The sequence below is a fragment of the Colwellia sp. BRX8-4 genome (genome assembly GCF_014077345.1).
GTDB lineage: Bacteria > Pseudomonadota > Gammaproteobacteria > Enterobacterales > Alteromonadaceae > Colwellia_A.
The window spans coordinates 1-57,671 of the sequence record NZ_JACGVS010000019.1 but is presented as its reverse complement, the minus strand read 5'-3'; the positions used below and the strand labels follow the sequence as shown (position 1 = coordinate 57,671).

General features: G+C 36.4%; 53 protein-coding genes and 1 pseudogene (1 of these 54 running past the window's edge). 13 read left to right on the top strand and 41 right to left on the bottom strand.

Annotation, left to right across the window (positions count from 1 at the left end; all coding sequences use genetic code 11):
- The 5 genes from H4J56_RS15255 to H4J56_RS15235 all read right to left on the bottom strand — a co-directional run.
- Positions 1-34, bottom strand: the 5' end (the start) of a protein-coding gene (locus H4J56_RS15255; RefSeq protein WP_182217283.1) for a DUF523 and DUF1722 domain-containing protein. 926 nt of this gene lie to the left of the window's left edge; 34 of the gene's 960 nt are visible here — the first part of the coding sequence; it begins with the start codon at positions 32-34; the stop codon falls past the left edge of the window.
- Between the two features lie 34 nt (positions 35-68).
- Positions 69-755 carry a ChrR family anti-sigma-E factor gene (locus H4J56_RS15250; RefSeq protein ID WP_182217285.1) on the bottom strand — a complete coding sequence of 229 codons (687 nt, stop codon included), beginning with the start codon at positions 753-755 and terminating at the stop codon, positions 69-71.
- Positions 748-1,317 carry a sigma-70 family RNA polymerase sigma factor gene (locus H4J56_RS15245; protein WP_404842644.1) on the bottom strand — a complete coding sequence of 190 codons (570 nt, stop codon included), beginning with the start codon at positions 1,315-1,317 and terminating at the stop codon, positions 748-750. Before H4J56_RS15245 ends, H4J56_RS15250 begins: the two co-directional genes overlap by 8 nt.
- Before the next feature lie 130 nt (positions 1,318-1,447).
- A complete protein-coding gene (locus H4J56_RS15240) occupies positions 1,448-2,017 on the bottom strand; it encodes an LON peptidase substrate-binding domain-containing protein (RefSeq protein WP_182217286.1) in 570 nt (189 codons plus the stop codon).
- 855 nt (positions 2,018-2,872) lie between these two features.
- Positions 2,873-3,103: a hypothetical protein gene (locus H4J56_RS15235; protein ID WP_182230992.1), complete on the bottom strand. Its 231-nt coding sequence runs from the start codon at positions 3,101-3,103 to the stop codon at positions 2,873-2,875.
- A 160-nt stretch (positions 3,104-3,263) separates the two neighbouring features.
- Here H4J56_RS15235 and H4J56_RS15230 point away from each other — a divergent pair, with 160 nt between their 5' ends.
- A complete protein-coding gene (locus H4J56_RS15230; RefSeq protein WP_182230993.1) occupies positions 3,264-4,160 on the top strand; it encodes a TIGR01777 family oxidoreductase in 897 nt (298 codons plus the stop codon).
- Position 4,161: 1 nt separating this feature from the next.
- On the opposite strand, the gene H4J56_RS15225 is transcribed toward H4J56_RS15230, so the two are convergent.
- The 19 genes and pseudogenes from H4J56_RS15225 to H4J56_RS15140 all read right to left on the bottom strand — a co-directional run bounded on the left by H4J56_RS15225 (position 4,162) and on the right by H4J56_RS15140 (position 24,418).
- Complete coding sequence (locus tag H4J56_RS15225) at positions 4,162-4,719, bottom strand: DUF3833 domain-containing protein (RefSeq protein ID WP_182217290.1); 558 nt, start codon at positions 4,717-4,719, stop codon at positions 4,162-4,164.
- Positions 4,712-5,272 (bottom strand): chalcone isomerase family protein, encoded by a 561-nt coding sequence (locus tag H4J56_RS15220; RefSeq protein WP_182217291.1) that lies wholly within the window; start codon positions 5,270-5,272, stop codon positions 4,712-4,714. The genes H4J56_RS15225 and H4J56_RS15220 overlap by 8 nt, the downstream gene beginning before the upstream one ends.
- On the bottom strand, positions 5,265-5,759 hold the full coding sequence (locus H4J56_RS15215) for a DUF2878 domain-containing protein (RefSeq protein WP_182230994.1): 495 nt from the start codon (positions 5,757-5,759) through the stop codon (positions 5,265-5,267). Before H4J56_RS15215 ends, H4J56_RS15220 begins: the two co-directional genes overlap by 8 nt.
- 322 nt (positions 5,760-6,081) lie before the next feature.
- The gene (locus H4J56_RS15210) at positions 6,082-6,447 is read right to left on the bottom strand and encodes a cupin domain-containing protein (protein WP_182222661.1); all 366 of its coding nucleotides are present in this window, start codon (positions 6,445-6,447) and stop codon (positions 6,082-6,084) included.
- A gap of 455 nt (positions 6,448-6,902) precedes the next feature.
- Positions 6,903-7,019 (bottom strand): annotated as a pseudogene (locus H4J56_RS20025) (phenazine biosynthesis protein PhzF); the annotation flags it as partial.
- A gap of 70 nt (positions 7,020-7,089) precedes the next feature.
- A complete protein-coding gene (locus H4J56_RS15205; RefSeq protein WP_182230995.1) occupies positions 7,090-7,887 on the bottom strand; it encodes a PhzF family phenazine biosynthesis protein in 798 nt (265 codons plus the stop codon).
- A gap of 183 nt (positions 7,888-8,070) precedes the next feature.
- A complete protein-coding gene (locus tag H4J56_RS15200) occupies positions 8,071-9,447 on the bottom strand; it encodes a pitrilysin family protein (RefSeq protein WP_182230996.1) in 1,377 nt (458 codons plus the stop codon).
- Positions 9,448-10,782 (bottom strand): pitrilysin family protein, encoded by a 1,335-nt coding sequence (locus H4J56_RS15195; RefSeq protein ID WP_182217298.1) that lies wholly within the window; start codon positions 10,780-10,782, stop codon positions 9,448-9,450. It lies immediately after the preceding gene.
- A 289-nt stretch (positions 10,783-11,071) separates the two neighbouring features.
- Positions 11,072-12,031 carry a DUF1186 domain-containing protein gene (locus tag H4J56_RS15190; protein WP_182217300.1) on the bottom strand — a complete coding sequence of 320 codons (960 nt, stop codon included), beginning with the start codon at positions 12,029-12,031 and terminating at the stop codon, positions 11,072-11,074.
- 151 nt (positions 12,032-12,182) lie between these two features.
- Positions 12,183-16,235: a hypothetical protein gene (locus H4J56_RS15185; RefSeq protein ID WP_310733549.1), complete on the bottom strand. Its 4,053-nt coding sequence runs from the start codon at positions 16,233-16,235 to the stop codon at positions 12,183-12,185.
- 202 nt (positions 16,236-16,437) lie between these two features.
- Positions 16,438-16,908: a hypothetical protein gene (locus H4J56_RS15180; protein ID WP_182217302.1), complete on the bottom strand. Its 471-nt coding sequence runs from the start codon at positions 16,906-16,908 to the stop codon at positions 16,438-16,440.
- Positions 16,909-17,043: 135 nt separating this feature from the next.
- Positions 17,044-18,771 (bottom strand): diguanylate cyclase, encoded by a 1,728-nt coding sequence (locus tag H4J56_RS15175; protein WP_182230997.1) that lies wholly within the window; start codon positions 18,769-18,771, stop codon positions 17,044-17,046.
- 223 nt (positions 18,772-18,994) lie between these two features.
- A complete protein-coding gene (locus H4J56_RS15170; protein WP_182217305.1) occupies positions 18,995-19,960 on the bottom strand; it encodes an acyl-CoA desaturase in 966 nt (321 codons plus the stop codon).
- Between the two features lie 106 nt (positions 19,961-20,066).
- On the bottom strand, positions 20,067-20,930 hold the full coding sequence (locus H4J56_RS15165; protein ID WP_182217307.1) for an alpha/beta hydrolase: 864 nt from the start codon (positions 20,928-20,930) through the stop codon (positions 20,067-20,069).
- A gap of 274 nt (positions 20,931-21,204) precedes the next feature.
- Positions 21,205-22,029: an NERD domain-containing protein gene (locus H4J56_RS15160; RefSeq protein ID WP_182217308.1), complete on the bottom strand. Its 825-nt coding sequence runs from the start codon at positions 22,027-22,029 to the stop codon at positions 21,205-21,207.
- A 129-nt stretch (positions 22,030-22,158) separates the two neighbouring features.
- A complete protein-coding gene (locus H4J56_RS15155) occupies positions 22,159-22,503 on the bottom strand; it encodes a low molecular weight protein tyrosine phosphatase family protein (protein ID WP_182217774.1) in 345 nt (114 codons plus the stop codon).
- Positions 22,500-23,189 (bottom strand): penicillin-insensitive murein endopeptidase, encoded by a 690-nt coding sequence (locus H4J56_RS15150; RefSeq protein WP_182217772.1) that lies wholly within the window; start codon positions 23,187-23,189, stop codon positions 22,500-22,502. The genes H4J56_RS15155 and H4J56_RS15150 overlap by 4 nt, the downstream gene beginning before the upstream one ends.
- Before the next feature lie 6 nt (positions 23,190-23,195).
- Complete coding sequence (locus tag H4J56_RS15145; protein ID WP_182217770.1) at positions 23,196-23,714, bottom strand: metal-dependent hydrolase; 519 nt, start codon at positions 23,712-23,714, stop codon at positions 23,196-23,198.
- Entirely contained in the window at positions 23,714-24,418 is a 705-nt protein-coding gene (locus tag H4J56_RS15140; RefSeq protein ID WP_182217768.1) for a hypothetical protein, read from the bottom strand. Before H4J56_RS15140 ends, H4J56_RS15145 begins: the two co-directional genes overlap by 1 nt.
- Before the next feature lie 838 nt (positions 24,419-25,256).
- On the opposite strand from H4J56_RS15140, the gene H4J56_RS15135 reads away from it, so the two are divergent.
- Both H4J56_RS15135 and H4J56_RS15130 read left to right on the top strand, forming a co-directional pair.
- Complete coding sequence (locus tag H4J56_RS15135) at positions 25,257-25,664, top strand: hypothetical protein (RefSeq protein WP_182217767.1); 408 nt, start codon at positions 25,257-25,259, stop codon at positions 25,662-25,664.
- 397 nt (positions 25,665-26,061) lie between these two features.
- Entirely contained in the window at positions 26,062-26,580 is a 519-nt protein-coding gene (locus tag H4J56_RS15130) for a DUF2141 domain-containing protein (RefSeq protein WP_259364975.1), read from the top strand.
- Positions 26,581-26,865: 285 nt separating this feature from the next.
- Here H4J56_RS15130 and H4J56_RS15125 read toward each other — a convergent pair whose 3' ends face one another.
- From H4J56_RS15125 to H4J56_RS15100, 6 genes are all read right to left on the bottom strand, one after another.
- Complete coding sequence (locus H4J56_RS15125; protein WP_182217763.1) at positions 26,866-27,075, bottom strand: hypothetical protein; 210 nt, start codon at positions 27,073-27,075, stop codon at positions 26,866-26,868.
- A 445-nt stretch (positions 27,076-27,520) separates the two neighbouring features.
- Entirely contained in the window at positions 27,521-28,258 is a 738-nt protein-coding gene (locus tag H4J56_RS15120; protein ID WP_182217761.1) for an SDR family oxidoreductase, read from the bottom strand.
- 74 nt (positions 28,259-28,332) lie between these two features.
- A complete protein-coding gene (locus tag H4J56_RS15115) occupies positions 28,333-28,935 on the bottom strand; it encodes an SDR family oxidoreductase (RefSeq protein WP_220465958.1) in 603 nt (200 codons plus the stop codon).
- Positions 28,936-29,028: 93 nt separating this feature from the next.
- Positions 29,029-29,196 carry a hypothetical protein gene (locus H4J56_RS15110; protein ID WP_182217760.1) on the bottom strand — a complete coding sequence of 56 codons (168 nt, stop codon included), beginning with the start codon at positions 29,194-29,196 and terminating at the stop codon, positions 29,029-29,031.
- Positions 29,197-29,918: 722 nt separating this feature from the next.
- Positions 29,919-30,869 (bottom strand): mechanosensitive ion channel family protein, encoded by a 951-nt coding sequence (locus H4J56_RS15105; protein WP_182217758.1) that lies wholly within the window; start codon positions 30,867-30,869, stop codon positions 29,919-29,921.
- A 410-nt stretch (positions 30,870-31,279) separates the two neighbouring features.
- Positions 31,280-32,065 carry a PRC-barrel domain-containing protein gene (locus H4J56_RS15100; protein WP_182217757.1) on the bottom strand — a complete coding sequence of 262 codons (786 nt, stop codon included), beginning with the start codon at positions 32,063-32,065 and terminating at the stop codon, positions 31,280-31,282.
- A 223-nt stretch (positions 32,066-32,288) separates the two neighbouring features.
- On the opposite strand from H4J56_RS15100, the gene H4J56_RS15095 reads away from it, so the two are divergent.
- The 4 genes from H4J56_RS15095 to H4J56_RS15080 all read left to right on the top strand — a co-directional run bounded on the left by H4J56_RS15095 (position 32,289) and on the right by H4J56_RS15080 (position 38,729).
- Entirely contained in the window at positions 32,289-34,229 is a 1,941-nt protein-coding gene (locus H4J56_RS15095) for a copper resistance system multicopper oxidase (RefSeq protein ID WP_182217755.1), read from the top strand.
- Positions 34,230-34,257: 28 nt separating this feature from the next.
- The gene (locus tag H4J56_RS15090; protein WP_182259557.1) at positions 34,258-34,965 is read left to right on the top strand and encodes a copper resistance protein B; all 708 of its coding nucleotides are present in this window, start codon (positions 34,258-34,260) and stop codon (positions 34,963-34,965) included.
- 306 nt (positions 34,966-35,271) lie between these two features.
- Complete coding sequence (prpD, locus tag H4J56_RS15085) at positions 35,272-36,765, top strand: 2-methylcitrate dehydratase (protein WP_182259556.1); 1,494 nt, start codon at positions 35,272-35,274, stop codon at positions 36,763-36,765.
- An 833-nt stretch (positions 36,766-37,598) separates the two neighbouring features.
- The gene (locus H4J56_RS15080) at positions 37,599-38,729 is read left to right on the top strand and encodes a catalase family protein (protein ID WP_182217750.1); all 1,131 of its coding nucleotides are present in this window, start codon (positions 37,599-37,601) and stop codon (positions 38,727-38,729) included.
- A 473-nt stretch (positions 38,730-39,202) separates the two neighbouring features.
- Here H4J56_RS15080 and H4J56_RS15075 read toward each other — a convergent pair whose 3' ends face one another.
- On the bottom strand, positions 39,203-39,571 hold the full coding sequence (locus tag H4J56_RS15075) for a rhodanese-like domain-containing protein (protein ID WP_259367772.1): 369 nt from the start codon (positions 39,569-39,571) through the stop codon (positions 39,203-39,205).
- A gap of 50 nt (positions 39,572-39,621) precedes the next feature.
- Entirely contained in the window at positions 39,622-40,323 is a 702-nt protein-coding gene (locus tag H4J56_RS15070; protein WP_182251988.1) for an MBL fold metallo-hydrolase, read from the bottom strand.
- Positions 40,324-40,723: 400 nt separating this feature from the next.
- On the opposite strand from H4J56_RS15070, the gene H4J56_RS15065 reads away from it, so the two are divergent.
- Together H4J56_RS15065 and H4J56_RS15060 are read left to right on the top strand one after the other, a co-directional pair.
- Positions 40,724-40,972 carry a hypothetical protein gene (locus H4J56_RS15065; RefSeq protein WP_259367771.1) on the top strand — a complete coding sequence of 83 codons (249 nt, stop codon included), beginning with the start codon at positions 40,724-40,726 and terminating at the stop codon, positions 40,970-40,972.
- A 1,069-nt stretch (positions 40,973-42,041) separates the two neighbouring features.
- Positions 42,042-42,353, top strand: coding sequence for a hypothetical protein (locus tag H4J56_RS15060; protein ID WP_182259555.1), 312 nt, complete (start codon positions 42,042-42,044; stop codon positions 42,351-42,353).
- A gap of 8 nt (positions 42,354-42,361) precedes the next feature.
- Here H4J56_RS15060 and H4J56_RS15055 read toward each other — a convergent pair whose 3' ends face one another.
- Positions 42,362-42,661, bottom strand: coding sequence for a hypothetical protein (locus H4J56_RS15055; RefSeq protein ID WP_182259554.1), 300 nt, complete (start codon positions 42,659-42,661; stop codon positions 42,362-42,364).
- Positions 42,662-42,978: 317 nt separating this feature from the next.
- The gene (locus H4J56_RS15050; protein ID WP_182259553.1) at positions 42,979-44,088 is read right to left on the bottom strand and encodes a hypothetical protein; all 1,110 of its coding nucleotides are present in this window, start codon (positions 44,086-44,088) and stop codon (positions 42,979-42,981) included.
- A gap of 275 nt (positions 44,089-44,363) precedes the next feature.
- Here H4J56_RS15050 and H4J56_RS15045 point away from each other — a divergent pair, with 275 nt between their 5' ends.
- Positions 44,364-45,716 carry a lipopolysaccharide assembly protein LapB gene (locus H4J56_RS15045; protein ID WP_182259552.1) on the top strand — a complete coding sequence of 451 codons (1,353 nt, stop codon included), beginning with the start codon at positions 44,364-44,366 and terminating at the stop codon, positions 45,714-45,716.
- Positions 45,717-45,829: 113 nt separating this feature from the next.
- Here the strand turns inward: H4J56_RS15045 and H4J56_RS15040 are convergent, their stop codons facing one another.
- From H4J56_RS15040 to H4J56_RS15010, 7 genes are all read right to left on the bottom strand, one after another.
- Entirely contained in the window at positions 45,830-47,155 is a 1,326-nt protein-coding gene (locus H4J56_RS15040) for an RES domain-containing protein (RefSeq protein WP_182259551.1), read from the bottom strand.
- A 253-nt stretch (positions 47,156-47,408) separates the two neighbouring features.
- Entirely contained in the window at positions 47,409-47,669 is a 261-nt protein-coding gene (locus tag H4J56_RS15035; RefSeq protein WP_182259550.1) for a hypothetical protein, read from the bottom strand.
- A gap of 58 nt (positions 47,670-47,727) precedes the next feature.
- On the bottom strand, positions 47,728-49,464 hold the full coding sequence (locus H4J56_RS15030) for a hypothetical protein (RefSeq protein WP_182259549.1): 1,737 nt from the start codon (positions 49,462-49,464) through the stop codon (positions 47,728-47,730).
- Positions 49,465-51,525, bottom strand: a complete 2,061-nt coding sequence (locus H4J56_RS15025; RefSeq protein WP_182259548.1) for a hypothetical protein — start codon at positions 51,523-51,525, stop codon at positions 49,465-49,467.
- On the bottom strand, positions 51,515-51,955 hold the full coding sequence (locus tag H4J56_RS15020; protein WP_182259547.1) for a hypothetical protein: 441 nt from the start codon (positions 51,953-51,955) through the stop codon (positions 51,515-51,517). Before H4J56_RS15020 ends, H4J56_RS15025 begins: the two co-directional genes overlap by 11 nt.
- Positions 51,956-51,958: 3 nt before the next feature.
- A complete protein-coding gene (locus H4J56_RS15015; RefSeq protein ID WP_182259546.1) occupies positions 51,959-53,071 on the bottom strand; it encodes a hypothetical protein in 1,113 nt (370 codons plus the stop codon).
- A complete protein-coding gene (locus tag H4J56_RS15010) occupies positions 53,068-54,072 on the bottom strand; it encodes a ComEC/Rec2 family competence protein (protein WP_182259545.1) in 1,005 nt (334 codons plus the stop codon). The genes H4J56_RS15015 and H4J56_RS15010 overlap by 4 nt, the downstream gene beginning before the upstream one ends.
- Before the next feature lie 653 nt (positions 54,073-54,725).
- Here H4J56_RS15010 and H4J56_RS15005 point away from each other — a divergent pair.
- From H4J56_RS15005 to H4J56_RS14995, 3 genes are read left to right on the top strand one after another with little or no spacing between them, the layout of a single operon-like run.
- Positions 54,726-54,953: a hypothetical protein gene (locus H4J56_RS15005; protein ID WP_182259544.1), complete on the top strand. Its 228-nt coding sequence runs from the start codon at positions 54,726-54,728 to the stop codon at positions 54,951-54,953.
- On the top strand, positions 54,931-55,821 hold the full coding sequence (locus tag H4J56_RS15000; RefSeq protein WP_182259543.1) for a recombinase family protein: 891 nt from the start codon (positions 54,931-54,933) through the stop codon (positions 55,819-55,821). The genes H4J56_RS15005 and H4J56_RS15000 overlap by 23 nt, the downstream gene beginning before the upstream one ends.
- Entirely contained in the window at positions 55,811-57,454 is a 1,644-nt protein-coding gene (locus H4J56_RS14995; RefSeq protein ID WP_182259542.1) for a recombinase family protein, read from the top strand. Before H4J56_RS15000 ends, H4J56_RS14995 begins: the two co-directional genes overlap by 11 nt.
- Positions 57,455-57,671: the final 217 nt, after the last annotated feature.

The window sequence follows — 57,671 nt, the reverse complement described above, 5'->3', positions numbered from 1 at the left end:
TAAGTAAATCTTCTTTGTCGACTGAGTGAATCATATTTTTCCCTAAAAATGTTAGAACATCTGCTTACCTAATAGATAAAGGAACCTATTGGATTCAGCAATTTATTAATGCCCTGTGTAAAATGCATTGCGTCATTAGCTACAGTATAACAAAGGCAGCCACTGCTTGAAATTGGATTATGAAGATGTTCACCATCAAGCATAATAAAATCACCCTTTACATATTCACCCTTTTCATCATGAAAAGAACCTTCTAATAATAACGTTAACTCAAAACCTTTGTGGGTATGTTGTGGAACAGAGCCGCTTGGCTCCATGTGCAACAAATTAGTATGAATTTCATTTTCATCAAGCTGTACACGTTTTCTTGCTAATTTACCTATATGTGCTGTTTTTCCCAACATCATATTATTCAATACGCTAGGTAATTGATAAGACTTATCTTTAAAACTGATAATTTTATTTTCAACCGGTTGCATAACATCAATCGCATCAGAATCTGTGATGCTATTAATCATGTCATCAAAATTTATCGCTAGAATACCTTCAGCAACTAAATCGCCACCACTGTGAGTGATATTTGTAGCTGACTCATCAAAATTCAATTCTGCTACTTGGTCAGTCAACAGTGATATTTTCTGTTGGCAAGTTGGACACATACTAGCGTGAATGGAAATACCTGCAGACAAAGAAGCGGGTAAATCACCATTAACAAACGACTGTATTAACTCAAATTTCGGGTGATGTTTAATCATGATTTTTTCCTAACTGCACTTTGAGTTTCGCTAAAGCTAAACGCAAACGAGATTTTATAGTACCTAGAGGTAGATTTAGATGGTTCGCTAGTTGTTCTTGAGACATTTCCATAAAATAGAAACCTTTAACAACTTGCTGTTGTGCTTCTGGTAATTTTTCAATTACTGATAAAAGCTCTTTATTTTCAAGATGATCATCAAATGATTCTTCTTCACTCACTTGGCTTTCTGCTAATGGCCAAATGTCATCACTGAGGTTGTCTTCTTTGTTGCCCTTAATCTTACGTAACATGTCAAAAGTGACATTTCGCATGACTGTATAAACCCAAGTCGTAGCAGCTCCTTTGTCTTTATCAAATAAATGGGCTTTGCGCCAAACATTACTCATGGTCTCTTGAACCACTTCGCTAGCTTGAGCTTCATTAGGGAATTTACCCCGGGCAATTCGTTGAATTTTAGGTGCAAAAAATTGAAACAAATCGGTGAATGCTTTTTTATCTCTTGTGCATGCTACGTCGTTAAGCCACTGACAAAGCTGAGGATGATTAATTTTTTCTGTCATGTTACTAGATTTAACACTTGTCACTGTGCTTAGCAAGTTAGTTTGCATCACTTCTATCACCGCTTTTCGCTTTTATTATATTTAGATGCTTATACGGATACAAATGAATAAAGATCACTAATTAATATATTTATTTATCTATAACAGATTGAACCAATTCTTTTGCGGCTTGAAAATCATGATCAATAACAAATGTAGCTTTTATGTCTAAATCTATTGGTAGCAACTCTAGCCATCTTGCAATAACCCAGCTTGGACGAGTGATTTCTTTTTGCTGATATAAATCATCTAAGTCCGGATTGTTCGTGAATACGTTTGCTAAAGACTCTGACAACTCAGAGAGTGAAGTATCGACTGAAGATTGTGACCAATGTTGAATTTGCTTTACATCACCAAAATACAATTTATCGCTATCCAAGGTTAACGTATTAATTTCTACTAATGATTTACATTTAACATCAATTTCTAATATTCCGTCATCTCCTTGATCAAAATTAATAATTTCGACCCAGCTTCCCCACAATGAATTTGAAATATCATTGTTGCTATTCTTCGACCATATAATGAAGCCACCATTTTTAGAAGCAATACCCACCATTTTTAAATAGCGCGGTTCAAATATTCTTAATTTGGTAACTCCCTCAGGCAGAAGGAATATAGGCAAAGGAAAAACAGGTAGATTGATTGTAGTTATTTTCATATATTTATTACTTCTATTATCTTATTAATATATACGTGCATGGACAAAAAATGATCACAATTATATAAAAATTCATCTAAGCCGCTGCTAAAACATCTATATAAGTAACCTATGAATCAAAGGTAAACTACATTTAGTCAGGCCACTATGCTTGAATCAAAGCCGATAGATATTAATTGTTCATTACTATCGTTATTGTTTGTTATACGTTAAAAAACAAGCAATCGATCACATAAAGATAAGTAACAGGCAAAAAAAAGCCCCATAGGCTGGGGCGTAAAAATATGCATATAAATAGGTTATGCATTAAAGGGTTAAACTATGTCTTAGTCAGAGTTACTATGTCATGTCGATAAAGATTAACTGTTATCGTCATGTTTGGTTATACGTTAATGGCCAGATAATCGATCACTTAAAAGTAAATAATAAGCAAAAAAAAGCCCCATAGGCTGGGGCATAAAAATATGCATATAAATAGGTTATGCATTAAAGGGTAAAACTATGTCTTAGTCAGAGTCACTATGTCGTGTCGATAAAGATTCACTGTTATCGTCATGTTTAGTTATACGTTAATGGCCAGCACATAGCCGATCACTTAAAAGTAAATAATAAGCAAAAAAAAGCCCCATAGGCTGGGGCGTAAAAATATGCATATAAATAGGTTATGCATTAAAAGGTAAAACTATGTCTTAGTCAGAGTTACTGTGTCCTGTCGATAAATATTAACTGTTATCGTCATGTTTAGTTATACGTTATTAGCCATATAATCGATCACTTAAAAGTAAATAATAAGCAAAAAAAAGCCCCATAGGCAGGGGCATAATATCAACTAATTAGAAAATGTAATACGAGCTATTAATCAAGAATTACGGTATCGATACCAACAGATATTTTGGTGTTAGATAATATTGCATCTATTCCTGTAGCCTGAAGTCCTGCGACTAATGTACTAAAACTGCCATTACTAATAGCAGCATCAACAATGGTTATTTTTTCTTTTTCTGGCTCTGTTGCTTTATCATCATTACAAGCTTGTAGAAAAAACATACTTATAATGGTTACTGTTAATACTTTAAAATATTTCACTTGGCTTCCCTTATACGTTTATTAAGTTAATTTCATTTCAAATTACGCATAAAAAAGACAAAGTTCACAATATTTTGATAAAATATTAAAACAATTTTGAATGATCTTATAAGATTAATACTACGTATTAATTTAGTTATTCTAATCATTGGATGTACCTATGAATTATCTTATTACCGGTGGAACTGGCCTCATTGGCCAAGCATTGATTAAATCTATAAATACGGACAAAAACACGATTACGGTGTTAACTCGAAATATTAAATCTGCGAGTTCAGTCATAAACAAAAAAGTCCGGTTTATTGATAAACTCTTACTTACCAACATAGAAAGCACTGATATTGTTATTAATTTAGCCGGCGAGCCTATTGCTGATAAGCGTTGGTCACAAGAGCAAAAAAATAGAATTTGTCAAAGCAGATGGGATATTACTGAAGAAATAGCACAGTTAATTTCTATCGCAGAAAAACCACCAAGTTTGCTTATTTCTGGCAGTGCAATTGGTATATATGGTCGACAAAACAGTCAAGCCATTGATGAAACCTTTAAAGATTTTCATCAAGAATTTACTCATGAAGTCTGTGCAAAGTGGGAAGAAAAAGCGTTACTTGCTTGTTCAGTAAATACTAGGGTTGCTCTATTACGTACCGGGATAGTATTAGATAAGAGTTCTGGTGCCTTAGCTAAAATGTTATTACCGTTCAAATTAGGTGTTGGCGGGAAGATCAGTAAGGGCGATCAAGTTATGTCTTGGGTGCACATTGACGATATGGTCTCTGCAATATTACATATAATTGATAATGACAACTTGTCAGGACCAGTAAACATGACATCTCCTAATGCGGTAACCAATGAAGTATTTTCAAAAGCTTTATCAAAATCACTTCATCGTCCTAGCCTTTTCACTACGCCAGCCCCACTACTTAAACTTATCTTTGGTGAAATGGCAGAGTTGTTGCTGTATGGACAAAATGTGGTACCACAAAAACTATTAAATAGCGGTTTCGTTTTTAAACATAATAAAATTGAAGCCGCTTTAACTGACCTACTACAATAACTTAATTAGACTGACAGCTTTGGTTTGTTGTTTCCTTATCAAAAAACAATGTTATTTCAGCAACCTGAACACCAAATTTAGACATAGCAGTTTTGTTAAAGACCTTATTTTCATCTAACTGATACATCCAATCATCCATAGCAACTTCCATTATGTCACCATCAAGGTTTAACGATAATGTATATTGAAACTGAAAAGCAAAACCTTGATGCTTGCCAATAGCCTCACCGACAACATCTTCTGCACCGCCGACATAACTTCCATCAGATAGTTTAGTCAATTGCCAATTACGGTAGCTTATTTCACCGTCATCAAAGTAAAACTTTTCTGCAAGTACACCCTGATCTTCTTGCCAACTTCCTTCAATTTCGACACAAAAACGTCTTTTAACTTCATTGGTATAATCTTGAACTATTCCCCAAGCAATAACCTTACCATCAAAGTAAGATTTTATATCAAATGGCTTAGCTACTGGTTTGTATTCCTCTAACTCTACCGAACAGCTAGAAATAAATAAGCTTGTGGTAATAAAAGCTAGAGTTCTTATATATTTATTCATCTTTGTTAATTCCTAATAATTCAAGCCTAAGCTTAGGTTCACTGGTATTTTTTGATAACCATATATCGAGAAAAAGTTGACTAAATTCTTGCTGTTCAATTTCACCAATAAGATCGTTATTAAAATAAAAAGTACTCTTATTATTACTGACATATAAAGACAAGCTATCGCCCTCTTTAATATCAGGCCATATTTTTTCAAGCATAGGTACATAGCTTTCAAAGTTTTCTCTTGGTACACCTAAATGCTGCCATTGCTCGACTGTACGTTCAATTAAGTCTTTACTTGAAATGTCAGTCAAATAGTTAATCTGGTATAACAATTTTTCATCCGTTAACTCAATAGGATATTTTCCAGAAGTTGTCAGTAATTTACTTTTGTACAGGTCCCAAAAAAGCACAGAAAAAGTTGTTTGACCAACAGGTATATAAACCTGCTCTGTAAGAATATTATTTAATGTGTCTGGCTTGATATCATCAGTTGCTAACACTTGAACGGTAATAAATTGTTGTAACATGGTGATAACGATCAATCGAGCATAAAATTTAAGCATTATTTACCTCTTGGGTAATAATTTTTGATTTCAAATAAAAAAACAAAATAAACAATGTCCCCCATACCAACGCTAAAAGGGTATAAGTTGTAAGCATAGAATAACCAAAATCAACCGCTGATAATTTATAACCAGCAATATAACTTAATGGTGATATTAATCCTCCTATCACTAATTGAAGGACCTTAGAAGAAGCTAAAAATTGTAAGCTATGACAAATGGTGGCGGCAAAACTAGCCCACAACATCATCAGCCAAAAAGGAATATGAGCTTTTTCAATAAAAATGAAAATATTGAGTTGCTGTAATAATGAATCAACACCAATACCAATGACGCTGACCAACAAGATTAACAACAATTCTTTATAATTCTTAGATTGAAAAAACAAGTGGGCAAGTAGAAGCATAAAGGCGAATGGAATAAAATTATTACCCCAATAAACCAAGCCAAACCATGAAACATTAAAACCAATTAAATTAATCAACATATATTTATCAAATCAACCTTTTTTTCTATATACGTATCAATAAGAGAATAAGATCTATCCACTTAGGTTTAGCACAACTTATATGGAATATTTGTTCTTGTATAAGCTAGCGGTACTAACATTGCTAAAATTAAACGGAAATACATTTTTGCTTTGATAGTATAAGTTTTATATCGCATAAGTAACATTGTAAAACCTATGATGATTACACTAGAGGTTATTAGCGTTGCAATGTTCTGTGCTAACAGTTTAGAGAGCGGCACCTACAAAAGCCAATAGGGTAAAAATGCCCGTTAGCAAAGTAAAAGTATCGCTATATACTTTATACCCAAAGATCATTCTGAGCGGTAAGCTCTCCTGGTGAATCTCCGGTATTAACGACACCACAAGGTTCTATAAGCATTATTTTACATTCATCTTTTGCATGAGGTTTATGTTCAACGCCTTTTGGCACAACATACATTTCACCCGCAAGAAGGTCCACTTTGCCATCCCTAAACTCAATACTCATAGCACCTTCTATAACAAGAAAAACTTCGTCGGTGTCTGGATGCGAGTGCCAAGTAAATTCATTTTGAATTTTAGCCAATTTAAATTGATAGTCATTCATTTGGGCAACCACTCTTGGTGACCATTGATCAGAAAAACGAGTGAACTTATTCAATAAATTTATCGGTGTTTTTAACATGAGATTCCTTAAAGGGAGAGTGATTTTTAATGTCCACTGAGCGATAGCGTAAAGCGCCCTTAATTGTCTAAAACGCTACACTGTAACTGTACCCGTTAAGTACTGCACCGCTTTACCTGAGATATAAACTTTATCTCCTTCTATGCGGCACATCAGTTTTCCTCCTCGCTTAGAAGCTTGGCAAGCGATGAGGTCGATTTTGTTTAACTTTTTAGACCCTGATATGGGAGTGTTAGTCTAAGTTTAGGTTTTCAACTTAACAATAACGCTACACTGTAATTGTACCCGTTAAGTATTGCACCGCTTTACCTGAAATATAAACTTTATCTCCTTCTATGCGGCACATCAGTTTTCCTCCTCGCTTAGAAGCTTGGTAAGCGATGAGGTCGGGGTTGTTTAACTTTTTAGACCCTGATATGGGAGTGTTAATCTAAGTTTTCCACTGAACAATAACACTACACTGTAATTGTACCCGTTAAGTACTGCACCGCTTTACCTGAGATATAAACTTTATCTCCTTCTATGCGGCACATCAGTTTTCCTCCTCGCTTAGAGGCTTGGTAAGCGATAAGGTCGGGTTTGTTTAACTTTTTAGACCCTGATATGGGAGTGTTAATCTAAGTTTTCCACTGAACAATAACGCTACACTGTAATTGTACCCGTTAAGTATTGCACCGCTTTACCTGAGATATAAACTTTATCTCCTTCTATGCGGCACATCAGTTTTCCTCCTCGCTTAGAGGCTTGGTAAGCGATAAGGTCGGTTTTGTTTAACTTTTTAGACCAATAAGGCATTAATCCAGTATGAATAGAACCCGTTACTGGGTCTTCATCACCACCATTTGCAGGCCAAAAGTAACGAGAGACAAAATCAAACTCTGTTGATGTCGATGTCGATGTCACAACTACATCATAAGGAGCAAGCTGCTTTAATTCGTCACTATTGGCTATAACAGCGAGCACATCACTTTCATTTTTGTAAATAACAAAATACGCTTGGTCATTTAATAAAACGTCGATGGGATTAATCGACAAACCATTTAATAGCGCCTCAGGAATATCATTTACGACAGCGGGCTCTTTATTAGGAAAACACATCTGTATAAGGCCATCGGGGGTTTTTGTAACTGACAGATCGCCCACGGCCTTTGCGAAAAAGTTAATTTCTTTAATTGTGTTATCTTTAGCAAAAATAACGAATGAAGCAGCTAGCGTGGCATGCCCACAGAAATCAATTTCGGTTATCGGTGAAAACCACCGTATTTCATACGTTTGATTATTAATTTGTTTAACAAAGGCAGTTTCTGAAAGGTTATTTTCGATAGCAATAGACTGCATAAGCTCTGTAGTCAGCCAGTCTGAGGTTATAATGACAGCCGCGGGGTTGCCTTTAAACGTCTCATCAGTGAATGCATCTATAACATTTATCTGTAGTTCCATTAAAAATAATACTCCAGTGTGATCAATTTTTCAGTGTTTTTTTATCAATAATTGAGGCTTATTGAATAAAGCGATGGTTGCTGTTCTCGTTGGGTTCTCTCTGTTCACAACGTGCGCAGTATAGTACTGCGCACTTAATTTTATATGCTAAAAATTTTAGCGTTATGCGTTTTTATTACACATCTAAAAACTAACCGTATTGATATCAACTTCTTTTACCTTACCGTATTTTTTTGCTTTTTCAACAATGATGTCAGCCTTACCTATAATGACTAGCTGTAAGTTTTCTCTTGGAAAAACAGTTTTAACAATCTCATTTGCTTTGATGACATTTAGCGCATCAACATTTTTTTGAAAATCGTTAATAAAAGTATTATCAAGCTGTTGAACCCACATAGTAGCTAGTAAACCAGCCAGTTGACGGCTTGTTTCATATTTTGGAGGGAATTGCCCTTTAACATAAGCTTTAGCAGATTCTAAGGTATCTTTATCAATACCCTGCTCCCATAACCTGTCATAGGTTTTTAGCGCTAAATCGATGGCTTCAAAGGTTGTTTCATTTTTAGTGAAAGTAGATATAACAAACGTACCCGCGGTTGAGTAGCTATTGAATTGACTTCTCGCGCCATATGTTAAACCCGAATTAACACGTAATGCGTCATTTAACCACGAGGTAAATCTACCACCCAATATAGTATTGATCACTTTTATGGCAACCATATCAGGATGATTAGACGCTATGCCTTTACCACCTATGATAAAAGTACTTTCGTTAGCATCACTTTTATTAACAACCAATACGTTTGATTCTTCAGGAGCTTTAAAGCTCTTTAAATTAGGGGCACTTATATTTTTAGTTTGCCAGTCTGAAAATAAATCATTAATCTTTTTTTCCATACTTTTGCTATTAAAGTCGCCAACAACTATAAGTGCGCTATTATTTGCTGAGTAGAATGCCTGGTAAAAAGTTTTTATTTGTTTAAGAGAAAGCTTTTCGATAGTTGAAATATTGCCATCAACAGGGTTTCCTAATAAATGTTGTTGAAAATATAGGTGGTTAAATGCACCGCCGATAATTCGCCCGGGTTGCTCCCTACTTTGTTTTAGGTTTTCAAGGTAACGTTTTTTCTCTTTAATAAATTCTTCATTTTCAAAGCTTGGCGCTAATAAAATATCTCTAAATACTGGCAACAATCCATCAATATCTTTACTGGCAATAGATAAGCTTAACGTAGATGACTCCATACCAACGTTGTTGCTAAAGTTAGCCCCATGAAAATCAAATAAATCTTCAATTTCTTTTTTTGATAATTTATTACTACCAAAACCAAGCGCAGTACCCGTAAAGTTCGCTAAGCCATAATTGTCACCGTCATTAACTGCGCCAGCTTTAGTCACCACTCTAATATCGACTAAAGGGACTTCATGTTGTTCCATCAAATAAACGGTTAAGCCATTTTTCAATGTCAGCTTTTGATAATCGGGTAAAGTAAATTCAGCGAATACTGGATGACTTAATGTCAGGATAAAGCTGCAAATAAATAAAATGGAATGTTTCATCTATAAATCTCCTTCGCTGCTGTCTTGTTCAGCAGCTAAAATGCCAACCGTGCGGTTCGACTTTATTAAATAGGTACTTGCGACACGCTTAATGTCTTCGACTGACACTTTGTTCATGTCTGAAATTGCCGTAAACATTTTCGAATAATCATCGAAAAATAACGCATATGTCCCTAACGTATTTGCTTTGCCATTGATTGTGGAAAGCGTGCGATAAAAATCTACCTGAGCAATATTTTTGGTTTTGGTGAGCTCATGCTCAGTAACGCTATTAACAATAATATTATTAATTTCTGCCACCATCGCTTGCTCAAGCACACTCGCTTTTACCGTACTGGTAGCGGTAGCGAAAACATAGAATAGATTGGGATCAAATGAATCCGGCATATAAGTAAAAACGCTTGTTGCTATTTGTTTATCATCAACCAGACTTCTAGACAAACGAGAACTTTGGCCATCACCCAAAATAGAGGCAAGCATTTTCAATGGATAATAATCTGCATGGCGAGTTTCTGGTACGTGAAAAGCAAATAATACATTGGCAGAGGTTGAAGATTCCTTTTGCACGTATGTTCGACGCTCACCGAGTTGCTTAGGCTCAACGGTATGTACTTTTCTTGGGCTTGATTGTGCGCTGATCGGTGCAAAATGTTTATTTGCGAGTTTTTTTACTTGCGCTAAGGTGACATCACCACTAATAACCACAACAGCATTGTTCGGTGCATAATACGTTTTATGGTAGGCCTTGAGATCTTCAATCGACCAATTATCTATGTCTGACTGATGACCGATAACCCCCCAACTGTATGGATGTGCTCGAAAAGCGACGCCTTTTACTTCTTCATGCAGTTTACTGAAATTTGAATTTTCTAACCGAGTTGACCGTTCAGAGGTCACTACGCCACGTTCACTTTCTACCATAGCTTCATCAATAGCGAGGTTTTCAATACGATCGGCTTCTAAACTGAAAATTGTTTCTATTGCACTAACCGGGAACCAATTAGTATAAGCGGTAATGTTTTCCGAAGTGTAAGCGTTATTAGCTCCGCCGGCAGCTTCCATTACACGGTCAAACTGTTTAGGGCCGTATTTTTTTGCACCATTAAACATCATGTGTTCAAAAAAATGTGAAAGCCCCGTTATGCCAGGATATTCATTTCTAGAGCCTACTTTCCAGAATAAATACATGTTGGCATTAGGGATAGAATGGTCTTCTAATACGATGATGGTCATACCGTTGTCTAAGGTAAAAGACTTAACATCTTCAAGCGTAGTTAAGGCACTTGCAGACAAGCTTACCAAAGCACAACAAAGTGCTAGGATTAATTTTTTCATGTTATTTTCACTATAAACTTTAATTGTCGTTGATTGTATTGAGAAAAAATAAATGTGCAAGCAACAAAGACGCGTCAAACGAAATTTGTTAATAAAATGTTGATTTTTACATTGATGATGACAGATTGATGTCATTTACTGATAAAATTAAGCATCAAAAAGATAACTGATATAGCGATTAATTTTAATGAAAAATTCCCTTAAGAAAGTAAAAAACCGCTAATCTTTCAATGAGCGGTTTTTCTAGTTTGACGAGTTAATGTAGGTACGGATTTAATTGCGCTGTATTTTACTGTAAGCAACACTTTTTATATTTTTTGCCACTACCACAAGGACATGGATCGTTGCGTCCAGCCATAGCTAATGAACTCACCGGTACGCTGTTCTCTAAAATTGTTTTTTCGTCATAAAGGATATTAGCTAATAAACCACCTTCAGCCATTAACGACTCAAATATATCATGGTCTTCACTTGGAAGTGTATCGATTAGCTCATCTTCAGAGTCATCATCAATCCATGCCTTTAACGTATCAACGACACTAAACTCTGCCTGAATAATACCAGACTCTATAAGCTTAGGTGCATCTCCCCTGTGCCAGGCCTTTACCTCAGATTTTTTAAAGCGGTCTTCATCAAATAAGTCTTTATCACATAATTCTACAAACTGATGTTTGAAATTATCAAGTTGATATTCAATACAAGAATCGGCTAATGCACTCATTAAAAAACTACTGATTGGATTAGGTAAAGCCAAAAAGGCTGCTAGCCAGCGAGTTACATGTTCACTTAATTCGGTCTTATCAATGACACCCACTTCGTATTGAGCAAACACCGCTTCAATAGCAGAAGCTTTGCAGTACATCGCTTGATGACCATCAACAATGTAATCAGACAATACTTGTGTATTACCATCTGCCACATTATAAAATAAGGTTGGCGTTAATTCAGTAAGAGCATCTCCAAAAACCCCTTCAAGGGGAGTTAAAAAGGAATCACTGCGCGAGAATAACTGCAGACATTTTGACAACGCGGGAACATATTTTAATTCTGCTAGTAATAAGGTGCCGAAAAATAAAATCGCCTGTTGCTCATCGGTAAGCGAAGTATCATCGGTAATAAATTGATCGATGAGTCGCTCTAAATCAGGATAAAACACTGACCAATTCATTTTAACTGCTTCTAGCGCTTCAACAGGTAGTTCGTTGCCATGTGCAGTAGCGATTACCAATAAAGCTTGTTCTAAATTCATGTAAGTTCCGCGTTAAATAATCAATAATGGGTGGCAAATGCCAAATGTTACATAATAAACACTTCCTATTGCCGTTACCAATGAAAGCACTAGATCTAATCAAATTTTCATTTAATATTTCAAATAGATCTAGTTTTGTTGCAACGAGCTATTATTTTTCGTCTAGTTGCTTACTGAGTTCACTTCGCCAATAGCCTTGTTGACCAAGCGCTTTCCAAGCCCATTTTATCCAACTTAAAAAAGCAAAACTCAGCCAAATAACCCAAACCAACATAATACCTTTATAAAAAATGGTTGAGATACTCACCACAGATACTTGGGGTAACAAACCACTCGATTTATCTGAAAACCATTGCAGGTGGTTACCGTATGAATAATTACCTTCAATACCCATACTAGGCGAACTCAACAGGCTGGCCGGAACCACAAGTAAAAGCGACACGATGGCGACAATTGATAACAGATATAATAAAACCTGCGATGCATTATATGAAAGTCGATTAATATTTTTTGGTCGATAAGTACTAGCAGTGATAGCAGCAAACCACAGCGCCATTAGCATTAACACTCCCCAATTACTTAAACTTAAGCCAAAGCCTAAGATTATCCAGCTCACGGTATTTAAGGGTGAAAAATTCACTCTTGAGACGAGTAAAGCTAATAAAATAAAAGCTAACAACTCCCCCCAATAAAGTACCGCTGGCCCCAGTAGAGGACCTTTAGCAGAAAGTATCCAGCGCTGACTACTCAAATTAATAATACTAGTAATATTACTTATTGGCGCATTTAAGTTTATTTTTGGCGCAGAGAACAACAATTCTTCTTCAACACTGGCACGCATCAGTATCTGGACATTATGTTTACCAGGCAGTACTGGAATTGCCAGTTTATCGTCTTCTAATTGAAGGTTAATCAGTTTGTTATCCGTTCTAATTTCTTTTAACTGATAACTTAGTGGCAATTCAATAATATGCTCGCCACCACGTGTACTTCGATAATCAAAAGATAAACTTAAGGTTGAAGTACGGGTGCCTTGCTCAATAGTGTAATTCACTGAATCTATGGCTAACACGTCACCTTTTACTGGAACAGGTCGGGTAATGGTGAGATCTAGGCTTTCTCCGGGATATGGATAGAAAGAGTAACGATAATAATCATTATTGTCTTGGTCTTCTAGAATTATTGGTAATCCAGAAAGATTTGCATGCCACGCAGGACTAACAATCACTCGCCATAGCTCAATTAATGGCTGTTCAGGCTTAGCGTGCAAACGAAGGTCTTGTTGTTGAGCAACGATAGAAGTCCAGGTAAAAAAGTTAACTCCAGCGGGTAAAGTAACTGCCACTTGATTATCTTCAACAATAACCTCTGCGCTGGTAATATTTTCACCTGCTATTAAAGGAACCTTAATATTTATTGAACCGCTATTCGGCGCTATTCGTTCAACCTTAGTGCGTATCGTCCATAATTGGTCAACAGTCAGTTCTCTGGTCACTTTAACAAAGGGCTGTGTACTATAACGAGTTGAAATTTGCTGATTTTCATTTTCCTTTTTATCGGTATCGGTAGCTAAAAAGGCCAAGGTATTGCCAGTTAACCGGTCAGCTTGACGACCAACAATTTGCCAAGCGGCTGAAGAGGATGTATTAACATGCTTAGGCTTATCTTTAAATTCAAGTTGGAATTCATCAACGGGAGCAACCTGCCCCCGCAAGGTGATGGTAGATAATCCTTGGGCAATAGGAATATATATCCAACCTTTATAGTTAACTAAGCTTTCAATTTTATTTTCAACTGAAGTCTCACCTAGTAATAATTTTTCTGGTCGCCAAAATTCAGACTTGGGTAAAGCTAACGCAGTAGCTGTATTAGCATGAACAGATAACACCAAGGTTAATTCTTTCTCACCAATGCTAACGTGTAATCTATTGATAGCAACACAATCAGGCACGCAAGATGGCGCTTCTGTCAGCCTTACCTTAAGCTCATCTAAGAGTTTTTGACTGGGGAAGTCGGCGGCTTCAACATTAGGTATATAACTCGGCATTAAGAACAATAATACCAACACACTCGCGACTGCCTGAGGTTTAATTTTAGTGTATGCCTCGCTAATGACTTCTTTTAATATTAAAAACAGCCAAATCAAAGTCAACAATATACCCAGTATCTTAATGAACCTATAGATGGTTTTTGATAAAACAATCACCTCGAACGTTTGATCTTTAGCAACAGGACTATTCCAATTAATTTGATAGCTATTCCACTGCCAACTTGGAATACCAGAGCCAGCTTGCATTAACGCATCAGCTTGATAACGCTCCATCATTAATTCAGCCATTTTCACTTGACTACCTGACACTATGATTCTTTCAACAGGTGCACTCATTAGATCTGCTGAGGAGATAACATCACTGCGTTTTCTGCTCATCTGTGCTTCTTTGTTTTTTACAACTACTCGTTCTCTATAACTGTCTGCACTTGATTCGCGTGACTCCAGCTGAGGGTGTATCACGGTTCGTAATTGGGTTGCAGAAAATAATAATATCGCGCCAATAGCAACCGTTATACTGATCCCCCAATAAGCCTTAACTAGGACTTTCATGCGTTCAAAGGGTTGATGCTTTTTAATAACGATTGCTAAAAGTAAATTAAGAATGGCGATCACAGGCGCGTTTATTTCTTGATATATAAAAAGCAGCATTACCGCAGTGGCAATACCTGCGGTGACATTAATCAATCGACTCGCCATTAAAGAAGATAATAAAACAATAAAACTTGCCCAAATTGACCAACTTGACCACCAACTGTTTGACACGGTATCGGCTCCAAATACGGCAAACAATTTATTGCCTGGAGGCAGATTTAGCTTCAATGATACCCGCTCAAAATCGTTGTTCCAACCGCTAACAGGTAGTTGTTTGGCTGAGTTGATAATACCTCTTGCTTCAATTTTTACCTGTGGATAACGGTTTTCGATGCCCCTTTCATTGGGCTCTTTGGTGGTAATTAATACTGAGCCATCTTGGTCTTCTGCAGACTCTAATAAATAAGGAGATTTCATACTTAAACGCCAATCATTGATCATTGCGCCATTAATATCATCATTAAAGGTGTAAGTTGAATGATCAAATGAAAGCCATAAGGTGCGTTTCAAGTTAAGTTGATTTTCTAAATGTAAGGGCTTTCCTCTATGTTGAATATCATAACGCAGTGAATCGTCGTTATTAACTAAATAACTCGGTAGCTCATACCAAGCATTGGGCATATTTGCTTGACTACTATCAACCATTTTTGCACCTTCAACTTTACCCAGTCGCAAGTTTTCATGCCCTTCAAAAACCCAAATTTCTTCTTTTGGCCAATGATGAGATTGTTCAGGTTTTTGCCACGTTAATAAAGTAGCGGGTGCATAAGCTAGCACCTTTATTTCCCAACTGCCGGGTTTCAATTTAGCGTGCAAGATACCGTCACCATCTAAAAATGAGGAAACAGGTGATTCAATGCCAATCAGTTCAAACCCTTCAGGCAGTACCTTGCCGAGTTTTACTTCTCTCATTTGACCTGACACATTGATACTAATGAAGGTTTCAAGCTTTATATAAGCGCCGTCTGCAATTCGTCTTGCAACCGTTATATCAAGAGAGTCTTGTTTCTCTTGGCTCGTTTCAAACTTTTGTAACCATAGCTCATTATTTTCTATTTTAGGAAAGGCGATGAGTTGGTTATTAATTGTCATTTTAACGAATGCGTATTGTTCAGGGATAGCGATACTTTGCGGTATTTTTGACCATTCAAATTGGCCTGCTATAACATAAGTGCCTTTGACTAATTCAATAGATGGCTTACCTTTATAACTAAATACAGGAAAGTCTTTGTTATTAACCTTCACAGCAAGTGGCCAGTTATTATCATTTCCGGGTAAAGGGATGATACTTTTCGTTAATACCTGCCATGATTGTTTAAACGTTGCTGAACTGTCTGTTACATTTATTACCAGCGTACTTGGCCAAGCACAAATATGATTCTGCTTTTCAGCAAAGTTAGTATTATTGATGAAAGGACAAGATAGATTTTCGTGGCCTTTCATTACCCAAGACACCCATGGTGTTAAAGGCTCCGGGATAGTGTCTTTTGCAAAAAGTGAGCACGACATTAATAATAGTAGGCAAGAAAAAACACTGTAGGTCAATTTTGTATTTTTCACTTATATCTCCTTGTGACGTTTTTCTTTTATTTTGCCCTTAAGCTTATCGATAAAGCAACTTACTTAGCTATTTTAATTTACACTTAGCATGAGACTGATACTTACGAGCTCAGCGTAATTATTGAAGTCGATTTTTTTTGCTAAAATATTAATGGACAAAAATCTAGTGTTTATTGCCTGGCCTTACGATTTATAAGCTCAGCTACAAACTATCTATAATTTTTTGATTAGTTACTTTTTCTGCCAACAAATCATCTTCTTCGCTGATAAAACCAAAAATCTTTGTCAATCTATCACCAAGGAAAGCGTCTTCATATTTACCCAAGCAATAAGCCTTATATTTCTGACCTTTTTCAAGTGTGATATCAATATTATGAAAGTTATAAAGTCCCCTTGATTCACATCGAATAACAAATTGATACTCACCTTCTTTTAGATAAACTACTGCGGGAACTGTATCCCAAACATTAACAGAAATAACTTTGGCGCCATTGGTATCAAATGCTGAAGTAATATCAGTGACTAGTTCATAATCGCCAACCCATAAACCTACGTCATCTACAGAGACACTAGACAGGGTTTGACTAGAGATATTATTTGGGTTGTAAGTATCTATTGTTGAAGCGCAAGCGCTTAATAATAATACCGAGAATATAATAACTAAAAATTTCATTATTAAACCTTATAAGGTGAACTGGGTTACCCGTTGTTGTTAACTTATGAAAAAACGTGAAACCTAAGATTGTAAAGCAATTAATTTTAGCAAATCCGCGACTTTAAGGCCGAAAAATGACATTGCTAAAATGTGCTATTGCTTATCTTGTTTGTATTTATACATACGTTTATCGGCTAGTGATAAACATTCAGATTGATTTAGGGTTTCAAAACTCGTTGCAATACCAAAACTTAGCCCCGCATCTTTCCACCCTTTTTCTTGTAACTCTTTTGCCGTTTCTATTAGTAGATCAGACAATTTCAGCAAAAGTGGCTTAACCTGTTGTGAGCTTTTAATACTAACAACCCAAATAAACTCATCACCACCACAGCGAAAAATGCTACCAAGGCCTTGAAGTTTTTTTTGCATGATATCAGCTGTTGCAATCAGCACTTTATCACCTTCGTCATGGCCGAGTTTGTCATTGATTTTTTTAAAACCATCTAGATCAATAAAAGTAATACAGTAATGCCCTTTTAAGCTGGCTAATTTTTCATTTTGAGCAAAGCGGTTACCAATTTGAGTTAATGGATCAATACGTGAAATAGCATAAGTGCGATGAAATTCTTTCTGTTGTATTTGCAACCATTCAGCTAAAGAAAGAAGAATACAAATACAATCGATGGTTAGCGCTATTTGCACAATCAGTTCAAGAGAAATATCCCAGTCAATCTTATAAAGGTGAGATAAGACATAACCCATTAACGTCAGTCCATATAAAAGATTGCCAATTAGATAATACTTAGCCCTAAAATCTTTTTGCGCGAGCATAAATATCCCAGTACCAATACAGAGTGGGATCCACAGCGTTGCGATAACATGTGATATTAAGTAGCTCTGCGCAAAAGAACTAAAAGGCATGAACAAACCTAAACTTAAGCAAACTATCGACAGTAAGTTAAATGTTTTAGCTAATTTAGGATGATCTTGTTGGCAATTAAATAATAACTTTGTGAATTGACAGGCTGAAGCAATAGCAAAAGGGAATATCCATATAGCGATGTAAACGGGGTTAAATGTTGACACCGCAAATAAATGACCAAAACTTCCTGAGGCTAAAAACCAACCTAAGCCTTGTATGCCTATATAACCAGTACAGGCCAACGTAACCAAATACTTGGTTCTGAGGTATATAAAGAAAGCGATTAAGGCTAACGTAAGCATTACTGCAAATGAAATAGAGGTGATGCTATTGACAAAAAATTGCTTGTTGTAAAATGCTGCCTTATTATAAAATTTTACTGTAACAGGTGTTGCAAACATTTTAGCTTCAATATAAATCCACAGCGTGCCCGTTTCCTGTTGATTTAATGAAAGGGAAAATGCTTGCGAGTGAGCTAATTTCGGGTTCGTACCACCAATCTGCCCAAAGTTTGCTAACGTTATAACTTCACCGCTGTCGCGCTGCCAATAAGCGGTACCTAAATCGAGATAATTAGTATGAAGCTTAACAAACCAAGTATCTTCATGCCCTTTTGTATTAATTAACTTAATCTTAGTAATATAAGCGCCGCGACCTCCTAATGTCGAAGTGACTTGTTTAGCATCTTGATATAATTGACTTAACTCCGCAAAAGTAGGATTTATCCCTATCGATTGAGTTTGGTACCAGAGATTATGTTCATTTAGTTTGATTTTATTGAGATTATCTAATTTTACATAAGGTTGTGCACTTATTGAAATGGCGGTGAGTGAAAAAATTAGAAGAGCAAAACATGCGGTATATTTTGTAATAACGTATTTAAGGATGCGAATATAATTTTGATAGCGATATATAAAATTTAGAATATTCTTATAACCTGTTAAAACTCCATGCTTCATATTATGTTAAAAATATTATGGTATAACAAGAATAATTGGTTAAATAACAGCTAATATTAAATACAAAAGGTTCTATTTACACGATGAACCCAAAAAAGTTAACGTGCCTTTTGTGTACGATGACAACGCACAAGTACATGAGTCATTCTGCATTGCTCCAGCTTTTCTTTATCAATAAACAACACCACGAGATAATGATTACTCGTTAGCGCATAAATACAAACTAAGTGCCGTTTCGAATGAACTTTGCTATTTTACAATCTTCTGGAACTCGTTCTACACGACTATCTAGATTTTCAGCCTCAGCGACAAGCTCTGAACGAAACGGAAGCTCCTTAGGCAGTTTAATGTTTTTTACAATACCTAAGTTGTGTAATATATTTAAAACCCACCATCCAAGGTCAGGTTCATCACTGTACAAACCTAGCATTGCAGACCCAGGATAAGCATGATGATTGTTGTGCCACGCTTCGCCCATAGAAAGAAAACCTGCAATTCTAACATTGTGACCTTGAACTGCTGCGCCTTCTACTTTCCATGTGCGTTCACCTTTATTGTGAGCAAAATAACCTATTAACCAATGACCACCTACAGATATTACAATCCTTACAGATATTCCCCAAACTAACCAAGAAATACCACCAATGAGAAACAGAGGGATAGCTAAAATTAATTGTTGGAATATCCATGTTTTTTCAACAAATAGATAAAACCTATTGAGAGAAACTTCTTTTTCTATGATGAACTCAGGTGGATTATTAAGTTCAAGATCGCAATTTAATTGCCACCAACCATCTTTTAATATTTTGGAGCCATGCAATAAATAATCGTGGCACTGTGGTTGTCTTTGAGCCCAATCGCGGAGGTCGTGTTGAATAATCATTCCTATAGGACCTGACATACCAACTAGCACCCCTAAGTATACGAACAAATATTCCATCCATTTAGGACACTCGTAAGAACGATGGATTAATAAACGGTGCATTCCAAGTGAGTGTCCAAAACACAATGTTATTATTGTGAGTACGACGAATACTGAGAAGGCTGATATTGACAGGACAAATGGAGCAACAAAAACTGTTGCGGCAACATGAGTTAAGAACCAAATTGATTTAATTGGTTTCCACTTTACCATTCCCTTGAACGCAGATGTGTCATTGTCCGATTTAACTCTATTAGTATTGAGCATGAATATCCTGAGGCAGCTAACGCTTTGTTAAGCGGCAAACAATAGTTGGCTGAATGTGTGAGGCAAGAACAACAGCCAGCTATTATTTGTTGGTTTTAAAGCCTTGTTAGCCGTTTTTACAGCAAATTAATTTATTAATAAAATCCTGATATACTTTTATTGCCTTATCTTTTTTCATTGTTTCTGCATGCTCTGTATCCGGAATGATCGCTAATACTTTAACCGAGCTTGGAGATATGTCATAAAGCTCTTTCGAGTTATGCACTGGCGTAGTTGAATCGTCTTCACCAATTAAGAAAAGCAATGGTTTCTCATATTCTTTAATAAAATCAACATTATTTATTTTTGTCAATTCAGGTGATAAATATATTGAATAAAATGGTTTTGACCAAGCAGGAGTTAGATTATCGACTAACTCTGGCACTGTATTGATAGCACCATCTAGAATTAATGCGTCTATATCTTTATTATTTGCAACATAACTTGCGATTAAAGACCCCATCGATAATCCATGGATGGCTGTAGGTAAGTTAGTTGGAAATTCACCCTTAGAAAAGTCAAAGATTCTTAATGCATCTGTTCGTAAATTATTAAGAGACAATATATCTTTTTTATCACTTACTCCCATGCCTCGATAGTCAAACCAAATAACGTTCGCAGGTAACATAGAAAATTTATTCAATATTCTCGATGAAAGGCTAATTTTCATGCCATTCGCACTGAAAAAGACAATATTAACTAAAGCATCTTTGTTTATTAACTTAACGCCTCTAAGTGTAATACCATCCTCAGCGGTTAAGCTAACCGCTGAGACAACAGCCGATATATTAGATTCAGTCAGTTCAGCTTGAATTTTTGTAATGTTGAGTTGCTTTTCAGGATGCTCATCTTGGTATACAAATGATTCAGTTGTATAGTTTGCAGAACATCCAGAAAGTAATAATAAAAATAATATTGTGATTTTTTTCATATCTAGTAACACTCCTTGTTGATTTAACGACTAATAGCTTATTAAACAGGCAAAGACCTATTTTTATCAAGGCAATTATCCGTCTGTCTTTTTTTTAAAATAAAAGTTACCTTTATATTAAAATTATATCAAACATTGATTAACATTAATTAACGAACTTTTGATAAACGTGTGCTGTTATCACGCTTGCTCTGTTGAAAACATACCAAAAATTAATCACCAAACTAGATTCTGTTGCTATACCCAAATGTGCATTAGAAAGCATGGGTAAACGTTAGAGATCAATACTTACACTTAACTCTGACTCATTTTTAAGTACATTCCTACATTTGGGAAATGAACTACATCCCCAAAACTCATTATCTACATTATTACCTTTATTGGCTTTATTGGCTTTACGTAAGACCATATCAGCACCACATTTTGAACAATACTTAATATCAGATTTCTCTTCTACAATACCTCGAACGTGCTTAATGTGTTGGCGATTTGTTTTAAAACTTCGTTCCAATCGTCCACTTTCAATTTGCTCGATAATGGTAGTCACTTCATCAACATTGAAAATAATATCAGTTTTACTTTTGATATATTCAATACCACCACGAGCAAACCTTACATTCTCTGGCATTTTAGTTTTAAAGGTACTATCACCAATAAAGATAATGACTGAGAATATATAATCATTTTTTGCGTTACTCCCTACTAAGAGAAGATCTTCTAACGTCTTTATGTGTTTATAGTTTTGATGAAGTGGGTTCTGAAATTTTGATTTGTGTTTAAAGATTTGTTGAGTCCATTGCTTTTGATTAGCACCACCAAAAATCCAACCTTTCATATTCTTAGTTTCAACCACGAATATGCCATATTTTGAAACTATGATGTGGTCAATCTGGGTAGTGCCATCCTCAGTAGGAAGTGTCACGTTTTTAATAAGGTGATAATCATTTTTGTCTAAGAAAAACTTAATGAGCAAGTTAACTTGCCACTCACCCAATACACCTTTAAACCATGCAGACTTTATGACGATAGCAAATATGAAGATCGGTATTAGATACCAAGCGGCACTGATCATCATGTTGAGGTAAATTGTTAAATCCATTTAATACTTACTTCCATATTGGTAGCTACTAGCTAATTTTGTCCTTTATTAGCCAGTTAATTTTATAATAAAAATCAGCAGTAACTATCTAAACACACTTATTATTAAATACACAATAATATCATAAACTTATAATAAATTAATGTCTAACATTCCTAGATATACACTAACGGACTGTTCCAAGATATCTACCAACTCTTCATCCATATACTGATATTCATCAGGGATATCTAACACTTGAATATCTTTATATTTAACTAATTTGATGAACTCAGCTTTAAGTCTACTTTTATGCTTTTCTTCCATCACAAAGATAATGTCAGCCCATAGAATATCTTTTGCATTTACCGTTTTTCTTGCACTTGAACTAGTACCTGCTGATCTCACATTTAGTTCAGCGTGATTTTTAAATATTTGTTCTCCTGTGGGACTACGCCACTGATTTTTACTACAGATGAAGAGAATATTTTTCATTCGTTTAGTTCCTTACACGGAATATCAAAGTCCACATGGTAATGTTCATCATGTCTAACCCATGAACGTTTTTTGGAAAACTGGATATGCTTTTTAAGATAAGGGCCATAAGGTGTTTTGAAAAGCTCAGATTGTAATTTAGGATCAAATATTACTCGCCATAAATCTACACCTTGAGCTACAGCCTCTTTGTGCAAGGCAACAATATGAGCAGCCAAAGCAACATAGTCGATAGAATATTCTTCATATTGCCCTTTACTATCAAATTCAATGTCGTAGCCAAACTTGTTTAAAGGGTGAGTTGGCAGATGCACTGATTGACCCGATTCATCTAATACGGGTGTCATAAAGTCTACCGATAAACCATTACGATGAGTTTTATGGGGTTTGAACTGTCCACCTTCTTCGAATCCAGTTTCAGCATACTTAAAAACTTTGTCTGGTTGTTCTGTTTCTAAAGATTTATAGCCGTTTACTATGATGCTTTCTACTTGGGAATGGACGTAAGCTCTCCCTGCTAACCTTGCAACAATGCTGTAAGCGACAAAATTATTACCAGAGCTTGGTAGCTCTACCCCTTTTTCCAAACGTCCTTTTGAGGTTGTACCGTAGCATGTACTTTCTTCTGCTAAAACAGCGTTAGAATACAAACAAGTAATTAAGATACTAAACGTTAATATTTTCATTTTTCTTTATGACTTCCCTGCTTTTACTTTTAAGCTTTTATTTTTTAAATAAATTCCATAATAAACTACTGCGCCCAATAACCCACTATATAAAGATAACTTGTGCAACATCGGCACTGAAATCAGACCTAACAACGGATTATCTAATAAAAATGGAAAGAAGGGTTCAACATCTGAATGCATAATACTATCAAGTAATACATGACTAAAACTGCCAACAAATGCACTTAGAAATACTACCCACCAAGCAATTGATATGGGATTTTCCCTTTTAGAAATACTTATCAGCTTTAAACCAAGTTCGGATAAGTATTTACCTGTTAGAGCAGCAAAAATAGCAATTAGCACTGCACCAACATAGGTATGGGTAAAACCATGAAGATGCCCCTCTCCCGTTATCAACACAATTAGTGGTTGGATATCCATTACGATTTGAGTCCAGCCAAAAACCATCAAGCTAAAGCTACTTTGTAATATGGCTTTAATAAAAATCCCTGGCCCCATGTGCATTGGAGTAAATGGCATTATGAATACCTACAGTCTTTAAGGATCAAGGATATCGCCTCAGTAACCAACCGCGCAGACTCTTTTGGCTGTGCTTGAAGTATGAAATGAGGTCCTTCAATTTCTATATACTTAATATTGCTGAAGACTTTGGTGAACTCACGACCCTTCTGTGATGCTATAAGCCTGTCTGAAAGTGCTCGAATATAAATTGAAGGTATATCCGATGTTGTTATTGGTAGTCGTTGCTGGCTCATAACTTCTAATCTATTTTTTAATACGAGATCAGGTATAGATTTAGTAACCGTAATAAATTTTGATAAAAGCTCTTTTGATGCCCCTTGACCGAGGAGTAAAAACTTATGAAAAATCGTTGATAAAGGTGCTGAAGCTAAAGATTTAATAGGTAAAAGTTTAGCTATCGACAATAAGAATTGGTTAGGAGAACTAAGGAAACTGGCAATGAAAATCACGCCTTTCAAATGTGGATTATTTTGCCTAAGTAGCTCAGGAATAATACCGCCAGCAAACGATTCAGCTAACAAAATATAATCTTCAGTTGGTAATTGCTCTTTTATTATATTAGCTAAAAACACATGGTCTTGAGAACCCGATTGAGGTAATGGGATTACAATATAGTCTCCGTCAAAGTTAGACAAAAACTCTTCAAATAATTCTCCAGTACCATCCATACCGGGCAACAACACTAATTTAGAAATAACCACTATCCTTGTATGTTAATATTTATCATTTTACTTGGAATTAAATGGAATGAGCATATTATTGACTCTATTCTAGAAAAGGCAACTAACGACCTAAAACGGTCGTAAGAGCATTCGAACTGAGCGAAAAATAATCATACGATTAATTAAACTTGACTGACGGCAATGAGCTTGCAGGAGACATCAAGTCACCATACCTGCCGTTGAAATTCTAACCTAAAACTATTTACCAGCTACTAAACCAAAATCGTTATTTAAAATATTCTGAAACCATTGATTATAAATGGAAAAACCATAGGAAACCCTAAACGACGTTACACTCAAACAAAACACACGGTGTAAGATAATACATATAGAACACCCCAGAATTTTCCAATTTATGTGTTCGCTAGAGTACAGACTTCCAGATTAATTGTGCGTATTGTTTTACCATTCAAAACATTAGAAGACTAAAATCAACTGAGTCGAGTCGAATAAATTACACATAGTAAGACCCTTAAGACCCATTTTGGAGAACACTGATGAAAACGTTTCAGTTAATTCGAACTACCTCTTTTTATCTGACCTTTCTAATCCTAAATGGTTGCAGCGTAATCAGTTCTCAACCAATCAACAACAGTACTGGCACAAGTCCAGTTCTCCCAAAACCTCATCACAGTCTTATCTCGACTGTGGGTGTCACGGATGACTCAATCAACAATGCGCTGAAGTCGCCATCTCCAGATTCAAACCAATAGCATGGTCATTGTGGCCATAATGAAAGGAGATGATGAATAAAATCTAATATCTTTGCATTGTGCAATTAGATTATAGAAAAATTAAGTTAATAAGGAATCAGATCATGAACAAAATTTTTTTAATAGCTTTCATTGGATGGGTGACATTTTTAGCTGGTAGTGTCTTCGCAAAAGAGGTAATTCTCGATACAGGAGAAACATATCGCCAGGGAAACCTCACTGTCACCTGCGGCATAGCGTTAACAGAGCATGTCCCGCAGGCTCTCAAAGAATGCCAACACTGGGACGATTTTAATAAAAAGTGCCTGTTTGAAAAAAAGACTTATATATACAAAAATCTACAATGCGTTGAAGAATGTCAGTACTGGGAAAAGTTTGACAGCACCTGTCATTACCAAACAAAGTGTTCTTTCGACCCGCGGCAGAACTGGTTTGTTCGAACCACATGCGATAATTTTGACGACTTCAACAATACCTGTGTGAGAACAAATGATATAAAAATAGTGCAATGATACAAAAAAGGCCTTGTTATCGGTAACGACCTCAATATTTTCTATCAACCTAAAAAATTAATCCAAGGGGAATGTTATTGAGCCTGGGGCATGAACAGGCTGGGTAACTAATATTTAATGCTATGCTGGTTCACGTACCATGTAGTAATTGATGCTCCTAGGCCGCATTGTTGATTTTGAGGCAAAATGGATAATATTGGACTCAAACGGCAAAAATTGCTGAACAATTTAATAAACGCTGACCACGACCAATGAGAAAAATTGAAGTTCATTGGTTTTACCAAGGTTGCGGCAGTAATCAGCCTTATTGCTTGCAACCCGTCGCAGGTTATCAAGACGTTAGGCGTATAATCGCGGATCCTACCAAGCCAGAGAGAGCGGAGCTATGAGGGAACTAATGAGTGAATCAACTAATCGGAGGTCTACGTTGGCCAAGACTTTCAGGCATCCTGTGACGCGTTTATCTAAAAGAGGCCGGTGTTTAGCATGTTGGGCCGTGCTGGTGTTTGCGCATCTTCCCGCCATCGTTTTTGCCCAATCATCGTGCTCCGGAATTCAAGTAAAAATTCCGAACATTAAAAATAACACTGGAGTTGTAGCTTGTGCGCTTTTCGAATCTTCAGTAGGTTTCCCTACTGAATTTTTGCACTCTGCAACCAATATAATGATGATGAAAATTCGAGATACGCAGGCGCGTTGCAACTTTTTAGATATCCCTCCGGGAACGTATGCCTTGGTTGTCATTCATGATAAAAATATGGATGGTAAGCTTGGCACAAACTTGCTAGGGGTGCCGACAGAAGCCTACGGTTTTTCAAGTGGTGCAAAGGCCTCGATGAGCGCACCTTCGTTTGAAACCGCTAGATTTACGTACGATGGGGAAAACCTTGATCTAACAATTAAATTGACTTATTGAGCGACCTTTCCGTGAATACCTAGGCATTGTTTCAATCAGGCAGGACCATTGATAATTTACTGTGCTTAACAAATTGTTGCACCAGACATTTGACCTGCAATCCATGTTTTCTGTCGAAAAAACAGGTTTCCTCTCAAATGCCCTTGAACTCACGCGTTAGTAGCAATGCAAGTTTTGAGGCAGCTCGCAGTATGATAATAATGCTTGAAAATTCTAATCAAATTGTTGCTCATCAAATTCATATTATTTTTCAAAACTTTTATAAGGTTGAAACTCAGCTTATTTCTATTCTTGATTTTCCACAGGGATGTCTTCTAATATCTTCAAAATCGCGTGATTATTTCCTAATTTGGCTAGGTCAATGAGGTAGCTTTTTTCAAGTTCTTGCATTACTTGGCCTGCCAGTAATTCTTTGAGCCGTTGTTCTTCGTTATTGGCAATGGTAGTTTTTATGGCGGCAAAGTTAGTTATGCTTTGGTCGTTGTTGTTTTCCATTCGTCGCACTCCCTTTTTGTTGGTTAATTAAAACATTAGCTTACTTTTAATACCCACCATAGGGGGATGACTTTTGGAATGCAAGTTTCTACAGGGTTTATTCAGCACATTGCGCTAAAAGAGTTGAATCGCGTTGCAGGCAATTTTGACCGAACTCATGGATTAGGTCGGCATCAGGGATAGACAGTTGATACTCATCGTTTGCTTCACCTCAGAGTAAAAAACGATTTACTGAGAAATGAGAACATATACACTAAGGCAGCGGATCCTTCCGCTCTTCCATTACTTCCTTAGCATCCGTAAATCCGTTCGAGCCCACGCTAAAAAATCATTCTCCAGTGTTGGCTTCCAATATAAGTGTTTTAACAGCAGACCCTAAGACGCTGTAATTCAGAACTTTTACCATGCCACTCTATTGCTCCTGTCCAATAGAGTGGCTGCCTGGTTAGAGCGGCTGTCTGGTGGGACGGATGATAATCTCGTTGACATCAACATCTGCCGGCTGCTCGATTGCATAAGCAATTGCACGTGCAATCGCATCAGAGTCAATTGCCATCTCGTACATTTCATCAACACCCTTAGCAGTATCGGGGTCGCTGATTTTACTGGTCAGTTCGGTCGCCACAGCCCCAGGCGAAATATTGGTGGAGCGGATTTCCCCTTCGCCTTCCTGACGAATGCCTTCTGATAACGCCTTAACGGCAAACTTGGTTGCGGAATAAACGGCGGACGCGGGAAAGACCTTATGCCCAGCTACCGACGACAGATTGATGATGTGGCCGACATGCTGCTCGCGCATGGTCGGCAGCACAGCGGCAATGCCATAGAGCACGCCTTTGATATTGACATCAACCATCTTCTCCCACTCGTCGACCTTGAGCTCATCGAGGGGCGACAGCGGCATCAGGCCAGCGTTGTTGACCAGCACGTCGATGCGGCCATACGCTTCCTTCGCTGCCTTGGCCAGCGACTCAACCTGAGCGCGTTCAGTGACGTCGGTAACCTGATAAATAGCGTCACCACCCTGCTCCTTGATCGTATCACGCAACTCCACAAGGCGTTCCTCGCGACGGGCAGCAAGCACCAGCTTGGCGCCACCTTTTGCCAAGCGTTGCGCTGTGGCTTTACCGAGACCACTGCTGGCACCGGTAATGATGACGACTTTGCCATTGATTTCTGACATTGGTTTTCTCCTGTTGAAATGAATTATTAAATATTACAAGTTATAGGTTCCAAGCCTGTATTACGCCGTGACAGTCAGGCGGACCGCATATTCTGCGCCATACCGTCGTAACAGCCTGTAGTGGCGGCCTCCACCAGAACATGGGCTACATCCGATCGGGACGCCTTTGCTGATTTATCGACGTCCTCGCCCAGGATCACATCAGTGCCGCGACCCTTGTTGGTTAGTGCTACGGGGCGCAGGATCGAGTAGGTCACTCCGGAAGCCTTAAGGTATTCGTCCGCTTCGTGCTTGGCATTCAGGTAAGGGGCCAGGTCGCCGGTTGGGTTGGGCAGATCGGCGCCGATCGAACTGAGCATCACGAAACGTTTCACGCCTGATTCCAGCGCCAGATCAATCAGTCGTTTGGCGCCGTCCCGATCCACTTTTTTGGTCATTTCAGGACCGGTGGTTCCGCCGGAGCCTGCAGCAAAGATCACCGCGTCCATGCCGTCGCACAGGCCGGTTTTCAGTTCTGTAAGATCACTATGGCGAACATCTACCCCCAAGGGCAACGAACTGGTATCCGAACTTTCGCGAACCAGCGCTGTTGGTTTATGGCCCTGTTCTATCAGGTACTGGGCCAGAAGCTGGCCCGTTTTTCCGGTGGCACCGGCGACAAGAATGTTCATACTCATAGAAAAATCCTTAATGTTAAATTAAATGTTCGAAATTAGGCAGTTAAAGCCAGGTCATGGCAGGAAAATCGACTTTACGTTGACCAATTTTTTTTATTCCAAAGCCACCGTGTGGACGTTTCTCGTCCTTTGAAAAGATCCCACCGACCAGTCAATAGCTTTTTCATTAGCAAGCCGATCCGTCGCTTGTATTTCGGTAATTATGTCGTAGGTATGGGTTTCTTTTTCGGTCGCAAGATTAATGGTGGTGATTGTCGACATGGTTGCTCCTTCCGGGTCTGATAGGCAAACGCCGTTGGCGTTAGCTCAAGTGTATTATCAGTCCGTTGGAGTGAGTTGTCTGTTCGCTTACCAACACTACCGCGAGCAAACATCAACGAGCCCATGTTAGTGGCGAATAAATGACCCAAAGAAAAAAGTACAAAAGAATAAACCACATACCTGATCTATTTAACATGATCTGATTTTGTTGGGTTCAGGGTCATTGGATCAACTTTTGAAGCAGGTTAATGGATGAGAAGGTTAGGATTTGATAGTGTTAGGTATCAATTTTATCCAGTAAATCGAAAAAAAGCGCTAGACAGGCACGTTGACTTCACTCTTTGTGATAAGAATGCGGGATCAGTGAACAAAGAAAGGCAACCAGTTTCTAATGAAAGCAGTCACCGCATATCACACGCTTAAAATCATACTCGAGACGACCACAGCACAAAAAATCATCAAAATCTCGCTCAACGTACTTTGGTATGCGCTTATATTTAAATCTCAGAGAAAAACCTGAACGTCGGCTATCTCAGTGTTACCTACCTACAAGCCTTCTGCAGCAAACGTGTACTACAAGCAGAAAGCCAATGGCCAACTGTTTTTACAAAGTTCAATGAGCGTTCAGCCAGCCTTATAAATGATTTGGGCAGTGTAAATAAATTAGTCAGATGCGACAAAGCGGACGTTTAGTTAATGAAAGTTTGCTCTGATCCCAGAGGTTACTTTTCATTTTCAGACGATGATGACTTTTTTGAGTCTGCTGATTTATCTTCTGAATTTTTTTTCGACAACATGGTATTGAGCTTTTCACCACCTTTGGCGCCAAAATCCAATGTTCTGATAGGAAATGGAATTAAGATATCAGCTTTTGCCAGCGCTTTATTGATTTCTACAACCGCCGTATGGCGAGCTTTCATAAAGCCAGTGTCGCCTGGATAGTCAATCCAGAACCAGACAACTAAATTTATACTGCTGTCTGCAAACTCCTTGGCAAACACGGCAGTTTCTTCTTTTTTTATAACAAAATCACAGACATTTATCGCTTCTTCAATAACTCCAGCTGCCTTTTCTGGGTCGTCTGCGTAAGAAATACCAACCGGTACTTCGATTCGCCTGCTGCCTGTGGTCGTATAATTTGTTAGTACGTTTCGAAACAAGATTTTATTTGGAATAACTTCTATCTGGCCAAAAAACGTTTCTACTAATGTGTTACGTAAATTAATTGTTTTTACTATGCCAAGCACATTTTCTGCTTCAACCACATCGCCAATTTGAAATGGCTTACGAATACCCATCGCAATACCGGCAATAAGATTCTCTGCCATATCTTGAAAAGCAAAACCAAGTGCTAAGCCAATGATACCAGCGCCAGCTAAGAGTGATGTTACTGTGCCGGTTAACCCCAAAAATTCTAGGGCGATAAATAGCCCTGTGAACAGCACAAGCATCTTCATAATAGACGTAAGTAGATCAGCAATTTGTTCAGATTCTAGGGTTTTATGAAGCACTTTTCGAACGGCTCTGCCAACATATTTAGCCAGTAAGCCAAAAAATATGACTAAGAGAATGGCGACTATAAAATTGGGTAAGTGTTTAATGCCAGCTTCCAGCCAGCCTTGTAATTTTTCGTCAATTAACTGCCAGAATTTATCTAATACAGAGAGATCCATTAATATTATTCCCGTTATTTTTTATCATTATCCTTTAATGTAGATTCAGCCAGTGTATTAGCTTATCTAGTGTCGAATATAGGTAAAATAAAACGTCATTTTTCATAAAATGAAAATACATGTTGCCTCATGTTTTCCATACTGACATCTCTTTTATATCCAAGTCGGCGAACTGTCGTCTATTACTCAAAACTTCTCAGAATATGCTAAGGCAACAGATTTTTCTTGCTCTCAGTGTTTGGGGGCTTATAACCCCTTATCAACTTTTAGATTATGAACAAAATTTTTGGATGGATTTATTGCTCGAAATAAGTACATATGTCTCAGTTATCCATTTTTGGCCTAAGAATATGATTTTTCAAATGCTAGAAAGTAAGAAAGCAGAAATCCATCATAGAGAGGTAATAATGTTATTTATCATTGCGACTATAATGAGTTTGCAAATTTTTCTCATCTTCAAAACTAAAAGGCACTGAGGGATCGAACGTTGGTGCATCTTTCACTTGCTGCTGCGTCATATCAACATAAATTTTAGAGGTAGGCCAACTCACCTCTTTAATCCATTTAGGCGCAATTAAAACCAGATGACCCAACCACCAATTACTGGTGTTAATAATCAAATAACGAATAGCCCAAGTGTCGATATCTATCAACATACCTTGCAAGTGACCCAATTCACCGTCTATTGCATCAAGGTGATAACCCACTACGGCATGACTGCTGCGTAGATGATGATCATTATCCCGTGATAGTGCAGCCTTGATGTCTGCGGATATCTCTGGGTTATCTAAGTTATCTGGCTTTGGCGCGACACTATAATAACCAAGTGCCATCATGTTAGGACTAGATTCACTTCCCCAAATACCTGTGTTACCCCAGTAATGTTCGTAACCATAATATTCCATATGATCGACCTCATGCTGCCTAGAGACCGGTTTTTCGCTTTCTATATCAGGGCTGTTTTTTACCTGTTCTCTTGAGATTGTGACAGTAAGCGTTTTATCTTTCTGATTAAACTCTTTGATTGATATGGGTGAAAGCAATATTTTTTTGCTTGATAACCAAGACCCCGTTTCCACCACCAAATATCGGATCACCCAATGCTTATCATCAAAATAAAGATCTTTGGTCAATCCAATATCGCCATCAGAGGCCTGAATGGCGATATTTTTTAAATCATTAATTGTATGTAACATGATGTATTTGCTCCAGATTAAAGGTTGAAAACAATAAATAATTGCTTTATTAATAGAGTCAACATTTCTCAGTTTGCATCAAATATCCTATTCAATCTGTTCGGTGTCGCACCGAACGAGGGTGAATATTAGCTTAATCTGGATCCATCTATAAATTTTATGATGAACGACCATTTTCACCTTCAAACAAAGCCTTTTATTTATTATTTTTAAGGAGTTAATGATGACCTCTTCAACTAAAAACACACACTCGATAATTAATCGACGTCAATTTGTCCGCGGTTTAGCATTAACTTCAGTAGCGGCTGCCGTTGCATCAAACATTCCATCAACCTTTGCCAGCAATGAGTTTATCTCGCAAGGCTCGACTAAGTTCAATCCAAAACAACCCATGTTAACGGGAACTGAGTTTGATTTAACTATTTCCGAAACGACCGTTAATATTACCGGCACTCCCGCTTTAGCAACATTGGTTAACGGCTCTTTACCTGCACCAACACTTGTTTGGCATGAAGGTGATGAAATCACACTCCGCGTGACTAACAAATTAATGGTAGATTCCTCTATTCATTGGCATGGGATTATTTTGCCAACGAATATGGATGGTGTACCTGGCTTAAGTTATGACGGCATTAAGCCCGGTGAAACTTATGTCTATCAATTCACCGTAAAACAAAATGGTACCTATTGGTATCACAGTCACTCCGCATATCAAGAGCAAACAGGTGTCATCGGTGCAATTGTTATTTTACCAAAAAAACAAGAACCTATTCACTCCGACCATGACTATGTGATTCAACTCTCTGACTGGTCAGATACCCCTCCTGAAACCATTTATGCAAACCTTAAAAAGATGGGTGATTACTATAATTTCCACCAAAGAACGGTCGGCGATTTTTGGAGTGAATTAAAACAAAAAGGATTTTCTCAAGCCTGGAAAGATCGTTCAATGTGGAACAACATGAAAATGTCCGATCGAGACTTGTCAGATGTAACTGGCGCAACCTACACCTATTTAATGAATGGGCTCTCCCCTAATGCACATTGGCGTACCGTGGTGGAATCTGGCAAGAAAGTAAGATTGCGTTTTATTAATAGCTCTTCTATGACGTTCTTTGATGTACAGATCCCTGGTTTAAAAATGACCGTTGTGGCTGCTGATGGAAACTTAATCCAACCGGTAGAGGTTGATGAATTCCGCATTGGTGTAGCAGAAACCTATGATGTCATTGTGGAACCTGATACAGATAAACAAGCTTATGCGATTTTTGCTCAAGCCATTGACCGTTCCGGTTATGCGATAGGCTCCATCACCTCTAATGCTTCAAAATTGGCGTCTGTCCCAGCAATGGATCCATTACCTATTTTAAGCATGACAGACATGGGTATGGAAATGGACGGCATGGATCAGAGTGGTCAGGATATGCTTACTGGCATGCAAATGAATGGTAAGAATCAGAACGATAATGACATGTCTGGTGGCATGCAAATGAATGGTAAGGATCAGAGCGATAATGACATGTCTGGTGGCATGCAAATGGGCCAGGATGTCAGCAATGCTTACTATTCAAAAAATGCACAGACTATGTCTAACATGAATGTTAATTTAGATGACGAGCAAATTCCAATGGATATGAATCCAAAACTACCTCTCATTGATGTGCCTGAAAAAGAAGGCCCACAAATCGCGATGCGTGCCACTGGCGCAAAATATCGGCTAGATGATCCAGGCGTTGGCTTACGAAATAATGGCCGCAAGGTCTTAACCTATGCCGATTTAAAAAACCTTTATCCGACACGCCATGAACCTAAACCCACTAAACAACTGCTATTGCACTTAACGGGCAATATGGAGCGTTATATGTGGTCAATTAACGGCATCCCCTATGGTGAAGCACAACCATTAAAGTTTAACTTCGGTGAGCGCATTCGCGTTACGTTTATTAATGACACCATGATGAATCACCCTATGCACTTACACGGTGTATGGAGTGATTTAGAAACGGGAGATGAAAATCATATTCCTAGAAAACATACAATCGTTGTACAACCAGGTTCCAAAATCAGTTATCGAGTGACTATGAACGCTCGTGGTGATTGGGCATACCACTGCCACATGCTCTATCACATGATGGGTATGTTTAGACGTGTACAAATCCGATAGTCAAATTCAGTATTCTAGGAGAAATATAATGAAAAATTTATTCAAAGTAATATTACGCACCATATTTATCTCGTCCATACTAATGACATCACAAGTGCATGCAGGTGGAGAAAGAGACCCTTTATTAACGTACTTTCTAATGGATACGCTTGAAATTAGCGACCAAACTGGCAACCCTACTTCTTGGGGTGTCACGTCTTGGATAGGTAAGGATTGGCACAAACTCTACCTTAAATCCGAAGGGGAAACACTTCATGGACAAACCGAATCTGAGAACCAGCTACTCTACAGCCATCCCATTGAAAAATATTGGGATCTTCAAATGGGGGTTGGTTATGACACGACTCCTGAAAAAAACCAAAACTGGGCCGTAATCGGTTTACAAGGCCTTGCCCCTTATTTCTTTGAAACTAATGCAGCAGTGGTGTTCAACGACAAAAATATTGGTTTTAGATTCGAAACGGAATACGAGGCTTTATTTACTCAAAAACTGATATTAACGCCCAGCCTAAAACTCAGTGCCTATTCTTCCGATGATGCATCTATGGGAATTGGATCTGGATTATCATCTGCTGAACTAGGGTTGCGTTTACGCTATGAATTTTCTAGAAAATTTGCGCCCTACATCGGGCTTAAGTTTAATCAAGCCTTTGGTAAAACAGCCGACTACCTAATCGCCGAAGGCGGTATGAAATCCGACACCAGCCTTATCGCAGGTTTAAGATTCTGGTTTTAATTCAAGGTATTATTTCAATAATACCGTCAGGCTTATTTACAAATAAGCCTGAGACTTTGCAAATAGGCAGAACACTATAAGAGTATTACTCGCGGCTCAATAACTGCGGCTCACGCTCATTTGACACACACGCAAACAGTAGGCCAAATGGTTTTTTCAAAACCGACTTTTCACCTTAATGACTTTAGAGTATAGGTAAAAGAAAAACGTCATTTTTTATAAAGTGACGATACATATTAAATCCGCCAGGATAAAAGTATCGAATTATCATCTCATCTTAAAAAATCAAACGAATAAGGATAAGAAATGAATAGTAATACAGATATTAACAACCGTCCCGATTACGATCATGCCATCCAAGATATCGCAGATTATGTCATGAATTTTGAAGTCACTAGCGAAGAAGCGCTCGATACCGCGCGCAACTGTTTAATGGACACCCTCGGTTGCGGATTGCTAGCGCTGCGCTTTCCTGAATGTACAAAACACCTTGGTCCTATCGTACAAGGCACCCTTGTGCCTAACGGCGCGCGAGTGCCAGGAACATCGTTGTCGCTCGACCCGATTAAAGCCGCTTGGGACATAGGTTGTATTATCCGCTGGCTCGATTATAACGACACTTGGCTGGCCGCTGAATGGGGACATCCATCGGATAATTTAGGCGGTATTTTGGCAGTGGCTGATCATTTATCTCAGGTCAGACTATCGAAGGGCGAACAGCCTTTTACCATGCGAGAAGTGCTTGAAGCCATGATCATGGCGCATGAAATTCAAGGTGTAATAGCGCTAGAAAATTCTTTTAATCGCGTTGGTTTGTGCCATGTATTGTTAGTTCGAGTCGCCTCAACGGCAGTTATCACAAAAATGATGGGCGGCAATAGAGAACAAATCATGGCGGCGGTCTCGCAAGCTTGGGTCGATGGCTCTGCGCTGCGCACCTATCGTCACGCACCCAATGCGGGTTCTCGTAAATCTTGGGCCGCGGGCGACGCGACCTCAAGAGCTGTGCGTTTGGCCGACATGTCGATGCGCGGTGAAATGGGTATTCCAAGCGTATTAACCGCTCCGCAGTGGGGCTTTTACGACGTCTCTTTTTCGAAGACGAATAAAGACCAAGCACTTAAACCAGAGGCTGAACGTCAGTTTTCGTTTTCTCAAGAGTATGGTTCTTACGTGATGGAAAACATTTTGTTTAAGATTTCTTTCCCCGCAGAGTTCCATGCGCAAACTGCCGCGGAAGCTTCGGTTATCCTGCATCCTGAGGTGAGAAATCGCTTAGCGGATATTAAGAAAATCGTCATTCGAACCCACGAATCGGCCATTCGCATTATTTCTAAAACAGGTGCACTTGCTAATGCTGCAGATCGTGACCACTGTTTGCAGTATATGGTTGCGGTGCCGCTGGCGTTTGGAGGGCTAACCGCCGAACATTACGAAGACGACTTTCACAAGGCACATCCCATCATTGATGAACTGCGCGATAAAATGGAGGTTGTCGAAGATAAACGCTTTACCGCAGAGTATTTAGAAGCAGATAAACGCGCTATCGCTAACGCCATTCAAATTTTTTTCAACGATGGCAGCAGCACAGAAGAAGTGCTAGTGGAATACCCTGTGGGACATCGTCGCCGGCGCCAAGAAGGGATCCCGCTATTGGAGCAAAAGTTCAAAGCGAACTTAGCGACGCGGTTTCCGAACCATCAATGCAAAACTATTTTCACGCTGTGTAAAGATCAAGCCGCGCTTGAGTCCAAAGCAGTAAACCGCTTTATGGACTTGTTTGTTATTGCTTCAGTTTAAGCCCTAGCTGATCCAAACCGCAGCATTAAAGCAGATAAATTTATATTGCTAATCGTAAGCGATAACTTTAAAACGAAAAATTAACAAGGCGTAACTAACGGGTTCTAACATGACTGTTCAAAATGAACACAGTATAGCGAATTTTGTAATCTTGAAAACTGCCATAGTAAATGGTTAAGAGGAGTTGATAAAAGAATTATTATCAAAAATACCGGTGCAAGAACTTGAAAAAAGCTATTTGCTCGACTTAGCCAAACTTAATGATAATCGCGTTATCATTAAGTTAATCAAGAATATTCCCAAACAGAAATAGTTATGCAAAGTGACTACTAAACGGAATAGCTTTGTTAAATATTTGCAGTCATAGGAGTGCAACGTTATTGGTCTTGTAGTAATCAAGCGGGACCAGACGTAGCTGATGTGGTTTATAGGTAAAATAAAATGTCGTTTTATAAAGTAACGATACATATTTCCTCATATTTACATCTCTTTTATATCCTTGAGGGGGTGGAAATCGGCGATTTTTCATTTATTACTCAACTGTTTTCACATAATTTAGAATTTAAAACAAGCGCCTCAAAACCGCTCTTTAATATTACCCCATCGATCACTAAGTGCGCCGCTGATTCTGTTTTTTATTATTCATTTTTAACCTCGTATAAGTGCGTGTGTATAGGTAGAATAAAACGGTGTATAGTAGAAGTGCTAGGAGGAATCCGATTAAATATTATTGACTAGGATTGACAATAAAATGTGCTTTCTATCCGTTTTGTTCAATTTTCAGTATTCACGTTTTACCTGCCTATTCGTTAAGCTATTAAAGGAACATTCATATGAAACTGTTGACGCCACTCCTATCATTTCTTCTCATACTGGCTGGTTGCAGTTCACCAGCAAATCAGTCTCAGAACCGTTCCGTTGAAGAAATTGCGACTATTGAAAATATCTATCCCGAGGCAGATGCCGCTTTAGGGGAAAAACTATATCCACATGAGGCACTTTTAGCCGACGAAACAGCTGACCTCATTGAAGGTATTATCCGCCATCGATATACCAATGGAGAAGCCAGGCGTGATGTTCACCCCAAAGCTCATGGCTGTTTAAACGCAGAGTTTGACGTGCTAGACGATTTACCTAAATCATTAAGCCAAGGTGTATTCCAAGCAGGTAAATCCTATTCCGCGTGGGTGCGTTTTTCTAATGGAAATCCTGATCCTGATCGCCCGGACATTAAAGGGGACGCAAGGGGGATGGCAATAAAGCTGCTTTCTTCTCCAGCCGAGGCTGGCTGGCACATAGCAGATAAAAGCACAGTGCAGGATTTTATCTTAATTAATCACCCTGTCTTTCCGGTTAAAGAACCTGAAACCTATGTGGCCGTACATCGAAATTTATCGTCTGACGGATTTTGGGATAAATTGGCAATACCCTTTAATTTGGGACTTCAAGGTTCACTTATTGGCCTCGAGTTGACTAGCAAAAAAATTGCCAACCCTTTACATACACGGTATTGGTCTGAAGTTCCCTACCAGCTTGGGATGGGACAGCAGCGGAAAGCCGTGAAATACTCAGTTCGCCCATGTACAGCCACGACAAATGAAGCTCCCGAGGAAGCCGGTGCAGATTATCTTCGCGAGGCGATGAAGACGAGCCTTGACCAAAATGCAAGCTGCATGGAGTTTCTGGTTCAACTTCGAGAAAACGACGAAATGAGTGTCGAAAATTCCATGATCGAATGGCAAGAAGTGCAGGCACCTTTTACTGTTGTAGCGCGTATCCACTTTCCTAAACAGACCTTCGATACAGATGCACAAAATACATTTTGCGAGAACCTAGCTTTCAATCCTTGGAACAGTTTATCCGAGCATAAGCCTTTGGGCGCCATGAACAGAATGCGAAAAGTTATCTATGAGCGAACAAGAAAAGTTCGACGGGAAATGAATTCAGTGGTTACCGTTGAATAGATTTTGGGGGCGAAGATCAGGTCAAGCAATGGGAGAAGGTTCACAGTTGATCCCTGGTTTCATTCAATGATGCTGACATAACGTCGTATCACGGGATCTGGCGGTTCGGCTTTACCAATAACTGCCAGATATCCAAAAGATTAACTAGTTGCCTTGGAGAAATAAATTTAATCTAAGTCTTTTTAAACTCGACTGAATTTTTACGAAAAAAGTGAACTGAATACTCTTACTCATCGCATTAGCCAGCGTGCGACTGGTTTTATTGAACACGAGGGCTTATTCGTGAGTGATGATGACAATGGTTACCTGGCTTTGGATCGTCTTCCAGCCGATCAATAGCCAATCCCATACCCATATCGTTCATCATATTTCTGTTCTCTCCAGTTGACATTTCGTGAGACCACGCAAGCGGGACCCGTCTGCGTGCTCCGAGTTGCTATCGCACAGGCACATGCCTATGTTTGTGTGGAAATTTAGTCCGGCTTATTGCAAGGTAGTCCGGTAGCCTGCAAATCGTCAAAGCCTGCTTCCGATGCAATAGCTGCAATGTAGCCCATTTGTCGTAACGTTGCTGCGGCTAGCGCGGCACGTCCACCGCTGGCACAATAGGTGACTATAGGCCGTTGGTGATCGCTTTCTTCGTCGGAAATTTTCATTTCCAATACACCACGAGGTATAGCGACGGCACCTTCCAGATGCCCTTCCTGCCACTCATTGGGTTCACGAACATCGAGCACTAGCGCACCGCTGCCACGCAGAGCCATCACCTTTTCAAGGTCGACGGTGTCAACCACTTTTTTGGCTTCATCGATCATTTGTTGTGCAGTTAAAAACGTAAGCATAAAAATTTCTCCTGATTGTAGTGTGAATTAATGTTCAAACTGTTAGTTCGCTATGCATCTGCAGCTAAACCGCAGCCAAGGTTCGCCGGAACTGCCACATCCATCATATTAGGATCAGGCAGATCCAGGTTGTTCATAATGTCGATATATTCCGCACGGCTCTTGCCGGCTAATCGCGGGTTATGAGCCTTTTCCTCAGCAACGCTGCTGCGGGTCCAGCCCTTATAATCGTGCGCCGGGTATACTAGCGTTGAATCCGGTAACGTAAATATTTTTTTAGTAATAGAATCATAGCTTTGACCAGCGTCACCACCTTGAAAGTCGGTTCGGCCACTGCTACGAATCAGCAGCACGTCGCCGGTGAATATTGCTGGACGCTCGCTGTGAAGCAAAAAGCTATAAGACTCATCGGTATGGCCAGGTGTGTACAACGCTTCTAGATCAATACCATCCAACCGGATGTGCTCGCCCTCCCGAATGGTTTCAGACATACAGGCGGCTTCTGTCTGTTCGCCCATTACCGTGATGCAACCGGTCTTTTCTCGCAACTTTCCAAGACCGGTGATGTGATCCGCATGGGTATGAGTATCGATGGCTCGCACTAATCGAACATCGAGTTGTTCGACTAGTTTCAGGTACATATCCACCTTATCTATTACCGGGTCGATTAGTAACGCTTCGTGGCCACTATCGCTAGCCAACAGATAGCTATAAGTGCTGGATTCAGAATCAAAAAATTGGCGAAATAACATGTTTATCTCCCATTCATATTTAGTGTGTAAATAACAGTACTAAACGCGATATCGAAAGGTATTTGTAATTGCACACTGAATCCATACATGGGTAACTCCTATATATTGGCTGAACCAATATCAATAATAAAAAGCAGCCTTATTGGTAAAGGCAAAGGAAAGGTTACCTTATCGTTGTATTTATAATTACTCTGTACGTTAACGTACTTAATAAAAGATTTTTGGCCCCTATGTAGTCGTTACAATAAAGTAGTAGTAAGACAAAAGAAGCGTTTCTATACCCAATATCACTATAAAGCATTTAAATAAAACCCAAAAAGGCGACTTAATCGTTTATGACAGAGGTTATCCTGTCGTTTGGTTTTATAAATATCATAGGTTAAAAAGTGTTAATTTTTGCATGCGCATTGTTAAAAGCTCTAATGTTGTTAAAGCGTTTTTAGAAAGTGGGAAATATAGTAATATCTTTGATTTTCCTTGTGCTGAAAAGTCTCTTCGTCGATGTAGGAAAGATAAAATATCGACCGGTTCACTACATTTAAGATTAGTACGAGTTGATCTACCATCTTGTGAACCAGAAGTTTTAGTTTCATCATTAACAGATTTACAAGCTTATCCTACTGCTCTTTTTGCTGATTTGTATTTCTAACGCTAGGGTGTTGAAGAAGATTACAAGATATTGAAAAAAAAGCAAAAAGCCCGTTACTTTCGTAATGGGTTTTTCTTTATTTGGCGGTGAGAGTGGATTTTAACTCTACTCGAAGGTTTAGTGCTATAAACCCTTATTTAAAATTTCTAACTATCAAAAAGCAAAAAACCGCTAATCTTTCGATTAGCGGTTTTTCTTTGTTTGGCGGTGAGAAAGAGATTTGAACTCTACTCGAAGGTTTAGTGCTATAAACCTTATTTATAATTTCTAACTATCAAAAAGCAAAAAACCGCTAATCTTTCGATTAGCGGTTTTTTTTATTTGGCGGTGAGAGTGGATTTGAACTCTACTCGAAGGTTTAGTGCTATAAACCTTTATTTAAAATTTCTAACTATCAAAAAGCAAAAAACCGCTAATCTTTCGATTAGCGGTTTTTCTTTATTTGGTGGGGAGAATGGGACGAATATGGGCACTGGTCATACTCTATAAAAACAAAGGGTTAATGATACCTATCTAAATTCAAACTCATAACTACAAGTAGAAAATTCACTTTGCTTGTAGTTATTAACTTTGAGTATGACCATTATTATCAAATTTCACTATGAAAAATTAATCCATTTGATTATACCAGATTGTGCCATCAGCAATATGTTCACACAATTGATTCTCAATTGTATATTCAAATTTTTGTAATACTTTATCTAGCTTTGAAGACGCGTTAGCTTTTTTATGTAGTTCAGCTATAGAAGTAAACTCTAATTTCGTTTTATAACTATAAAATTTTTCACTATTTGGGTATTGAAAAAATGAATTGTAACGTCCACTGATCCACCTTTAAATTAAACAATAAAGATATCAATAAAGTTCTAAAACCTTTCAGTTAAAACCAATTAATTTGTTATAAATTAATTGGTTATAGATAGCGCACTCTTTCATAGTGAACATATCACAGTTGATTGACAAAGACTATTTATTCACTATAAATAGCCTTGTAGGAACATAATGTTATTGGACTGACCTAACGTATAAACCTAAAATGGGTTACCGTTCAATTATTAGGCGACCCCCAATGAATACAGTAGTTAAAGATTGGTCTTTAGTTTCAATAATTGATAATGAGCACTGTATTGGTCAGGTTTTATGGGGATTTGTTGTAGAAGATATGAGCTGCCGCTATCTAACCGACGATTATGTATCTACTTCAAAGGTTATAAAAATATACCATCAGCTCATCACAACCAACAGTGGAAGCATTTACCAGGTTATCGGCAAGGGTAGATTATCTACTATAAGTTATGATGATTTTGAGCTTCTTAGGAGCGGATTTAGTCCCGAACAAATTTTTGCACTCAGTAACTCAAGCAAGCCGACAATGCACTAGTAACTGAGTTAACAACACCAAGGATTATTTACCCAATCCTTAATCACTTTTAGCTCTTTATCCCCAAGATAACGCATAGCTTTGAATAAATTAAAATCATAGTTCCCTCTACCACCAGTCCATACCTCTAATGCAAATTTACACATCACAGCTTGTCCTGAAGAGCAAACCCCCAAATAATCGTCAACACGCTCTTGCATGTATCTACCTTCTTCAAAATCCCAAAGAGGTAATAAGTAAGGAGCACTATCTTCAAGCCATAACGCAAACGAAGCTTCATGTGGTAGTAGGTTTTTATATAATTTCATTTTGATTACTCATTAAGGTGATATTACCTAATGAATAGTTCAAAACTAAAAAAAACTCAAGCACCTAGTCAGTAGATACCTATATTTATCAAGCACTTAATTAACACTATATTAAATGGCAACTTTAATGCACTAAATAAGTAAACTATTGATTTCAAGGTAGAATATGCAGTGTAAATATTATTGAAAATATTAAATGATATTATACGTTAAATTAATTCAAACCGAGTTAGTTACCATACTAATCAATATGTTAGAGTTTAAATTCGTTTGATACATATGTTGCGTTTTTCAATGCTATTCTTTGACGAAATATTTTAGTTTTTCAGCCAAGAATAATTATACCCCTTCCCTAATAAGTCACTTTTCAGATCTTTTTGAATTTGTTTACTACAACGCATATATACTGAACGAAGCTCATTATCGTAGCTGTCAGGCTTAAAGCCCCGCTCTATCGCTTTTTGATACCATTCGTATCCTTCACTGACATTGCCAAGTAATATATTTGATGCACCAATGAGAGTACAGGGCCTAAAATCAGAAGGTGTTAATAAGTTGGCTTCACTTCCTAATTTCAAAGAATCTTCATATTGATTCAAATCTCTATATACACCACCTGAGGTTGTGAGTAAGGCAGAGTTTAACTTCTTATTACCTTTAGAAAACTTAAATGGGTAGTTAGATTTAACAACCCCAAGCACTTCCTGAGATGACTTTCCTTTTCTGTAGTCTGCGATTGCATTAACTAAGCTCCAAGGCTTATTGCTCTCTTTCCATTGTGTTAGGTGACTTTTAGCTCGATTTATATAAAATGCTTGAGTGACATCTTCATTATTAAAGCCTTTTTCATCAAGCCAGATAAAGTCTTGCTCAACAATAACACCACTTTGTAGACGCTTTAAAATTTTAGCTGCGTGAGTGCCTTTTTTTATTTTGTTTATGCCAAACTCAGGAAAATCGCAAAACTGTTTTGAATACTGGATTTCTTGTAACCTAAACGTTTCCTTAACTCTACTAGCTAGCTCCTCTTTCTTAAGAGCATTTAATCTTTCAGATTCTAGCTGTAATGCCAAATCCTCTTGTTCAAAAACTTTTAAATAGCTATTGATAGCCTTAGTTATCTCTGGAAGTGTTTCTGTTAAAAGCTCTACACCATTTGTCGATTTGAGCTTTTTGGCATTAACTTTCATTTTTAGACAAAGGCCAAAAAACTCATTCGAGTTGTCATTTTCATCCAGGTGTTCAACAAGATAAAGCAAGCTTATAAACTCTTTACCCATTAATAATGAAAGCTTTCCGATATCAGAAGAACTTACATCAGTCGCATCTGTAGAGTAATACCTAAACAACACTTCAATAAACGTATGGTGAATTGGAAAATTTGATTTAGGAAATAGTGTCTTTGACTTTTTAACTATTGTGTTCAATTTAATACCTTCCTTGTTTGACTACTTTATGGTTTAACAACATCTTTAGTGTAAGTAAAACAATCAAGATTTCTTTCGAGGCAGTTTATTTTAGTCTTAACATCTTACAGTAATTTCAAAAAATCATTAAACACTTTTCTTCCTTTTAGGACTATGATTTAATGGATAAATAATGCCTACCCTAACTTTATTAGAATGTGTTTTGCGCATTAATCTTAATAGGTTAATAAGTATCAATCTTAAAATTTTCGTAAATCATAATAAATGGAGTTACTTTGTCTAGCTTAAAATATTTTGAACCCGCTAGTAATGAACCTTGTTTGTGCGGCTCAAATAAAAAATTCAAAAATTGCTGTAAAAAAACTTATTTGAAAAGCAAAAAAATTGGGACTGTTTTATTTAACGCTGGTAAATATTATGAAGCCCTTAAAATAACCCGTAATCATATTACTTGGTATAGATTGGCTCATCTGTCTCACACAGAAGGGTTTTATAAAGAAAATCCTAGTGCAGCAAAAGAGTTAATGAACCTTGATATAGAAGCCTTATCTGAATTGATAGGTTTACTTATGAATTGTTATGAATACTGTGGTATTAATCATGAGTTTCCAAATGTACTTAAGTCAATTGAAAATGCTATTCGACATAAAAACTGGAGAATAAAGGCTGACTATCACAATTGTGCTTATTTATTTTTGTGTCAGGGACAAGACGAAAAAGCAAAATTAATCGCAGATAAATACCAATGGAATGACCTAAAAAATTCTGATTTTTTAACTCTGTATATAGACCTATACAAAAACGACTTAAATCAAGTAGAACTTATCGGGGCAGCAAATAAAGTCGTTGATATAACATCTTCACCAGCAGAAAAACTTCAATATTCTTGTATGGCAGGAATTCAGTATTGCCTCCTAAATGATCTTAAAAAAGGATCGAAAATAATTTTAGAAGCCATTCACAAATATGAACAATTGCCAGACAAAGATAAATCACAATATGGAAGAATACGATTGGCAGATGCGTACACCCACATTGGTCTTTTAACAGATAATTACGATTTACTTAACAAAGCGAAAGAGAAAATACTCAAAGAAATTAATAACAAAGAATACTCAGAAGCGGGTTTAGGTCAATTACATCATCAGCTTGGAGAATGTTTTTTAGGTACTAATGAATTATCTAAAGCAGAAGACTCATTTTTAAAATCCTTATCTGTTGATAAAAGGGGTATTACAGAAATATTTTTAGCTCGTGCTCTTACTGCAAACAATAAGCATAATGAATCGAGAATCTTATTATCTAACATCGACATTCAAAAATTATCAAAAGCGAACATCTTTGATTTAGCAATATCCTTATGTCGCCTTGCATTAAATACGAAAGATAATGAAGATATAAATCTTGCTCTAGATAAAATAAAAACAATTCAAACAAATGATCCTATGTTTATTAACTACGTTAAAGAACTGACAATAGAGTTATACGAATTAAAATCATCTGTTAAATCAGTTATAAAAGCAGAAACTGCACTAGGTAAATTTAACCGCTATGTGCAACTTAAGCCTAATCTTATGGGAGTTGGTGTTGATTTTAACGCCATAATAGAAGACTTTATAAGTAAGTAATTGAACAGACTAGTTTTCACTAGTCTGTTTCTAATTTAAGAAATACTCGTTCTCATTCGTAACAGTTCAAAATCAATCCATTCCTAGAGTTATCCAAGACTTAACTTCTATTATCATTTAGCTATTGATATTTCTATTTCTATTCTTTCCGTTTTTGTAATTACTCCCTTAACCTTTGAAGCTAATAAACTGCCTTCAACAAACTCCAATTTAGAATTGTTACTTACATTTTTATTGGATTTAATATTTTTTTTATTTATGGAATAAAAATAAGACTTGGAATTGAACATGTCTGAATAAAACTCAGAAACTGACTCTACATTTACAGAATTCAGTGATGACACTTTTACATTTGAACACGAAGGAAAAAATGCGATATTTTTCCCTTTTCCATCAGTTTGAATTGAATTAAACATTAACCCCGATAATTTATCCCCAAATTTTACAGAAAGGTATTCAAAGATAATTTGAGTAGACAGATAAGAGGATGAACTATTTTTTGATGCAGGCTTAGACATCAAAAACATTAGATCTTTTATAAATACAGTCTTATTAGAAAAGTCAGAATAATTCTCTTCAAAAGGATCTAAGTTAAACTGTCTAAGGTTTTGAATTTTGGCTAAGTCTAACAGAGCGAACTTGTAAGTAGGTCTAAATGCCCCTGAGATAACTAGATCACCTGTAACCGCCCTAATTTCACTAAAACATGTGTCTCTATCTAAAGAGCAATAAAAAGCAGAAATCCCCGTAGGAGTCATTCGTTGCTCACCAGCTAGCCATACAGGAACTGGACCAAGTTCTGAAGATGGATCACTAACAATATCTTTTCTCTCTGTCTCAGTGTTTGCAATTCTTGCTCTATAAAGCTCAATCGAACTATCAATTTCGGTAAGCACTTCATTCCTAATATTAGTATCATCAACTATCAGATCAAAAAGTGCATCTAAAAAAAACTTTGCATCCTCATTAAAAAATCGATTTTTATAAGCTGTCGAATTAATAAAATCTGACCATTTACTTTGATATGTGTTGTTACCATGAAAACCATCATCTAAGACAAAAAGATCAGTTTTACAGCTTGAGTTACTAAACACATAGTCAGCGACTTCATCTTCAAATTCTTCATGGCCAACTTTTATATCTTGAATTATATATATAATCTCATTAAATGGTATTTCATCGGTTCCTTCCCAAAACATACCTGATTCATAACTTGTTGCATCCTCGATGGAATACAATGAATTTAATAATCTATTGCCAGCAAACTCAAGTAACACCTTAGATTCCATTATTACTTTATTTTTAGCACCGCAATATGAACAGTCACCAGTAGTTGTATTTTCAAGTAATTTAGATTTTAACACTTGATTAAAAATACAATTTTCACAAATACACTTCACATTCATACCTAACAACCTAATTTCATTATATATTCCCATAAATCGCCCACCAAAACATATATGTATTAAGTGAATATTGCATAAATCCAATTACTGATTTAATTTTAGTTATTTTGGTTTGATGTCTACTAAGGCCTAAAGCATTATATGCATCTACAGAGGTTTATTTTGAATGAAACTGAGAAGTGATGTAAAATTCGTATCGATTTCTAACCTAAACCATAAGATAACGTTATCTTATGGTTAAAATCAGAAAATAAAGAAATTATAAACAACGTGAATAAGTAAGGTTCTAACCTACAGCTTCTAGAATATCAGCTACTTTTTTATATTCTTCACTATGCGCTCTATTAGAGAAATTTTCCTCATAAATCGCACGAACATCTTGAGCACTGGCATGACCATGAGAAACTCTTATAACTGTTTCAGCGAACTCAGAAGCTTCTGAAGAAACATTCAGTTGTTCGGTATTAATTAAATTTTGTACACGAGCAGCATCACGAAACAACATTCGGCCTAACAAATAAATCTGCTTTTGTTCAGAACTATTCATAATAATCCTCCAAAATCAAAGCTCTTATAGCAAAGTATATCATAATCTAATAATTTAACTAAATACATACATGACCAGCGTATTTTAAATTCATTTTATCTGTATCTCTTCCATCAGCAGTCCATTGCTTTGATTTGGATTTTTCTAAGGTTAATATAATACCTTCCTTTCCCTTTTCAAGCTCCAACTCTTTGTGAAATCCTTCTTCACTCCAAAAGGCAACACTTCTACTTGGTGCGTAGCCAGTTCCATCAGAACGTAAAGTCATACCCAGAGGAGATACCGTTAAAACACTCGAACCAGGATCTTCAGATAAAAAAGATGCATAACGACCCGGCCAACGGTTTTTTATTTGTCCTCCATCTAGTAACAATGCCACTATTAAATCAGGTCCCAAAGCTCTAACGACAGGTGCAACAGGATCCTGACGTGCTAAGTCTTCACATATCAAAGGACTAATTTGAATTTTATGTTGCTGACAATAGTAACTAATAAGTGTTCTATCTGTTACAGACGTATATTCCCACCATTTTGAACGAGGAGACAACGTATTCCCCAATTTATAGTTATATATTTGGGGACGGTCAAGAAACCATCTATGGTGCTTGTTTTGGGATACCGTTTCTACTTCAGCAGGAACAGGTCCATAACTATCTGATAGAAATGACAATTCCAATTTGTTTTTACCATACTTATCTTTATTTCCTTTTTCATATATACCAGTTATGACTGTTGGAAATGGGATCTCACTATCTATACAATATTTATGAAGAACTTCTTTAATCAATTTTGAAACCAAACTGGAAACAGCACATTCTGGTAATACAATGATGTCAATATCACCTATTTCTCGAACTGAATTTTCAAAGCAATTAATAACATCTTGTGGATTAATTTCATCTATGGGGGCATATTCAAAAAAGCCAAAATCATTTGTCATTTCAAGCATATTTTGGTTATTAACAGGTTTAAAACACCCCCTTTGAATAACCTTTGGCCAAGGTAAAATAAGGATATTATATGTATCTCTAGCATGATTTAATGTGGGAACCAACTTTTCTACATAGGTTAAGTTTATTTCGGGTCCAATATAAGCCAGTTTTTGGCTGATACTGTTAAGTGAAATTCCACTTTGGCAGACACTACTTTTATAGTGAACGGCCCCAAAGCTCTTATCTGTCATAGATAATTGAAAAAACTGATTTCTATATCTTATACTTAAAAACTCTGCTGCTCTCCCCGCAATAGTATTATCAAATGCTGATAAAACATCAATTTCATGGAAACATCTATCAGCAGCTAGACATAGAATTAAAAGATTTTTTTTAAATTCTGAGTCCTCTCTTAATACATTAATATCTTTAATTAAGTTTGTATGTTTAAAAACTTTCCAAATACACTCGATAAGTCCCTCAGTGCATAATGAATCCAGTTTAGATAAAGGTGAAGAGATAAACTCATACCACTTGTTACCAATAGTATTAACATATTCTTTATCTTCTAACGTCCATGCATTAGCAACATCACCAGTAATTAACTGCCTATAATCTCCTTTCATGTCTAAAAAAGAAGTGCATATTGCAAAAGCATTACACGGCCATAACATTAAATCCATATAGTGTTTAGGAAAACCACAGACTCTATCTATATGATTTTTATTAAAAGAATTGTCATATGGATTTTTGTCAGTTCCAAGCTTTAAATATTTAACTTCCTCCTTGGTTTTTTCTATACTAGTAGCATTCGTTTTCAATACTTTAGAAAAACCAGAATTAATATAGCTTCTGAAAATCATTTATCTTTGACCCTTGCCTGAAATATTATTATTGCTTTTTACTACACACCCGTCACCATCATCAATGTGAAGTAATTTAAACTCATTAACATCCAAACCATTGACTAATTCATTGATATTCACTCTTTTTTTATCAAACTCTCTATCTTGTGAGATCGCTATAATGACTTGTTTATTTGAGCTTGATGCAATCTTTAATAGCTGAATCAAACTGTCTAGTCTCATTTGATGCTGTCCTGGCTCATCAAGAACTAAAAAGCCAGGATGCCTCTTACCCAACTGTAGAAGTGCTATGTAGTAGGCCCAAATTGATCTAACAAAATCACTAGCAGATGATATGTATCTTATACTTTGAGGCTCTTGTTTAAATTGGTGTATCTTAGGTATCAAAGGTGAACTATTTTTGTTCTCAATTCTAATTTTTTCAGTTCCATTACTTTTATAACCAAACTTTTCTAATAAGCTGACAAATAATGATTGAAAACTAGATATAACATTATCATCCTGCTGTAATGACTCTTTTATTCTACTTTCTTCGCCAACAACGAAAAAATACGATTCACTTAGTCCTACTAGTTCATTTTTAACTGATTCGAAATTATTTACAAAATCATCCAAAGCAATTTTCTTTACTACCAACTCAGCCTGCTTTTGTGAATCCGCCCTAATACCTAATACCGTTGGTGAGCTAATATCACCTGATAACCTATCAACTTCTACTTTCTTACTTTGTACTTTTTTTGAGTAAAAACTTAAGGCAGATTTATACTTTACAATGGACTCTTCACAAGCTTTTAAATACGCAGAATAAAGCTCTTTTTGAGATTTTAGAAACTCAGTAGTTTTAACCACTTTTTCATCTGATATTTCACTGTAGGACTTGTCTGATATCATCTGTTCGCAAACAGGACAGTTAACATTCTCTATTTTGTCCCATGTTCTATCAATAGTGATTCTCTTAATGTCCTGGAAGTCTTGTAAATCAGAAACAATACCTTCTAAAGACTGTTTGTATCTATTTTGTTTAGTAAGTTCTTCTTGCATTAGTTCATGAACTTTTATGTGTTCTTTTTCATAGTCTACTATTGTCGAAATTAATTTCTCTTTATCGGCTAATAGGTTTTTATGTACAGGCACTCCTTGAATAGACTTATCGATATTAGTTGAAATTATTTTTATTTCGTTTTCAATATCATTAATTATTAGGTCTATCGTTTTTTCTTTTCCGTTCAATAGAATTATTATTTTTGCAGATTCAATTTGTTTTTTTGTGATTACAGTTCTTGTATTAAGTTTTGGGATTGAAAAATTTAATTCTTGTGCCTTATAATCGGCTCTTTCAGCAACTAATTTCCACTGTTTTTTAATAGCTTCTTTCTTCAGTAATAGCTCATCTAATTTAATTCTGCTTTCTAATGAGCCTAATTTTAAGCAATACTCTACAAGCTTTTGTTTTACGTCTTTAATTCCAAAGCTAGGTAACATTGAAAAAAAATCTGACCAACCTTTCGTTTGCTCAATAAAAGATAAAGCAAATACATTCTGCATGTATAAAGACTTAGAAAAAGAACCATCCGATCTTTCAAGTTCTAATATATCCAGATTGTTAACTTCTGCTAACCAACGATAAAATCCGTGTTCATCATGATCTCTAATTGCATGAACATATTTTGAAAATACATCTTTTTCGATCTCAATTATTATTTCACTATAAAGATCGCTTCCTTTATTCGGATCTTTAATTTCACGAGTTAACTTATATGTTTTACCGTTATTAGCAGTAATTATAATTTCGCATACAGAGGAGATAACTTTGTATTTTAAATTATTGAATTTAAATTCATCTCGTAAAGCTGGCGATAAAGTTTTAGGACCTTTACTACCTATAAGTTGTTCTAGACCTAAAGCATAATATATGCATGACAAAACCGTTGATTTACCACTTGAATTATCGCCTGTTAGTAAGTTGAGCTTATTGTTGAAACTAAATTCAAAACCAAAGTTTTCTATTCCGCTCTCACCTTGAGCAGAAATCCTTACACTTACTTTATCAATATTCATTCAGGTCACATCCTATGTTAGGGGATTTGAAATCTGTCTCTTTATATTTGCTTCTTTTTACTAAACTAATATATGACTCAAACCGCTTATTTACTTCTACCATGGTTATTAAACGTCTTCCTTTATCGTCTATTTGAAGAGTAACAGCCCCTGCTTTACTTAAAAACTTTATATAGCCACCAGCTTCTGCCATGATCAAAGACTTACGAAAGTAGCCTTCTATATCCCAAGCTACAATGCTATTAGATGCTTTAAAAGCCATTTGGTTTTTCTTTACAACATTATCAAATATGTAAGAAAGCTTTTTAAATGTCATTGATTTAGATGAACCTAAGCAATATTCCAATCCACAGCAAAGAATCACTAAATGAATTATAAATGTGTTGTCAGGATGTAAATCACTCAAATCATTATCTATTAAAATTTCCATAATTTAATCTCTAAAATCTAATTTGCAATTAGCTAAATACTTGGCAATTTCACCACTACTCACAGTACTTATGTATTTACCCCAAAGCTTGTGTTCAGTAAAAAAACTAGAGACTATGGACTTAAATTCCGTTTGAATTTCATGAAACTTAACATTTCCTTCTTTAGCCGATGAAACAAAGAATTTTTTATTTCCACTAGAGAGTTCACATTTAGAATCTTCGATTAGCTCTTTAAACTTTGGGTTACCTACAACTTTAGTTTGATAAAGTTCGTCCCAAATCAACATGTCTGAAACAAAGCTCTCTAAATCATCTTCATCCCAACCGGGAAGAAAAAGATCCATTTTTCTTGTTAAATTTTTAATAGCAATATTGTTAGTTTCTTTGGCAAGGCTTATTATTTCTTTGGATAAATCAGTTCTTATATTTTTGACATCTAATCGTACCAAGTCAACCGTGTTCTTTAAGTCAATTACATCTAAGTCATTTAATAACTTGGATTTTACATCTGATATACAGACACAATTAACACCTGAAAAGTTATCATTACTAACAGAGCATACTATTCCACTTAAAAATAAAGCTGAGTGATTACTGATAACCAAACCACTCCCTGAATAGCCCTGCAACACTTCACTACCCGTTTCACCTTTGTAATCAGTATAATCTTCAGGTGGTATTTTTACTTGAATCACACCACCAACAAAACCATTGATACTGGAATTATATACAGTATACGGATTTCCGCTATCACTTTTTGCCTTTCCTCTAAAACAAAATTTTAAACCTGGGAAGTCATGATCAGCAGTAAAAAGTAAACGAGGGTAAGACTCTAGAATGCAAGTACTACAAATTTTTACTGCAAATGCATCAATACTATCGTTTCTTGAAAAAGACTTGGAATTAGCATCTACTGTTAACTCACCATAAGCCTCACTTATGAACTTGAAGTTAGATTCATTTTCAGATTGATTACTTTCACCAAACAAAACATGTGCAGCAGTTAGAACATAAAAGTTATTCTCATTTTTTATGAGTACACCACTCCCCATATGCTCTCCATTATTTTTTTGAATAAAGACGGTCAATTTTGGGAGTTCTTTTATCCAGCTCATAGCCACTCTACCTCACTGATTTCACTAAATATTACATTATATTTTTTTTTATCATCATAACTCATAAGGTTGCCATTTCGAGATTCTATTCCCGATATAGGGTGGTTGAAATAAAACGTAATTGACTCTGAACCATTGCGATCACATAAAACGGCTATTTTAGCCAATGTGGTAGGACTTGGATGTTTTGCTTTAGCTTTCCCACCATTTGTACTTATCCAATAATTTGAACAAGAAATAAGGTTCAGTAATCGATTTGAGATACTTTTAGAACTTCCATGATGGGATAGTTTTACTAAATCCACGGCTAGTTTATTACTACTTGAGTGACCTAAGTTTTCCAAATGGTTTGCGATAACTTCTGGGTGAGCGTCTGATAAATATAAAAGTTTTCTCTGCTTGTAATGAAGGATAAAAGCAATTGAACAAGCATTCACAATATCAGAGTTAATATTTAAAAATTCGTCCTTTTTAGATATTAAATGTGAAACATCATGGTCGTCTGAATTAATAGAAATTTTTATATCTTTATCTGCACTACCTTGTTGAAATTTCTGCTGATGTAACATTATTAAATCATTTTTGGTTGGAGAAATAATTTCCAAAAATAAATCTTTAGTTATGTTTAATGTTTGCCCTTGGATTAACGTAGATACCGGGATTTGTTTTTGGCTAAGTAGTTTATCGACTGTCTTAGCTTGCCTTACAGATATGTCTCCATGTGAATCTGTAAGAGGGATTTGGTCAGATGAATTTAAGTATGCTTTTTGAAGAGAAAATATTTTAGGCACATCTTCAAGTAATGGTATTGCTCCCAAAATATGGTCTTCATCTATATGGGTTAATATTATAAAGTTTGCTTCTTTTGTATGCTTAATTATTTGATGTTTATATGTAATTTTTAAGCCACAATCAACAATAAAGGTAATGCCCTCTTCTATATCCCTAAAAAGAAAACAATCCCCATGATTAGCTTTTAGGCTTTTTATTAACAATCCCAAATTTAAATTCCATTTTTTGGACGGATAAAAGTCCAATTTACTCACCCTAATTGAATATTTGATATGTACTCAGAGTAAGTATGCTAAAGAGTGAAGCCAGTAAATAACCGACTAATTTTATCTATTAAGTCTATTTCCTATAAATCAGTCATAGTTACTAAAAAGCTGACGAATCCAATTTTTTGCGAAATTTAGTGTATCAAATTGGCAATAGAAATATAGAAGCAAGTTGTTAATTGTCTGATCTTTTTAACTAATTGGCTAGAAAAACACCTTTGAGTAATTCAAAAATACGTACTGCTACGTCTTAAAACACCATTCTTAATTAATTTCTATATAAATAAAGCACTTAATTTATTTTTGGAACTTTTTGGAATAACAAAAAAATCCTCACGCACAAAAAGTTATTAAAACATCATTTAATATAACCTTTATTAAATAAAGGTTTTTTTGCTCAAATTTATAAGTCCATCATTTCTTTTAATATTTCGACAAAACATTAATTTAGTTATATTTATACATCTAGTTTATTTAATTTAACCGTATATATATCAAAACTTTAACTAAGAATTCACCCCTTGAAAAATTCAGTTTTTCAGTTTTACTTAATAGTAGTTCTTAAATTCGTATCAACATGGTCAATGGTGGAAATTATGGATAAACAGCCTAAAAATGAACAAACATTAAAAAAGCAGCAAATTACTTTTCACCCTATTGAAAAGTCGTTAGCGGTTGAGTCATTAAGGAAAGACTTTAAAACAGTCTTAAAACAATCCGTTATACAAAATTTACCTTTGATCATAAATGAGTTCGCTAATGAACTACTTAAAGACAACTTAAATAAAAGTGAGAAAGGCCATGAAAATCAGCAAACTAAGTAAAGCAATAGGATACTTACGTACAGCAACCTCTACGGAAGATAGCGAGGAAAATTCTTTGTATAATCAGAAAAAAGATATTTTGAGTTGGGCTAAAGAAAACGATATAGAAATTGAAAAGTTTTACAGTGATGTGGGATCTGCTTTTAAAAGAAAACGCCCTCTTCTAGAATTAATGATTGAGGAAATAGAAAAACGCATAGTTACTCCAGATGCTTTGATTGTTGCCTCAAACAGTAGATTATCACGTAATTTAGAAACAATAGAACAGCTAAAAATTTTTTTAAACAACAAGAATATCGAATTTATTTCGGTTAACGAATTACTCTCTAATCCCCTTAGTACAGCTTTTTATTTAGAAGCCTTCATTGGTCTGTCTAATGAATTACTGCGTAAAAGAAACTCCAAGAATGTACATAATTGGTTGAACGATAATGCTCGAAAAGGCTATTTTACAGGTGGGATAATACCATTCGGATACCAAACAGCACCTGTGAAAAATAATGAGAGAAGAAAAGAGCTTATTAGAAATCCGTGCGAATCAGTGATAGTTGAGGAAATTTTTAGACTAGCCATATCAGGGCTTTATGGGACCCCTTTTAAAATTAAAGAGATTTCTAACTACTTAAACAAAAGAAATAGAAAATACCGAAGTAAACGTTGGACTGAAAGATTTGTTTCATCAATATTGAAGAACACTCTTTATCATGGTGAACGGGTTTGGGGTAAAACTAGAGGTTTTAGTTACAAAAATGTGAAACCTATTGTAACTAAAAATCAACCAATTATATCAAAACAAATCTTTTTAAAAGTTCAAAAAATATTAGCCAAACCAATCAAGATTAAAGGAGTTAAATATTATGCCAGTTAAAACAATGTTTAAAGCCCTTTTTAAAGCCATTGGGATGATACGTGTATCAACAGATATGCAAGCAAAAACTAATGACTCATTTGATGGTCAAAAAAGAGATATTTTAAAGTGGGCAAAAGAAAACGGATTTGAAATAGAAAAATTTTATTATGAGCCAGGAAATTCAGCTTATAGAGGTAAAAGACCAATACTAGATTTAATTCTGCATGAAATTAATGAGGGCATAGTTTCACCGAATGCTGTAATCGTCTTTTCCTATTCCAGGTTTACACGCAATGCTTCAATCACAGGAGGCTTTAAGAAAAGTTTACAAAATAAAGATATACCGATTTTATCTGTTACTGAACCAATGCCTGAGGACGAAGATACAGCTTTTATTTCTCAAACAGTTATCGATATGGTCAACGAGATACAAAGTAGAATGAACTCTAAAGTCGTTCAGAATAGACTAAATGATACAGCTAATAAAGGTTACTTTACTGGCGGGACCGTACCCTATGGTTATTCATCCGTACCAATAACCATTCCAAATACAAGTATTGAAAAGAAGGTGCTAGCTAGAAACACAGAAGAGTCGGTTGTTGTAAAAGAAATTTTTGATTTAGCTGAAACAGGTGTCAATGGAAAACCATTAGGGGTTGAAAATACGGCTAGGCATCTTAATAACAAAGGCATTAGTTACAGAGGTAAGGAATGGAATAAGAATAAAATATCTGACATTTTGAAGAATACTCTATATTACGGTAAGCGGGTTTGGGGTACAAAAAGAATCACGAGAGCGAAAGAAAATCCCCCCATTATTATAAACATACCACCCATCATATCTGAGGAACAATTTTTATCCGTTAGAAAAGGAGCTTCTGAACGACTTCCGTTCTCCAAAGATAAAGTAGCTATTAATAAGTTTAGTAAAGGAATCAGATCAAAAACGTTGCTAACAGGAATCCTGCAATGCCAGTATTGCGGTGCAAACTTAAGAGTAAGCTATAGTAACAAAAAGTTAGCTAACGGAGATGTCAATAAACATACATATTACGGCTGTCCTAATCATGCCAAGAAGAAATGTGTGTGTCCATATTTTATAAAAGAGGAGATAGATAAAGTAATTATCGACTCAATACTTTTAAATATTCTCAACAAGAAAGTGATTGTAGAGATTATTGGCGAAATTAAAGACAAAATATCAGAGGTAACAAAACATGATGCAGCCAATTTGTTAAAGCTAAATAAAAAACAGTCATCACTAAAGCTTAAAATTAACAAGCTGTATGACATGGTAGCCGAAGAAATATTAGAATTAGATGAAACACTAAAAGGAAACTTAAACAACAATAAGACAGCTTTACAGAATGTTAATTATTCTATAGATGAAATTAAGTCCAGATCAAAGCTTCCGCTTAGAAAGTTTGGCAACGCCCAAATAACCTGTTTTATAAACGCAATAATTAAAGTGTTCGTTCGTTCTAATGAAGAAAACTCTAAGCAAATACTACTAAAAGTTATAGACAAGATTTTAGTCGGAAAAGACAAAATAGAGGTTATTGGAGCTAGATTCAAGCTTGCGGAATTTGTTTCTAAAACAAAAATGGGCACCTCTAATGAGGTGCCCACCTTCGTATCAATGTGGCGGTGAAATAGAGATTTGAACTCTACTCGAAGGTTTAGTGCTATAAACCTTATTTAAAATTTCTAACTATCAAAAAGCAAAAAACCGCTAATCTTTCTATTAGCGGTTTTTCTTTGTTTGGCGGTGAAATAGAGATTTGAACTCTACTCAAGGTTTAGTGCTATAAACCCTTATTTAAAATTTCTAACTATCAAAAAGCAAAAAACCGCTAATCTTTCGATTA

Coding starts and splice junctions, on each gene's coding strand:
- H4J56_RS15250 (WP_182217285.1), bottom strand. CDS start 755: ATGATTAAACATCACCCGAAATTTGAGTTAATACAGTCGTTTGTTAAT.
- H4J56_RS15245 (WP_404842644.1), bottom strand. CDS start 1,317: ATGACAGAAAAAATTAATCATCCTCAGCTTTGTCAGTGGCTTAACGAC.
- H4J56_RS15240 (WP_182217286.1), bottom strand. CDS start 2,017: ATGAAAATAACTACAATCAATCTACCTGTTTTTCCTTTGCCTATATTC.
- H4J56_RS15230 (WP_182230993.1), top strand. CDS start 3,264: ATGAATTATCTTATTACCGGTGGAACTGGCCTCATTGGCCAAGCATTG.
- H4J56_RS15225 (WP_182217290.1), bottom strand. CDS start 4,719: ATGAATAAATATATAAGAACTCTAGCTTTTATTACCACAAGCTTATTT.
- H4J56_RS15220 (WP_182217291.1), bottom strand. CDS start 5,272: ATGCTTAAATTTTATGCTCGATTGATCGTTATCACCATGTTACAACAA.
- H4J56_RS15215 (WP_182230994.1), bottom strand. CDS start 5,759: ATGTTGATTAATTTAATTGGTTTTAATGTTTCATGGTTTGGCTTGGTT.
- H4J56_RS15210 (WP_182222661.1), bottom strand. CDS start 6,447: ATGTTAAAAACACCGATAAATTTATTGAATAAGTTCACTCGTTTTTCT.
- H4J56_RS15205 (WP_182230995.1), bottom strand. CDS start 7,887: ATGGAACTACAGATAAATGTTATAGATGCATTCACTGATGAGACGTTT.
- H4J56_RS15200 (WP_182230996.1), bottom strand. CDS start 9,447: ATGAAACATTCCATTTTATTTATTTGCAGCTTTATCCTGACATTAAGT.
- H4J56_RS15195 (WP_182217298.1), bottom strand. CDS start 10,782: ATGAAAAAATTAATCCTAGCACTTTGTTGTGCTTTGGTAAGCTTGTCT.
- H4J56_RS15190 (WP_182217300.1), bottom strand. CDS start 12,031: ATGAATTTAGAACAAGCTTTATTGGTAATCGCTACTGCACATGGCAAC.
- H4J56_RS15180 (WP_182217302.1), bottom strand. CDS start 16,908: ATGAAATTTTTAGTTATTATATTCTCGGTATTATTATTAAGCGCTTGC.
- H4J56_RS15175 (WP_182230997.1), bottom strand. CDS start 18,771: ATGAAGCATGGAGTTTTAACAGGTTATAAGAATATTCTAAATTTTATA.
- H4J56_RS15170 (WP_182217305.1), bottom strand. CDS start 19,960: ATGCTCAATACTAATAGAGTTAAATCGGACAATGACACATCTGCGTTC.
- H4J56_RS15165 (WP_182217307.1), bottom strand. CDS start 20,930: ATGAAAAAAATCACAATATTATTTTTATTATTACTTTCTGGATGTTCT.
- H4J56_RS15160 (WP_182217308.1), bottom strand. CDS start 22,029: ATGGATTTAACAATTTACCTCAACATGATGATCAGTGCCGCTTGGTAT.
- H4J56_RS15155 (WP_182217774.1), bottom strand. CDS start 22,503: ATGAAAAATATTCTCTTCATCTGTAGTAAAAATCAGTGGCGTAGTCCC.
- H4J56_RS15150 (WP_182217772.1), bottom strand. CDS start 23,189: ATGAAAATATTAACGTTTAGTATCTTAATTACTTGTTTGTATTCTAAC.
- H4J56_RS15145 (WP_182217770.1), bottom strand. CDS start 23,714: ATGCCATTTACTCCAATGCACATGGGGCCAGGGATTTTTATTAAAGCC.
- H4J56_RS15135 (WP_182217767.1), top strand. CDS start 25,257: ATGAACAAAATTTTTTTAATAGCTTTCATTGGATGGGTGACATTTTTA.
- H4J56_RS15130 (WP_259364975.1), top strand. CDS start 26,062: ATGAGTGAATCAACTAATCGGAGGTCTACGTTGGCCAAGACTTTCAGG.
- H4J56_RS15125 (WP_182217763.1), bottom strand. CDS start 27,075: ATGGAAAACAACAACGACCAAAGCATAACTAACTTTGCCGCCATAAAA.
- H4J56_RS15120 (WP_182217761.1), bottom strand. CDS start 28,258: ATGTCAGAAATCAATGGCAAAGTCGTCATCATTACCGGTGCCAGCAGT.
- H4J56_RS15115 (WP_220465958.1), bottom strand. CDS start 28,935: ATGAGTATGAACATTCTTGTCGCCGGTGCCACCGGAAAAACGGGCCAG.
- H4J56_RS15110 (WP_182217760.1), bottom strand. CDS start 29,196: ATGTCGACAATCACCACCATTAATCTTGCGACCGAAAAAGAAACCCAT.
- H4J56_RS15105 (WP_182217758.1), bottom strand. CDS start 30,869: ATGGATCTCTCTGTATTAGATAAATTCTGGCAGTTAATTGACGAAAAA.
- H4J56_RS15100 (WP_182217757.1), bottom strand. CDS start 32,065: ATGTTACATACAATTAATGATTTAAAAAATATCGCCATTCAGGCCTCT.
- H4J56_RS15095 (WP_182217755.1), top strand. CDS start 32,289: ATGACCTCTTCAACTAAAAACACACACTCGATAATTAATCGACGTCAA.
- H4J56_RS15090 (WP_182259557.1), top strand. CDS start 34,258: ATGAAAAATTTATTCAAAGTAATATTACGCACCATATTTATCTCGTCC.
- prpD (WP_182259556.1), top strand. CDS start 35,272: ATGAATAGTAATACAGATATTAACAACCGTCCCGATTACGATCATGCC.
- H4J56_RS15080 (WP_182217750.1), top strand. CDS start 37,599: ATGAAACTGTTGACGCCACTCCTATCATTTCTTCTCATACTGGCTGGT.
- H4J56_RS15075 (WP_259367772.1), bottom strand. CDS start 39,571: ATGCTTACGTTTTTAACTGCACAACAAATGATCGATGAAGCCAAAAAA.
- H4J56_RS15070 (WP_182251988.1), bottom strand. CDS start 40,323: ATGTTATTTCGCCAATTTTTTGATTCTGAATCCAGCACTTATAGCTAT.
- H4J56_RS15065 (WP_259367771.1), top strand. CDS start 40,724: ATGCGCATTGTTAAAAGCTCTAATGTTGTTAAAGCGTTTTTAGAAAGT.
- H4J56_RS15060 (WP_182259555.1), top strand. CDS start 42,042: ATGAATACAGTAGTTAAAGATTGGTCTTTAGTTTCAATAATTGATAAT.
- H4J56_RS15055 (WP_182259554.1), bottom strand. CDS start 42,661: ATGAAATTATATAAAAACCTACTACCACATGAAGCTTCGTTTGCGTTA.
- H4J56_RS15040 (WP_182259551.1), bottom strand. CDS start 47,155: ATGGGAATATATAATGAAATTAGGTTGTTAGGTATGAATGTGAAGTGT.
- H4J56_RS15035 (WP_182259550.1), bottom strand. CDS start 47,669: ATGAATAGTTCTGAACAAAAGCAGATTTATTTGTTAGGCCGAATGTTG.
- H4J56_RS15030 (WP_182259549.1), bottom strand. CDS start 49,464: ATGATTTTCAGAAGCTATATTAATTCTGGTTTTTCTAAAGTATTGAAA.
- H4J56_RS15025 (WP_182259548.1), bottom strand. CDS start 51,525: ATGAATATTGATAAAGTAAGTGTAAGGATTTCTGCTCAAGGTGAGAGC.
- H4J56_RS15020 (WP_182259547.1), bottom strand. CDS start 51,955: ATGGAAATTTTAATAGATAATGATTTGAGTGATTTACATCCTGACAAC.
- H4J56_RS15015 (WP_182259546.1), bottom strand. CDS start 53,071: ATGAGCTGGATAAAAGAACTCCCAAAATTGACCGTCTTTATTCAAAAA.
- H4J56_RS15005 (WP_182259544.1), top strand. CDS start 54,726: ATGGATAAACAGCCTAAAAATGAACAAACATTAAAAAAGCAGCAAATT.
- H4J56_RS15000 (WP_182259543.1), top strand. CDS start 54,931: ATGAAAATCAGCAAACTAAGTAAAGCAATAGGATACTTACGTACAGCA.
- H4J56_RS14995 (WP_182259542.1), top strand. CDS start 55,811: ATGCCAGTTAAAACAATGTTTAAAGCCCTTTTTAAAGCCATTGGGATG.